We start from the raw sequence: 56,283 nt of genomic DNA, 5'->3' as shown, positions 1-56,283 counted from the left end.
CGCAGATGCCGATGATGCTCTCGCTGATGCTGTGCACGGTCACCTTCCCCGTGATCGCGCGCGCCCTCGCGGCGGGCGACACCGAGCGGGCCAGGCGCCGGGTGGAGAGCGACCTGGTCGTGGCGGGCGCCATCGTGCTCGTCGGCGCCTCGGTGGTGGTGGCGTGCGCCCCGCAGATCATCCACGTCCTGTTCCAGCGCGGCGCGTTCACCGTCGGCGACACCGCGGCGACCGCGGCCGTGATGCGGGTGTACGCACTCGGTCTGCTCGGCCAGACCCTCGTCGGGGTGCTCGCCCGCTCGTACTTCTCCGAGGCCCGGCCGCTGTGGTTCCCGGCCTGCGCCATGCTGGCCGGGCTCGCCGCGACCGCCGCGGCCGGGGCCGTCGCCGTACCGGTGTGGGGCTCGCCCGGCATCGCGGCCGCCAACGCGCTCGGCATCAGCCTGACCGCGCTCCTGCTCCTGTGGGGCAGCGGGCGCCGCCGCACGGCACTGCCCACCCGCTGGGCGTGCGGCCAGCTCGCCCGGCTCCTGGTGGCCGCGTGCGCCGCGACGGCGGCCTGCGAGTGGGCCGCCGACATCACCTCAAATCCCTTGCTGGCTCTGCTTGTTGGAGCGTTCGCCGCCTGCGTCGCCTTCGCCCTCGTCGCCCGCCTGCTGCGGGTCCGGGAGTTCTGCCTGCTGTTCCGTCCCGTCACACGAAAGCTCTGGCATGCACGTTGACACAGCAGTCGGCGACCCACGGGGTCCACTGACTGGTTCGAGACCGCGCCCCGCCGCCCCGCTGTGGGTGGTGATGTACCACTCGGTGACCCACACCATGGACGACCCGTACCGCATCACCGTCTCGCCGCGCCGCCTGGAACGCCAGCTGCGCTGGCTGCGCGCACGCGGCCTGAAGGGGGTGAACATGACCGAACTCATCCGGGCCCGCGCGGCCGGCACCGCTCGCGGACTGGTCGGTCTGACCTTCGACGACGGGTACGCGGACTTCACGGCCGAAGCCCTCGCGCTGCTGCGCCGCCACGAGTGCACGGCGACGGTGTTCGTGCTGCCCGGACTGCTCGGCGGAACCAACGACTGGGACCCGCTGGGCCCGCGCAAACCGCTCCTGGACGAACGCGGCATCCAGCAGGCCGCCACCTGGGGCATGGAGATCGCCTCGCACGGCCTGCGCCACCTCGACCTGACGCACGCCGACGAGGACACCCTGCACCGCGAGGTGCAGGAGAGCAGACAGCTGCTCCTCGACCTCACCGGCCGCGACGTGACGGGTTTCTGCTATCCGTACGGGGCCGTCGACCTGCGCGCCATGGACGCGGTGCGCGCGGCCGGGTACCAGTACGCCTGCGCCATCGACGCGGGCCCGCTGACCGGCCGCTACGCACTGCCGCGCATCCACATCGGGGAGCGCGACACCAGCTGGCGGCTGTACCTCAAGCGGGGCCTGCACCGCTGGCGCCGGGAGGCGCCCGCCGACCTTCCGGAGGGCGCGTGAAGGTCCTGCACGTCATCACCGGGCTCGGCGTCGGCGGCGCCGAGCAGCAACTCCGGCTGCTGCTACGGCACTTGCCCTACCACCCCGACGTCGTCACCCTCACCAACCCCGGCACCGTGGCCCGCGCCATCGTGCGCGACGGCGGCCGGGTGCGCCACCTCGGCATGGCGGGCAACCGGGACCTGGCCGCGCTGCCCCGCCTCACCCGGCTGGTCTCCCGCGGCCACTACGACCTGGTCCACACCCATCTGTACCGGGCCTGCCTGTACGGCCGCCTCGCGGCCAGGCTCGCCGGGGTACGCACCGTCGTCGCCACCGAGCACTCGCTCGGCGAGGCCCGCATCGAGGGGCGGCCGCTCGGTCCCGGCGTACGCGGCCTCTACCTGGCGAGCGAGCGGCTCGGCACGACGACGGTGGCGGTGTCCGGCACCATCGCGCGGCGGCTGTCCCGCTGGGGCGTGCCGGACCGCCGCATCCAGGTGGTGCCGAACGGGATCGACGCCGAGCGGTTCGCCTTCAGCCCGCGCACCCGCGCCCTCGTACGCCGTCAACTCGGGCTCCCGCCAAAGGCGTTCGCGGTCGGCGCGGTCGGCAGGCTGGCGGCGGGCAAGAGGTTCCGGGTGCTTGTCGAGGCGGTGGCCCAACTCCCCGACGCCTGGCTGGTGTTCGCGGGCGGCGGCGATCAGGAGCAGCCGCTGCGGGCGCTCGCCGAACGGCTCGGCGTGGCCGGCCGGGTGGTCTTCGCGGGCGAGTGCGCCCAGGACGGCCCGGCGGGCCACCGGCCCACCCTGCCCGGAGTGCTCTCGGCGGTGGACTGCCTGGCCTCGCCGTCGGACGAGGAGGCGTTCGGCCTGGCCGTCGTGGAGGCCCTCGCGGCGGGGCTCCCGGTGGCGTACGTGACCTGCCCGGCGATCGACGACCTGCCGCCCGGGTCGGCCCCGGGCGCGCTGCGCACGGGCCGGACGGCCGCCGCGTTCACCGGCGTACTGCGCGAACTCCAGCAGGCGGGCCCCACCCGGCATCCCGTCCCCGACGCGGTGCGCCGCTACTGCGTCACCACGACCTCGGCCCAGCTGGTCCGGGTCTACGAGGCGGCCGCGGCCCGCACACCGCTGCCCCGCCAGGCGTACGGCCCGACACCCGGCCCGGCACCCGAATCGGCACCCGGCCCGGCGCACATCCCGACGAACATCTCGGAGAAAGAAGAGTCCCGATGAGCAGATTCTCCGGCCCGTGGCAGCGTCAGGGCGTCCGCCGTCCGCTGCCCCGCTGGTGGCCATTGCCCGTGTGCGCGCTGCTCGGCGCGACGGCGGGCGGGGTGTACGGCGCGGTCAGAACCCCGGAGTACAGCGCGACCAGCTATGTGGTGGTCACCCCCGCCGGGAAGACCGAGGCCTCGGTCGCCCTCGGCTTCGCGCAGGCGTACGGCCGGGTCGCGACCGAGGTGGCCGTCATCGGCGACGCCCAGGTGTGGGCGGGGGTGAGCGCGGAGACCCTGCGGCGCAGTGTGCAGACGGCGACCTCGCCCGACGCGCCGATGATCGCGGTCACCGCCACCTCGGCGCGGGCCGGGGACGCGGCGGGCATCGCCAACGCGGTGGCGCGGGCCCTCACCCTCAACGGCGCGCACACCCAGGCCGACACCGGGGTGAAGGTGGTGCAGTTCTCCCGCGCGGCCAAACCGCTCGCGCCCTCCTCCCCCGCCGCCTCGCTGACGACCCTGGTGGGCGGCTGCGCGGGCGGACTGCTCGGCGGCCTCACCCTGCTGGCCCGCCCGCGCCGCCGCACCGGGACCGAGCCCGAGTCCGGGGTCGCGCTGCCGAGCCCGGCCGGCGCCGCGGCCGTACCGCAGGAGGTCGGCTGATGGCCGGGGTCGGCGTCGAAGTGTGCAGGGACGAAGCCCGGTTCGCCGAGCTCGCCCCCAACTGGCGCCGCCTGCAAGGACGTTGTCGTGCCGCGACCCCTTTCCAGAGCCATGCCTGGCTGCATTCGTGGTGGCTTTCGTACGGGGTGCCGGGTCGGCTGCGCGTCCATGTGGTCCATCGGGACGGGGAGTTGATCGGGGCGGCCCCGCTGATGCGGGTGCTGCGGCCCTTTCCGGCGCTGGTCCCGCTGGGCGGCACGATCTCCGATTTCACGGACGTACTCCTGGACGACAGCTGCGCCCAGGAGGCCGCGGACGCGCTCACCGAGGCGCTGATGGGCTCGGCGCGCGGCGCCCTGATCGACCTCGGCGAGGTCAGAGCGGGCGGCGGCGCCGAACGCCTGCACGCCAACTGGCCAGCACAGCGGCGGCAGTTGGCGGACTCGTGCTGCCTGGAACTGCCCGCGGCGGGCATGGACGTACTCCTCGGACGTCTCCCCTCGAACCGCTCCCAGCGGGCCCGCGCCAAGCTCCGGAAGATCGACGCGCTGGGCATCGAGCAGCGCGACGTACCGCCCGAGGAAGTACCCGGTGCGCTGCGGACCCTGCTCGATCTGCACGGGCTCCAGTGGCAGGGCCGCGGGGTGACCCGCGAGCACCTGCGGAGCCGGTTCGAGGAGCATCTGGCGCGCGCGGTGGGCGAGATGACCCGGCAGGGCGAGGCGGTGGTCACCGAGTTCCGGCTCGACGGCGAGGTGGTGGCGGCCGATCTCACCCTGCTCTCCCCGGCGCTCGCCGGCGGCTACCTGTACGGGGCGCACCCCGGGCTGCGCGCCCGCAAGGTGGACGTGGCCACGATGCTGCTGCGGGCCGGCGCGCAGCGGATCGACGGCAGCGGGCGGGCCGCGCTGAGCATGCTGCGCGGCAACGAACCGTACAAACTGCACTGGCGCCCCGAGGTCCGGGTCAACCAGCGCTTCCTGCTGGCCCGGCGGCGCACCGCCCCGCTGCTGTGGGCCAGCGCACTGCACGCGCGGCTGCGGCGCCGGGCGGGCGCCGCGCTGCGGGCGCTGCGGCAGTGGCGGGACGGCCGGGGCCGCCCCGCCGCGGAGCCGTCAGGACCGGCGTGACCACCAGTCGAAGCGGAGGCAGAGCTTGCCGCCCATCCAGTACTCGACCCACGGGCCGAGATCGACGGGCGCGCACTTCTCGGGCGGCTTCGGCGCGTCCGGCACAACCGGCACGACCGGCACGACCGGCACGACCGGCTTCGGCGACGTGGGGGGCTGGGGGGACGTGGACGGCACCGGCGACGTGGACGGCAGCGGGCTCACCGGAGTGGAGGGCACGGAGGAAGGCAGGGTGGACGGCTGCGGGGTGGGCTCAATGCGGCCGGACAGGAGCGAGCGGTAGACCTGCGAGGAGCGGGGGTTCTCGGCACACCCCCACACGCCGTGCGGGCAGTAGTCGGTAATGGTGTTGTAGACCGGCTTGTGCGCGTCGATCCAGGCCAGCATGCGCCGCATGTATTCGGGATTGTCCCCGTTGCGGAAAAGCCCCCACTCCGGAAAGGAGATCGGCTTTCCGTGCGCGGCGGCGAAGTCCAGGTGCTGCTGGAGTCCGTACGGCTCTTTGACCTGCTCGTCGAAAGTATCCCCGGGCGGTTGGTCGTAGGAGTCCATTCCGATGATGTCGACCACATCGTCGCCCGGATAGCAATCGGTCCAGGGCACGGCGTCCCGCCCGCGGCTCGGCGTGAAATCGAAGCGGAATTTCTGCCCCGGGACGGAACGCATCGCGGTGATCGCGCGCTTCCAGTACTTCTTCCACGACTCCGGGTCGGGCCCGCAGCGATGGGTGTACGTGGTGCCGTTCATCTCCCAGCCGAGGACGATGACGGTGTCCGGGATCTTGAGCGCGACCAGCCGCTCGGCCAGAGTCTTGAAGTGGTCGTCGTACAGCCCCACGGCGCCCCGCAGCAGCAGGCCGCGCACCCGGGTGTCGGACACGCCGTCCTCGTTGCCGGCCTGCATGGGGACGTTGAGAACGAGCGTACGGTCGGCCCGCTGGCGGCGCCAGGTGGCCCAGTCTTCGAGGAATCCCGCCCTTCCCTCGATGTCCGACCAGGTATTCCCGGGCAGATACGTATGGCCCACTTTGATTTCGGTCCCGCCGAGCCATTTCTCCAGCGCCGCGATTTTCTTGACGCCGAGTTCACCGGAATCCAGAAAGGCGCCGAAATTCGCGGCGGGAGGGTGCGAGGGGTGGGGCGCAGGGGGGTCGTCGGCGCTCCGGGGCGGCCGGACTTCGGCGCCCGGCACCGCGGCCAGACTGAAGAGGGCACCCGCCGCCAGGACACTCGTGGTGAAGGTGGCCGCCCGATGACGTCGCTGACGCATGTGCGCTCCCTGGTTCTGAGACCTCCCCGGGTTCCCGGTTGGACAATATTCTTATTACGCCGATCGGGACGTTAAGCGGCCCCGCGTCACAAGACCCCCGAAAGGACGTACGCGAAAGGGCCAGTCGCGCGCCGCCCCGCTCGACGGACCGCATGACGAAGGGCCCGGCTCCTGAAGAGGAACCGGGCCCTTGGCGGTACGGACGAGCCCTGACCGTCCGGCTGGCTCCTGCGGCGCCCAACTGGCGCTGTTAGTAAGGGAGTTATGCCACCGGGTCCATACCCCCACCTCTGCCCTCGGCCGTCACTCGCCGCGGGTGGGGGTCTGGCGGGCCCATCGGGTCAGGCGCGGGCCATCACCCTGCCACGCCGGTAGAGGACACCCCCACCGAGCACGGGCCCGACGGCCCCGGTGTCGGCGAGGCGAGCGGGTGCGGGGGCCGGCGCCACGGCTGCGGGACGGGCGACCCGGGGCGCGGGGGCGGTGTGGTGCACGGGCGGGGCCTGGCGCACATGAGCCGTCTGCCGCGAGCCGGCGAGAAAGGGGCGGCTGAAGCCGACTTTGGGGCGTGCGGAGGGCACGCCCCAAAGTCAGAAAAAGGAGAGTCCTGACGCGCTGCGTCAGTCTTCTTCGTTGACGCAGGTGTTGCCGAACGCCGGGTTCAGGGCGCCGATGACGCTCACCGTGTTGCCGCAGACGTTGGCCGGCACGTGGACCGGAGCCTGCAGCAGGTTGCCCGACAGAACACCCGGGCTGCCGATCGCGGCACCGTCGGCGTGAGCATCGGCGAACGCCGGGGTGGCACCGCCCGCGGCGATGGCGAGACCGGTCATGACCGTCGCAGCCTTCATGTACTTCACGTGGTTTTCCTTCCCTCAGCCAAAACGTCACGCAACCAGTCGTTGCTCACGGCGCGTTGCCAGAGCTTTCGCCCAAGGAGCCGCTGACGACCGAGTAACGAATGAGCCAGGGAAAAGAAACCCGAATGGGAAGGGCCGCCCCGAGTTCCTCACCCGTACGCCAGAAAACGGCCCTGCTTCTCGATACCACCCCCGCAGGGCATTTGGCGCGCAAAAGAACTCGGGCTGCCGCGGGCCGAGTTGGACCCTGGCAGCCCGAGCGGCCACCTACCGGACTCAGCTCTTGTCGGCGCCGTTGTTCGAGAGGATCGGGATCTGGTCCAGGGTGTGCGAGAACGGCTCGTCGCCCTTGGCCTGGGTCGAGTTCTCGGTGCACTGCTGGTTCTGCGGGGCGGACAGGACCGGCACGTCCTGGAGCGCGGAGACCGGCACGGCGCCGACGAGGGACGCGGCGTTGGCCTTGACCGGAACACCGAGGCAGGGCTTGTTCAACGAGCCCTGGACCAGGGACTACCGACTTGTCAACTTCGCCGCACCGGTTTGGTTCCGATTGGCTCCGACGCTTCACCCGAAGGATCCCCCACACCTCGAAGAGATATCGAACACCAAACTCCAAGAGCCCCCGGAAGGCGGCATCGGATCTCCATATGATCCCCACCGATAAAGGGAGTTGAAAACCCGCCGACCAAACAGGCGGTAGGTCGCATTTTCGTACGGCTGAAGGAGTGAAGGGCAGAAACCAATCGACAAGGGGGCCCGTTGGGCAGGTGGCTCCGTATGGGGCAGCCATCTGTGGGGCATCCATCAGAAAGGGAGCAGCCGTGATCAAGAAGGGTATGGCGGCAGCAACCATCGGCGTGTCCGTCGCCGGCGCGTCCGCGGCGATGGCGCCGCGGGCGATGGCGGTCGGCGACCACGACGGCACGAGCTCGGTCAGCGGCAACGGTGCGACGCAGGCGTACGGGAACTCCGCCACGTACGGCACCATGAGCCCGCAGATGGCTCTGATCCAGGGTTCGTTCAACAAGCCCTGCATCGCCCTGCCGGCCAAGGCCAACCTCGCGTCCCTCGTCGGCGCCGTGCCGGTCTCGGCGCTCCAGGACGTGCCGGTCCTGTCCGCCCCGCAGAACCAGCAGTGCACCGAGAGCTCGACCCAGGCCAAGGGCGACGAGCCGCTCTCGCACACCCTGGACCAGATCCCGATCCTCTCGGGCAACGGCGCCAACAAGGGCTGAGCCCCCGCTTCCCCCCAGCACAGCCGGACCGCTGCCCATCCCTTCGGCGGTCCGGCACCCTGTTTTCCACGGGCCGGTTCACCGGAATTTCCGGTGAACCGGCCTTTCTCGTGCCCCGGGTCGGGGGACGGAATCAAGAAGGCCAGTAGGGCCCATTGATGAGCTGGTTCCATTCCCAGTCGGGCCGCCCCGGAAGCGTTCGGCCCTCGGCGGCCCAGGAACGCACCAGAGCCGCATAGAGGGGTTCGGCCGCCGCCTCGCTCTCGAATCGCTGCCGGGTGATCGGGATGAAAGTCTGCCGGCGCCAGGCGCCCTGCGTCTCCGTCATGTTTCCTCACCATCGGTTCGCGGTTACTGCCTAATACCACGGCCGGGCGGAGTCGATTCCGAAAATGCTCTGTCCGGGGGACGGGGCGCACCGCTCAGCGCAAGGCGTCGTCCAGCAGCACCGCCCACTGCGCCACGACCCGCTCCCGGCGCGCCGCGTCGTCGGTGAGCAGATTGGCCAGGCCCAGGCCCCGGGCCATGTCGAGGAAGCCCTGCACGGTCTCCCGTACGCCCGGTACGGATTCGTCGGCGCCGAGCAGGTCCACCGCGATGCGGTGCGATTCGCGGCCCACCCTCGCCTCCAGCTCGGTCACCCGGGCGTGCAGCTGGGGTTCGTCGGCCGCGGCGACCCACAGGTGCAGCGCGGCCCGGAACAGCTGCCCGGTGTAGAGGCCGACGAGGGCGCGGACGACCTGCTCGCGGTCCGTGCGGTCCAGGGCGCGCAGGGCCGAGGACCGCTGTTCGGCGACGTACTCGACCGCCGCCGTGAACAGGTCCTCGCGGGTCGGGAAGTGGTGCTGGGCGGCGCCCCGTGAGACCCCGGCGCGCTCGGCGACCACCGACACGGTGGAGCCCGCCCAGCCGTGCTCGGCCAGGCAGGCGACGGCGGCTTCCAGGAGGCGCTGCCGGGTGGCCCGGCTGCGGTCCTGCTTCGGGGTCTTCGGTGGGGTCACAACACCCATGCGGGGTCCCGTCGTTCGAGGAAGGCCGTCACTCCCTCCCGCGCCTCGGCGGAGGCGAAGAGGGACGCCGAGCGGGCGGTCAGCTCCTTGGACCGGCGGTCGAAGGTCTCCGCCACGGTAGCCGTGACCAGTGCCTTGGACGCGGCCAGGCCTCCCGGCGACGACCTGCGCAGCCCGTCGAGGACCGGTTCGAGGGCCTCGTCCACGTCGTCCGCGGCGAGCGTCACCAGTCCGGTGCGGGCCGCCTCCGCCGCGTCGAACCGCTCCCCCGTGAGGAAGTAGCGGCCCGCCGCGCGCGCCTCCATGCGGGCGAGGACCGGCATGGAGATCACCGCCGGTGCCAGGCCGAGCCGCGCCTCCGTGAACGCGTACGAGGACGCCGGGCCCGCCACCGCGATGTCGCAGGCGGCGAGCAGGCCGAGGCCGCCCGCGCGGACGTGGCCGGTGACCCGTGCCACGACGGGCTTGGGGAGCTCCACGACGGTACGCATCAGCGCCACGAAGGCCGCCGGGTCGGCCGGTGCCTTCAGGTCGGCTCCCGCGCAGAACGTGCCGCCGGTGTGGGTGAGCAGCACCGCCCGTACGTCCGGGTCCTCGGCGCACCGTGCGAGCGCAGCGCCCAGCTCGGCCACCAGGCCCGCCGACAGCGCGTTGCGGTTGGCGGGCGAATCGAGGGTGAGGGTGGTGATGCCCCGCTCGTGGGCCGTCCGGATTGGGGTCTCCCCTGCGCGAGCGGAGCCGAGAGCTTGGGGAAGGGTCACGCGCCGTCCTTCTCTCGTTGCCGCAGCTCGCGCCGGAGGATCTTGCCGGAGGCCGCCCGGGGCACGCCCTCGATGAACTCCACCCGGCGGAGCTTCTTGTACGGGGCGACGCGTTCGGCGACGTAGGCCATCACCTCGTCCGCGCCGAGGTCCGGCGCGCCCGGCCGGCGGACGACGAAGGCCTTGGGCACCTCGTTGCCGTCGGCGTCGTACACGCCGATGACGGCGGCGTCCGCGATGGCGGGGTGGGTGAGCAGGAGTGCTTCCAGGTCGGCGGGGGCGACCTGGAAGCCCTTGTACTTGATGAGTTCCTTGACGCGGTCGACGACGTACAGCCAGCCGTCCTCGTCCACCCGGCCGACGTCACCGGTGTGCACCCAGCCATCGGCGTCGATCAGGGCGGCGGTGGCGTCGGGGCGGCCGAGGTAGCCCTTCATGACCTGGGGGCCCCGGATCGCGACCTCGCCCGCCTCGCCCGGCTCCGCGTCGCGGGCCGGGTCGTCCAGGCGCAGGATGCGCATCTCGGTGGAGGGCAGGAGCTTGCCGACCGCGCCGGGATTGGGGTCTCCCCTGCTCGAACGCAGTTGAGAGCTTGGGGAAGGGTCCGGGACGGCGAGCGGGACCGCGTGGGTGCCCGGGGACAGCTCGGTCATGCCGTACGCCTGCCGCACCGGCGGCAGCTTCAGCCGGCCCGAACAGGCCGCCGCCAGACGGGAGTCGAGGGGGGCGGCGGCGCTGACGACGTACTCCAGGGACGACAGGTCGTACTGCGCGACCGCCGGGTGCTTGGCCAGCGCGAGCACGATGGGCGGGGCGACGTACAGGCCGGTGATGCGGTGCTTCTCGATCGCGCCGAGGAACTGGTCGAGGTCGAAGCGCGGCAGCACGACGACGGTGGCGCCGCCGCGCAGGGGCGCGTTCATGAGGGCGGTCATGCCGTAGATGTGGAAGAAGGGCAGCACGGCGAGGATGCGCTCGCCGGGCCCCATCGGCACCAGCGGGTGCAGCTGCGCCAGATTGGTGGCGATGTTGCGGTGGCTGAGCATGACCCCTTTGGGGACGCCGGTGGTGCCGGAGGAGTACGGCAGTACGGCGATGTCCTCGGCGGGGTCGATGGTCACGGCGGGCTCGGCCGCCTCGGTCGCGAGCAGGTCGTGGACGATCGAGCGGTGGCCTTCGGCCCGGTCGCAGACGAGGATCTCCTCGATGCAGCCGACGAGTTCGGCGGCCCGGCGGGCGGTCTCCAGGAGCGGGGAGACGGTGACGATCCAGCGCGCCGAGGAGTCCGCGATCTGCTGGGCGAACTCCTCGGCGGTGCACAGCGGGTGGACGGTGGTGACGGCCGCCCCGGCACGGGTGGCGCCGTAGAACACGGTCGGGTAGAGCACCGAGTTGGGGCTGTGCAGCGCGAGCACGTCCCCCTTGCGCACCCCGGAGGCGGCGAGGGCGGCCGCCAACTTCCGGTGCTGGACGTCCAGTTGGCGATACGTGACGGAGGTGGCCCCGCTCGGGTCCGTGCCGTCGATGAGCGCGATGGCGTCCTGGTACGCGGCGGCGGAGCGGGCGAGGACCGCCTCGTGAATGGGCTCGTCCACGACGGGCACGTCGGCGTACTCGCTGCGGAAGATACGGGGGGAGTCCATGGGGGTCTCCTAGTACGTCTCGGCGGGCTGGTGGAAGGCGGCCCAAAGGGGCGCGGGGAACTGCGCGACCAGCCCCCACCGGCCCGCAGTCACATGCCCGCACTCCAGCGGAGCGCCTAGGGGGTGTCCGGTGGGTCAGGGTCGGATAGGGCGCGGCGGCTGGTGCGGTGCATCGCAAGGCGCCGGAGCGGCCTGAGTGGGGGTCTCCCCTGGCCTTTAAGGCCTTGGGGGAGGAGCTATCGGGGCGTTTCGGCAACGCGGCGAAGTGCCGTGCCAGGCGCCGCGACCCCGGCCATGACCCACCGGACACCCCCCTAGTACGACTTGGGCAGGCCCAGGGACTGATGTGACACGTAGTTGAGGATCATTTCGCGGCTGACCGGCGCGATCCTGGCCACCCGGGCGGCCGTGATGAGCGAGGCGAGGCCGTACTCGCGGGTCAGGCCGTTGCCGCCGAGGGTGTGGACGGCCTGGTCGACGGCCTTGACGCAGGCCTCGGCGGCCGCGTACTTGGCCATGTTGGCCGCCTCGCCCGCCCCGATGTCGTCACCCGCGTCGTACAGCGCGGCGGCCTTCTGCATCATCAGGCGGGCCAGTTCGAGTTCGATGTGGGCCTGGGCGAGGGGGTGGGCGATGGCCTGGTGGCCGCCGATGGGGAGCTTCCACACCTGCCGGGTCGTCGCGTAGTCGACGGCTCGGGCGAGCGCGTAGCGGCCCATGCCGATCGCGAACGCGGCCGTCATGATGCGCTCCGGGTTGAGCCCGGCGAAGAGCTGGAGCAGACCGGCGTCCTCGTCGCCGACGAGGGAGTCGGCGGGCAGGCGTACGTCGTCCAGGACGAGCTCGAACTGCTTCTCCGCCGCCCGGAGTTCCATGTCGATCCGCGAGCGCCGGAAGCCGGGGGTGTCGCGCGGGACGATGAAGAGGCAGGGCTTGAGGCTGCCGGTCCGCGCGTCCTCGGTGCGGCCGACGACGAGGGTGGCGTCGGCTATGTCGACGCCGGAGATGAAGACCTTGCGGCCGGTGAGGATCCAGCCGTCGCCGTCGCGCCGGGCGGTGGTGGTGATGCGGTGCGAGTTGGAGCCCGCGTCGGGTTCGGTGATGCCGAAGGCCATGGTCAGCGTGCCGTCTGCGAGGCCCGGCAGCCACTTCCGCTTCTGGGTGTCGGTGCCGAACCGCGCGATGACCGTGCCGCAGATGGCGGGCGAGACGACCATCATGAGAAGGGGACAGCCGGCCGCCCCCAACTCCTCCAGGACAATGGACAGTTCGGCCATTCCGCCGCCCCCGCCACCGTACTGCTCGGGCAGGTTGACGCCGAGGTAGCCGAGCTTGGCGGCCTCCGACCACAGGGCCGCGCGGTCGAACCCGCGCCCGTGCCGGGCTCCGAGCGCTGCGACGGCGGCACGCAGATCCTTGTTCTCCTGGCTCTCGATGACACCGGTCATGCTTCTTCAGCCTCCTGAACGACTACGGCGAGCAGGGCACCGACCACGACCTGGCGGCCGGGGGCGGCGTGGAGCGCGGTGAGCGTGCCGGAGGCGGGAGCGGTGATGCGGTGCTCCATCTTCATCGCCTCCAGCCAGAGCAGCGGCTGACCCGCGACGACGCGGCAGCCCTCCTCAAGACCGTCGGCGACCCGGACGACCACCCCCGGCATGGGAGCGAGCAGCGAGCCGGGCGCGACGAGGTCGCCGGGGTCGGCGAAGCGGGGGTGCGCGGCGAGGGCGTACCCGCCCGACGGAGTGTCGACGTACACGGTGCCACCGTGCGAGCTGACCACGAACTCCCTTACCAGGCCGTCGATTTCGAGGCGTACGCGATCCGGAGCGGCCGCTTCGAGGCGCACCTCGGGGTAGGCGTCGGCTTCGAGTCCGTGGCGGGTGAGGCGGTAGCGGACCTCGTGTTCGCCGTACCGCTTGACCTGGGGCTGCGAGGGTACGTTGCGCCAGCCGCCGCCGAACCGGCCGGCCCGGGAGGACGCGTCGGCGAGCGCGGCGGCGAGGGCCGCGTAGCGCGCGCCGGGCACGGGTTCGGTGAGCTCGGGCAGGTGGCGGTCGTAGAAGCCGGTGTCGAGCCGGGCTCCGGTGAAGTCCAGGTGACGCAGGGAGCGTACGAGCAGGTCGCGATTGGTCACCGGGCCGTGGATACGGGCGCGTTGGAGGGCGCGGGCGAGTTTACGGGCGGCCTCGGCTCGGGTCGGGGCGTGGGCGACGGCCTTGGCGAGCAGGGGGTCGTAGTGGACGCCGATGGTGTCGCCGGTGCCGTAGCCGCTGTCCAACCGGACGTCAGGGACGGCGAGTTGGTGGACGGTGCCGGTCTGCGGGGCCCACTCGCCGGCGGGATCCTCGGCGTACAGGCGGGCCTCGATGGCGTGGCCGTGGGGGGTGGGCGGGTCCGCCGGGAGGGCGTCGCCTTCGGCGATGCGCAGCTGGAGCGCCACGAGGTCGATGCCGAACACCGCCTCGGTGACGGGGTGTTCGACCTGGAGGCGGGTGTTCATCTCCAGGAAGTGGGCCCTGCCGTCGGCGACCAGGAACTCGACGGTGCCCGCGCCCCGGTAGTCGGTCGCCTTCGCGGCCCGTACCGCCAGGTCGTGCAGTTCGGCGGTCAGCTCGGGACCGAGACCGGGCGCCGGGGCCTCCTCGATGACCTTCTGGTGGCGGCGCTGGAGGGAGCAGTCGCGGGTGCCGAGCGCCCAGACCGCGCCGTGCGCGTCGGCGAGGATCTGCACCTCGACGTGGCGGCCGCCCTCGATGTACGGCTCGACGAAGACCTCGCCGTCACCGAAGGCGCTCAGGGCTTCGGCACGAGCCGCCGCCAACTGGTCATCGACGTCCGCCAGTTGACGAACCACGCGCATGCCGCGTCCGCCGCCGCCTGCCGCGGCCTTGACCAGTAGGGGGAGGTCGGCCTCGGTGACATCGGACAGGTTCAGCGGCGGAAGACCCATGAGTTCCTTGGCGCGGGTCTTGGAGGCCATGGCCTCGATGGCCTCGGGGGGCGGGCCGATCCAGGTGAGCCCGGCGTCGGCGACCGCCCGCGCGAAACCGGCGTTCTCGGACAGGAAGCCGTACCCGGGGTGCACGGCGTCGGCGCCCGCCGCGAGGGCCGCCTGCACCACGAGGTCGCCGCGCAGATACGTCTCGGCGGGCGTCGCCCCCGGCAGCCGTACGGCCGTGTCCGCCTCCCGCACGTGCAGCGCGCCCGCGTCGGCGTCGGAGAACACCGCGACCGTGGCGATACCCAGGTCGCGGCAGGTGCGGAAGACCCGGCAGGCTATCTCGCCCCGGTTGGCGACGAGCAGGGTGCTGATGGCGGTCATCGGGGCCTCACATCCGGAAGACGCCGAAGCCGCCGCGGGCGCCTTCGACAGGGGCGGTGTGGATCGCCGACAGGCAGAGCCCGAGGACGGTCCGGGTGTCGCGGGGGTCGATGACCCCGTCGTCGTACAGCCGCCCGGACAGGAACATCGGCAGCGACTCGGCCTCGATCTGCTGCTCCACCATCGCGCGCAGCGCGGCGTCCGCGTCGTCGTCATACGGCTGCCCCTTGGCCTCGGCGGAGGCGCGGGCCACGATCGACAGGACGCCGGCGAGCTGCTGCGGCCCCATCACAGCGGACTTGGCACTCGGCCAGGCGAAGAGGAAGCGGGGGTCGTAGGCGCGGCCGCACATGCCGTAGTGGCCGGCGCCGTAGGAGGCGCCGAGGAGGACGGAGAGGTGCGGGACCCGGGAGTTGGACACCGCGTTGATCATCATCGCGCCGTGTTTGATGATGCCGCCCTGCTCGTACTCCTTGCCGACCATGTAGCCGGTGGTGTTGTGCAGGAAGAGGAGGGGGATGTCGCGCTGGTTCGCCAACTGGACGAACTGGGCGGCCTTCTGGGACTCGCCGGAGAAGAGCACGCCCTGCGCGTTGGCGAGGATGCCGACGGGGTAGCCGTGCAGCTCGGCCCAGCCCGTCACCAGGCTCGGCCCGTACAGCGGCTTGAACTCGTCGAAGTCGGAGCCGTCCACGATCCGGGCGATGACCTCGCGCGGGTCGAAGGGGGTCTTCAGGTCCTCGGACACGATGCCGAGCAGCTCGTCCTCGTCGTACTTGGGCGGCTCGGCGATCGCCCGCGGATCCGGGTGCGCCTTGCGGTGGTTGAGGCGGGCGACGATGCGGCGGGCCTGGCGGATCGCGTCCCGCTCGTCCACGGCGAAGTGGTCGGCGAGACCCGAGGTGCGGGCGTGCATCTCGGCGCCGCCCAGCGACTCGTCGTCGCTCTCCTCGCCGGTGGCCATCTTGACCAGCGGCGGCCCACCGAGGAAGACCTTCGACCGCTCCTTGATCATCACCGTGTGGTCGGACATGCCGGGGATGTACGCCCCGCCCGCCGTGGAGTTGCCGAAGACGACGGCGATCGTCGGGATGCCGGCGGCGGACAGCCGCGTGATGTCCCGGAAGATCGCACCGCCCGGAATGAAGATCTCCTTCTGCGAGGGCAGATCGGCGCCGCCGGATTCCACGAGGCTGATGCAGGGGAGCCGGTTGGTGTACGCGATCTCGTTGGCGCGCAGCGCCTTCTTGAGGGTCCAGGGGTTGGACGCGCCGCCGCGCACGGTGGGGTCGTTGGCGGTGATCAGGCACTCGACGCCCTCGACGGTGCCGATGCCGGTCACCATCGAGGCGCCCACGGGGTAGTCGCTGCCCCACGCCGCGAGGGGGGACAGTTCGAGGAACGGGGTGTCGGGGTCGAGGAGCAGCTCGATCCGCTCGCGGGGCAGGAGCTTGCCGCGCCCGCGGTGGCGCTCCGTGTACTTCTCACCGCCACCGGCCAGCGCCTTGGCGTGCTCGGCGTCCAACTCGGCGAGCTTGGCGCGCATGGCAGCGCGGGCGGCGAGGTGTTCGGGGGTGGTCGGGTCTATGGCAGTGGGGAGGGTGGGCATGGGGGCTCCTGGGGGGGGTGGGGCAGGCGCCTGCGGCGGACCTCAGCCCAATGTCAAGCCCCTCATGGGGGTCCCTCCCTGGCCCTTAAGGCCTCGGGGGAGCTTGAGGAGCGGGGGTCTGGGGGCAGAGCCCTCAGTTCGGGAAGGGGCGGGGTGGGGAAATGCTCACTCCAGCAACGCCACCGGCACGGCCACCTCCCGGCTCCGCAGCCACTCCCCCAGCCCCTTCGCCTGGGGGTCGAAGCGCGACTGGGACGCGACGCCCTCGCCCAGCAGGCCCTCCACGACGAAGTTCAGCGCCCGCAAGTTCGGAAGAGGGTGACGAGTGACCTTCAACTCCCGCACTTCCGGGAGCAGTTGACGGAACCGCTCCACCGTCAGCGCATGAGCGAGCCACTCCCACGCTGCATCCGACCGCACCCAGACGCCCACATTCGCGTCCCCACCCTTGTCCCCACTCCGCGCCCCCGCCACCAGCCCCAGCGGCACCCGCCGAGTCGGCCCCGCAGGAGCGGACGGAGGCAGAGGCGGTTCGGGGACCGGCGCGAGGGCCGCCGTACGGGCGGGCGGGGAGATCAACTCCCGTACGCCATCGGCATGTACGGCCACGTGCTCCACCGAGCCCGCCGCCACGTACGCCGCCTCGAACACCCCGTACGGCGCTCCCTTCCCGGGCGGGGCCGTGACGTGGAAGCCGGGGTAGCTGGCGAGGGCCAGTTCGACGGCGGCGCCGCTCACCACCCGGCCGACCGCGTCCGGGTCCGCGTCGCGGACGACCAGGCGCAGCAGCGCGCTCGCGCACTCCTCGGTGGCGGCGTCCGGCCGGTCGGTGCGGGAGAGCTCCCAATTGACGTACGCGGGACGCCGTTTGGCGCGGGCGAAGGCGTCCTCGATCTGCTCCCGCACCAGCCGGGCCTTCGCCTCGACGTCGAGGCCGGTCAGCACGAACACGACCTCGTTGCGCCAGCCGCCGATGCGGTTGAGCCCCGCCTTGAGGGTCGCCGGCGGCGCCTCGCCCCGCACTCCGGTGATGCGCACCCGGTCGGGCCCGTCCTGGTCGAGCCGTACGGTGTCGAGCCGCGCGGTGACGTCGGGCCCGGCGTACCGGGCGCCGGACGTCTCGTACAGGAGCTGCGCGGTGACCGTGCCGGTGTCGACCACTCCGCCGGTGCCGGGGTGCTTGGTGATGACGGCGGTGCCGTCGGCGTGGAGTTCGGCGAGGGGAAAGCCGGGGCGGCGCAGGTCGCGGCCGCTGAACTCCGTGAAGAAGGAGTAGTTCCCGCCGGTGGCCTGGGCGCCGCACTCCAGGACGTGCCCGGCGACGACCGCGCCCGCGAGCGCGTCGTACTCCTCGGGCCCCCAGCCGAACCACCACGCGGCCGGCCCGGTGACCAGGGCCGCGTCCGTCACCCGCCCCGTCACGACGATGTCGGCCCCGCCGCGCAGACAGGCCGCGATCCCGCCGCCGCCCAGGTACGCGTTGGCGGTCAGGGCGCCCTCGGGCAGCGGCAGCCCGTCGCCCTCCACATGCCCGACCCGCACCGGAACGCCCACCCGGTCGGCCAACTCCCGTACGGCGTCAGCGAGTCCGGCCGGATTGAGCCCGCCCGCGTTGGCGACGATCCGCACCCCGCGCTCCCGCGCCAGCCCGAGGCACTCCTCCAGTTGCCGCAGGAACGTCTTGGCGTACCCGAGCCGGGGGTCGCGCAGCCGGTCGCGGCCGAGGATCAGCAGGGTGAGCTCGGCGAGGTAGTCGCCGGTGAGCACGTCGAGCGGGCCGCCGGTCAGCATCTCCCGCATCGCGTCGAAGCGGTCGCCGTAGAACCCGGAGGCGTTGCCGATGCGCAGTATTCGCCCGTCCTGGTCCATCAGTCCCCCTTGGGGGCGCGTCCCGGTCCGGCGGGACCGGCGAAGGCCTGGGCGATGTCGAGCCAGCGGTCGGCGTCGGCACCCTCGGCGCGCACCGCCGTGTCGCGGCGGTGCAGCCGCTGCGTGACGAGAAGGCAGAAGTCCAACGCGGGCCCGGTGACACGCTGTTGGGCATCCTCGGGCCCAAACGTCCACAGCCCGGCGCCACCGTCCGGGGCGGTCAGCTCCACCCGGAACTCCTCGGCCGGAGGCGTCAACCCCCGTACGGAGAAGGCGTAGTCGCGGGCACGGATGCCGATGCGGGCGACGTGGCGCAGCCGGTCGGTGGGCCTGCGGGTCCGGCCCAGCGCGTCGAACACGTCCTGGCCGTGCGCCCAGGTCTCCATGAGGCGGCCCGTGGCCATGGACGCGGCGGACATCGGGGGCCCGTACCAGGGGAACCGCGCCCCGGCGGGCGCCGCCCGCAGCGCCGCTTGCAGGCGTACGCGACCGTCCCGCCACCACGAAAGCAGTTCGGCGGGCGGGAGTTGGGCCCCGGCCTCGGCGCCCTCGTCCACGAACCTGTCCGGCGCCGCGACGGCCTTCTCGACCTCCGCCGCGAAGGCGTCGGGGTCGGTGACGGCGAGCAGGGCGGCGGTGTCCGTCCAGGCGAGGTGGGCGACCTGGTGGGCGATGGTCCACCCGGGCGAGGCGGTGCCCCCGGCCCACCGATCGAGGCTCAACTCCCCTACCAGCCGGTCGAGTTCATCCCCCTCGTCGCGCAGATCGTCGAGCAGGCCATCGAGCACGGCGACGGCCGGACCGGACGCTTCGGACACGGTGCGCTCCCCTCCGGGACAGCGGGTGTGCGGTGGAGCATGGCAGCCGCGCTTGAAACAAGCAAGCGTGCTTGCATTTATTTTCGGCCGACCGTACCACTCGGGCAGATCCCGCTTGGGCGGCTATGCCTGCTCGATCTCTTCCATGAGCATCCGGAGCGTGAGGCTGTGCTTTTCCCGCGGCAAGGCGCTGAGCGCATCTTGGGCGTACCGGGCTCCGCCCGCCCTGTCGCCCGCCTTGACCAGCATCAAGCCGCGATGCATCTCAAGGTGGGTGGCGAACCTTGGCAGCGAGGCAGGAAGGTTCTTGCGCGCTGCGTCCTGAGCTTCGATGGCTCCGCGTTCGTCACCAAGCCGGGCAAGCAGGAGGCTCAGGAACACGCTCATACGCCAGTACGGCACGGCGTAGTCAGATGTCTGCTCGTACGACGCTGCGGAGTCAAAAATACGGCGCCCTTTCTCAGCAAGAGCGAAGGCGGCACGACGATCACCGCGCAGTGCTGCGGCGTGCGCCTTCCCCATCACAGCGTTGAGGAGTCCGAGCGACGGCGTCTCGCTGACGGCCATTGCCTGTTCCGCGAAGGCGTCGGCGAGCCCGAGCGACGCCCCTTCGTATCCCAGCGCGATCGCCGCCCTGCCTCGGACCCAAACGCGTGTCTGCTCGTCACCGGACCGGTCGGCGGATTCGGCAGCCATGCGGTACCAGTTGGCGGCTTTGCTGCCGTCACCGCCTGGGAACGTCTTTGCGTACAACGTCATGAGCCGCGCCGCCACAGACCAGAGGTGCGGCGTGTCGAGCTGCTGTTGCACTACGACCAGTTCGCCGGCTACACGGCGCTGGATGTCCGCGGCTCCCATGCTCATGTAGTCGGTGCCGTAGGTTGTCAGCTTGCCTTCCCAGTCATCGAGTGTCGGAGCGCGGCCCTTCAGCCGGGCGGCGAACCCGGCTGACAGGAGATCCGACGCGACAACGGGGGCTATCGCCGTCGCCGCAACATCGCTGATGAACTGTCGTCGGTTCACTTCACCCTCAAGGATGGCCAACGGGACGTCGAGCACGGCAGACAGACACCGTAGGTAGAAGTCTTGGGGAGTGACCTTGCCTCGCTCCCACTTGCTCACGTACTCGCGAGTCAGGTTGGTGCCGAAAGTGTCGTTGATCGCTTTCGCCAGCCTGCCCTGGCTCCATCCTCGCGCCTCGCGTAGGTCCCTGATCAAGTGCCGAATGGCCATGCACCCATCTTGCCCCTACGGATGACCCTGTGCAGGGCAACGGGCCCCAGGGGCCTGGCAATTGACCCTAGTTAAGCCACTAGCCGATACCCAGCAGTGACTACAGGGTGGTACTGCCCGGATACAGATGGTAGCGAAGCGATGGGCTGAGCACCCGTGGTCACTCATCGCGCGAAGCGTCAGTCGGGTCAGCCAGGCCTGTTACCCCCTGCGCGGGCTCGTGGCTGGCTGGAGCACCCCCGAACTCCCGTCCTGACCGTGTTCCCGACTCCCCCCAATACAGGAGGAACCCAGTATGAGCACCGCAACGTCAACACCTGTCCCCTTCGGGGTCCGGCACTTGGTGTCACCGGCTCCGACGAGCAGCGAAGCGCCCGTCATCACATACAGCGATGCGCTTCAGATGAACATCTCCGCCGAGGGCAACCCGTGGCACGCGATCACGGCGGAGATGCCTGAGACGCAGACGGAGACCAGCAACGGCGACGGTTCGTCGCCGGGCTCCGACAGCGGAACCGACCTGTACTGACATGCGATCCATCCTCATCCTGACCGGCCGGGACGACCTCACGGCCGATGCGGTGGTCGAGGAGCTGGTGAAACGCGGTGAGCATGTCGACAGGTATGACACTGCCGACTTTCCGACCGCTTCCCGTCTGGCCGTCGCCCTCACCCGGGACGGCTGGACTGGTTCCCTCACCGGCTCCCGCTCGGTCCGCCTGGAATCCGTCAAGTCGGTGTGGTGGCGTCGCCCCCACGAGTTCCGGACCCCCGACGACTGGCCCAGACACGCTCGCGCGCTCGCGGTCTCGGAGGCGCGTTCCGGGCTGCTCGGTGTGCTCGGCTCGCTGCCCGTGCGCTGGATCAACCATCCGGCCAACGATGCGGCAGCGAACTACAAGCCGAAGCAACTTGCGGTTGCCGCCCGGTGCGGGCTGGCCGTGCCCTTCTCCGTGATCACGTCGGATCCCGAGTACGCCCGTAGGTTCATGGGGGACGACACGGTTGTTTACAAGGGGCTCGGCGGTGGCGTGCTCGGGCCCAACGGGAAACGTCAGTTCCTCCCCGTGGCGCTCGTCTCCGCGGACCAAGTGGACGACGGAGTGAGCGGAACCGCCCACCTGTTCCAAGAGCGCGTGGCCAAGGCGTACGAAGTGCGCTTGACCGTGATCGGCGACCGCATGTTCCCCGTCGCCATCCACACGGACAGCGAAGCCGCGCGGCTCGACTGGCGGACGGACTACAAGTCCCACAGGTACGAGGTGGTGGACATGCCCTCAAGGGTTGAAAAGGGGGTCCGCCGGCTCATGGACGAACTCGGCTTGTGCTTCGGCGCGTTGGACTTTGCCGTCACGCCGGGCGGACGTTGGGTGTTCTTCGAGGTGAACCCCAACGGCCAGTGGCACTGGCTCGCCGTCAAGGCCGGTGTTCCGCTCGTTGAAGCCATGGCCGACGCTCTGCAAGGAGAATCCGCATGACCGAAGCGTCCGCATGGGCCGAAGCCGCCACGTCGCTTGCGGACAAGGTGACCGCCGACGCCCCCGCATGGCATGACGCGGTGGCCAACACCCCCCGTCATCGTCTGGTCCCGCACTGGTGGAAGCGCATCCCCAACAGCCCAATGGAAGAATGGGAGTTGGTGGGGCTCCCGGAGGGCTCGCCCGAGCGGCTGCACGCCGCGTACACCGACGAAACGCTGGTGACCCGCGTCGGTCCCACGCACGCCGACCACGCCACCCCCGGCGAGCACGGCAGGGGCGATCCGACGTCGTCGTCCACGCTGCCGGGGCTCATCGTGTCCATGGCACACCGGCTCGACGTCAAGCCCGGCCACAAGGTGTTGGACGTGGGTACGGGCTCCGGGTACTCCGCCGGTCTGTTCGCCCGCCGCTTCGGGGACGAGAACGTGACCAGCGTGGACGTGGACCCGTACCTGGTCGAGGCTGCCCGTAGGCGCCTCGCCGAGTTCGGACGTACGCCGCGCGTGGAAGCCATCGACGCCACCGGTGAACTCCCCGAACCGGAATACGACCGCATCATGGCGACCGTTTCCGTACGGCCCGTCCCCGCGTCGTGGCTCCGCGCACTCCGTCCCGGTGGACGGCTCGTCACGAGCATTGCCCGCACTGCCCTGCTGATCACGGCGGACATGGGAACCGACGGCATCGCACGGGGCACCGTCCAGCCCGACCCGGCGACGTTCATGGAGACCCGGCAGGAAGCGGACTACCCGGCGAAGCTGAACGACGTGTTCATGTCCGCCCGAGTACGGCAAGGCGAGGACATGCGGTCCCCGGACGGGCCGATTCCCGACCTGTGGCGGGAATGGCCGCTCCGGTGGCTCTACGAGCTGGACACGCCCGGAGTCGAGACCCGCGCGGCCACCTGTCCGGACAACGGTCGCCGCGTGGTGTGGCTGCTCGCCGCGGACGGCTCATGGGCGCGCGCCGAGGACGGCACGTCCCCCGTGGTGCACCAGAGCGGACCCCGCCGGCTCTGGGACGACCTCGAACGCGTCCGCCGCAGGTGGGAAGAGGACAACCGGTTCTCGCTGCACACGCTGCGGGCCGAACTCACCGCCGAGGGAAGTTCCCTGCTGTCCCCTGACGGGTCCTGGTCCTTCCCCGTGTGAGGCCGGACGTGCGCGGCCCCGTCCGGCTCCGGCCCACGGCCGGCCCGCGGCCGACGAGCGTCACGTCCCGCGGAGCACTCAGCGCCCCTCCCCCCGCCGCACCTGGCTCCGCACCGCCCCCATGCTCGCGCCGATGACCAGTGCGATCGCCAGCGCCTGGAGCCAGGACAGCGACTGGCTCAGGATGAGGAACCCCGCGGTCGCCGCGATCGCCGGTTCCAGGCTCATCAGGATCGCGAAGGTGGACGCGGGCAGGCGGCGCAGGGCGAGGAGTTCGAGGGTGTACGGGAGGACCGAGGACAGCACCGCCACGGCCGCGCCGAGCGCCATGGTCGACGGGACGAGGAGTCTGCCGCCCGCCTGCGCGATGCCGATCGGGAGGAAGAGCACCGCCGCCACCGCCATGGCGAGCGCGAGGCCGTCGGCCTGCGGGAAGCGGCGCCCGGTGCGTGCGCTGAACAGGATGTACGCCGCCCAGCACGCCCCCGCCCCGAGCGCGTAGGCCGCACCGGCCGGGTCCAGCGTGTCGAAGCCTCCGCCGCCCAGCAGGACGACCCCCGCGAGCGCGAGACCCGCCCACAGGAGGTTGACAAGGCGGCGGGACGCGATCACTGAGAGAGCGAGCGGGCCGAGCACCTCCAGGGTGACGGCGACGCCGAGGGGGATGCGGTCGACGGCTTCGTAGAACAGCCCGTTCATGCCGGCCATCGCGATGCCGAACGCGACGACCGTGCCCCAGTCCGCCCGCGAGTGCCCGCGCAGCTTCGGGCGGCAGATCAGCAGGAGCACGAGCGCGGCGGCGACCAGGCGCAGCGTGACGACTCCGGCCGCGCCCGCCCTCGGCATCAGCGTCACCGCGATGGCGGCGCCGAACTGCACCGATATGCCGCCCGCCACCACCAGCGCGACCGGCCCGAGCGCTGCCCGCCGGCCGGCTCCGCCGCGCCCCAGCGCACCGGCCGCCTCCGGCACGGCGACGGCGGCCGCCGCTACCGGCTCTGCCGTACGCGCGCTGTTGACCGGATTCACCGGCACTCCCCTCGAATCAACGAACTTCAATCTGGAGGTTCCACTGTTACGGGTGTCAGGTGCTACACGGGTGTCACGGGGGCTGTGGGCCTCACAGGACAGCCTGAGCGATCCTTTAAGTCCATTTCAATGGACTTACCCATCCACTATGTTGCACTGCACCCCGTGAGCGCAACAGCCTTTTCCCCGTCGATCGGAATGACACCTTCCATCTAATGTAAGCGGCGCTGGGCCCTGCTACCCCTCACCGTCCAGCCGCTCCGCCAGCACCTCCGCCAGGTGTCTGGCCCGGCGGCCCGCCAGCTGGGCCAGTTGCGTACGGCAGGAGTAGCCGTCGGCCAGTACTTCCGTGCCGGGTGGGGCGTCCCGTACCGAGGGGAGCAGGTGTTCCTCCGCGCAGGCCATGGACACCTCCCAGTGGCCGCGTTCGAACCCGAAGTTCCCGGCGAGCCCGCAGCAGCCGCCGCTGAGCCCGCCGGTCAGGCCCGCCTTCTCGCGCAGACGGCGTTCGGCGGCGTCGCCCAGTACCGCGTGCTGATGGCAGTGGGTCTGCCCGACCACCTGGCGGTCGACCCGCGGCGGTGTCCAGTGCGGCGCGCACTCCTCCAGGGCCTGCGCGAAGGTGCGTACGGCGGCCGCGAGGCGGGCGGCCCGCGGGTCGGCGGGGAGCAGTTCGGGCAGGTCGGCGCGGAGGGCGGCCGCGCAGCTCGGTTCGAGGACGACGACGGGCGGGCCCGAGGCTCCGAGCAGCGGATCGAGCACGTCCAGGGTGCGGCGCATGACCGACCGCGCGCGGTCGAGCTGGCCGGTGGACACATAGGTGAGGCCGCAGCAGACCCGCCCCGGTGGAAGCGCCGCCGCCAACCCGGCGTCCGCCAGGACGCGCAGGCCCGCCCGGCCGACCTCCGGGGAGAGGTGGTCGGTGAAGGTGTCCGGCCACAGGATCACGGCCGGGTCCCGCGGCACCGGCCTGTTCCGCACGGCGCGCAGGAAGGTGCGCGGCGCCAGGGCCGGGAGCGTCCGCTCCGGCGCGATCTGGGCGATCCGTTTCGCGAGGGCGGCCAGCGGGCGGACGCGGGCCGCCGCGTTCAGCGGGCGGGCCAGCGGCGCGGCCGCCCGCAGCCACTCGGGGAGCCGGCCCATCGCGTAGTGCGCGGCCGGGCGGCGGCGCCCCTGGTAGTGGTGGTGCAGGAACTCCGCCTTGTACGTGGCCATGTCCACGCCGACCGGGCAGTCGCTGCGGCAGCCCTTGCAGGACAGGCACAGATCGAGCGCGTCGCGCACCTCCTCGGACCGCCAGCCGTCCGTGACCACCTCGCCCGCGAGCATCTCGTGCAGCAGCCGGGCCCGGCCCCGCGTCGAGTGCGCCTCTTCGCCGGTGGCCCGGAAGGACGGGCACATCACCTCCCCGCCGCCCGAACTCACCTCCGCCGTACGGCATTTGGCGACTCCCACACACCTGCGTACCGCCGCCGAGAAGTCGCCGCCGTCGTGCGGGTAGCCGAACGCCACGTCCACCGGCCGCTTCGGCAGCACCTCGAAGCGCAGGTTCTCGTCGAGCCGGGCGGGCCGGGCGAGGATGCCGGGGTTCATGATTCCGGCCGGATCCCAGAGGTCCTTGAACTCGCCGAAGAGCCCCACCAGTTCGGGCCCGTACATCGTGGGGAGCAGTTCGGCGCGGGCCTGTCCGTCGCCGTGCTCGCCGCTGAGCGAGCCGCCGTGCGCGACCACCAGGCCGGCCAGTTCCTCGGAGAAGCCGCGGAAGCGCGCGATCCCGGCGGGCGTCAGCAGGTCGAAGTCGATGCGGACGTGGATGCAGCCGTCGCCGAAGTGCCCGTACGGGGCGCCGCGCAGCCCGTACGAGGACAGCAGGGCGCGGAACTCGCGCAGATACCCGCCGAGGCGCGCGGGCGGCACCGCGCAGTCCTCCCAGCCGGGCCACGCCTCGGTGCCGTCGGGCATCCGGGTCGCGGTGCCCGCGGCGTCCTCGCGGACCCGCCACAGCGCGCGCATCCCGGCCGGGTCGCTCACCACGGCGGCCGCCGGCGCGTCGCCCGCGCGCGCCAACTCCTCGGCGCGCGCCCGCGCTTCGGCCTCCGTCGCCCCGCCGGCCTCGACGAACAGCCAGGCCCCGCCGCGCGGCAGCCCGACGTCGCCGCGCACCCGTACGAGATCGGCGGCCATGCCCTCCACGGTCAGCGGGCCGTACGGGAGCAGCCCGGGGGCGGCCTCGGCCGCCGCGCTCTCGTCGGGGTAGCCGAGCACGGCGAGGGCGCGGGCGCGCGGCGCCTGAACCAGGCGGACGGTCGCCTCGGTCACCACCCCGAGCGTGCCCTCGCTGCCGCAGAACGCCCGCACCAGATCGGCGCCGCGTTCGGGGAGCAGGGCGTCCAGGGCGTAACCGGAGATGCGGCGCGGGAGGTCCTGGGGGTAGCCGGTGCGGAGGATTGACAGATGACGGCTGACGAAATCGCGTAGGCCAACAGGCGCTGTTGATTTCTGCCATCCCTGCGACAGCTGGTGAAGCGTGCCCTGTGCGCTGACGACTTTCAGATCACGGATGTTGTCAGCTGTCGTCCCCCAGGCCACCGAATGCGACCCGCACGCGTTGTTGCCGATCATCCCTCCCAGCGTGCACCGGCTGTGCGTCGAGGGATCGGGCCCGAAGGTGAGCCCGTGGGGAGCGACCGCCTCCCGGAGCACATCGAGCACAACTCCCGGCTGGACCACGGCGGTTCGGGCCGCGGCGTCCACCGAGACCAGGGAGCGCATGAAGCGGGTGAAGTCGAGCACGATCCCGGTGCCGGTGGCCTGGCCCGCGATGGAGGTGCCGCCGCCGCGCGGCACCACCGGCACCCCGTACGTCCGGCAGACCTCCAGCGCGGCCGCCACGTCGTCGGCGTCGCGCGGGGCGACCACGCCCAGCGGCACCCGGCGGTAGTTCGAGGCGTCCATCGTCGTCAGGGCGCGGGCGGTGACCCCGAAGTCCACCCGGCCGCGCACGGCCCGCGACAGCTCCCGCTCCAGCTCGCCTTCCGGTCCGGATTCCGGTCCGGATTCCGGCCCACGCACTCGTCCGGGGCCCTTCGCGCCATCTGCCATGGGGTCAGGATGCCCCGGCAGGGGCCTGGCGCGGAGGTGGCAGGGGTCTGGCGCGGCGCCGCCCGTCCCGTGTCCGGAAACAGCCGAAGATGACCTGAATGCGAACCCGCACAGTCCCTCATCGACTGTAATGAGCCGCAATCTTCACCAGCAACTGTCCAAATCGCTCATCAACTCTCCTATAGTTGCCCATCGTTGCCCTAGGAACCCCCTCTTCCATTTCGCCCGCCATGAGCGCTGTAAGGCATTGATCAATGACGGCGTCGCCCTCCCTCACCCGCCCCTCCGCGCTGGCCCTGCTGATCACGGCGGTGGTCACCGGCGCGTTCTGCACGGTGGCCGTGGTCACGGCCGCGCCCGGCTCCCGCGCCGTACTCGGCTGGAGCCTCGGCGGTGCGGCGGCGCTGCTGAGCGCCGGCGCGTTCGCCGTGACACACACGGTGCTGCGCAACCGCGTCCTGCGCGCCCGGCTCGCCGCGCTCAACGGCCAGATCGGCGCCCAGGAGGCCAACGCCGCCCGGCGCAGCGCCGACGCGGTGCGCCGGGACGCCGCGCACGCCGCCGAGCGCAGGAACCTGGTCGCCGCCCACACCGCGGAGCTGCGCCGGGCCGAGTCGGCGCGCGCCGCCGCGCTCGCCGCCACCGCCAACGCGGCGGGCCGCATGCAGGCGCTGGCCACCGGCATGCTCGCCGACCTGCGCGACATGGAGCACCGGCACGCCGACGAGGACGTACTCGGCGACCTCCTCCACCTCGACCACCGCACCGCGCAGGCGGGCCGGCTCGCGGACTCCATCGCCGTACTGACCGGGGCGCGTTCGGGCCGCCGCTGGGCCAAGCCCATCGTCATGGAGTCCATCCTGCGCGGCGCGATGGGCCGCATCGGCGGCTATCAGCGCGTCCGGCTGCACTCCACCAGCGACGCGGCCGTCGCCGGGCACGCCGCCGAGGGCGTCATGCACGCACTGGCCGAACTCCTCGACAACGCGGCCAACTTCTCGCCGCCGACCGCCGAGGTCCATGTGTACGTCGAGGAGGTCCCGGCCGGGGTGATCATCACCGTCGAGGACAGCGGCCTGGTGATGAGCGAGGTGCAGCAGCGCCGCGCCGAACAGGCCGTTTCCGGCCGGTCCACCGACCTGGCCGGGCTCTCCGGCACCCGGCTCGGCCTCGCGGTCGTCGGCCGCCTCGCCCGCAAGCACGGCCTCACGGTGTCGTTCCGGCCGTCCGCGCGCGGCGGCACCGGCGCGCTTGTGCTGCTCCCGCACGAGCTGATCACCCATGTCGCCGCGGCTCCGGCCGCGCCCGTCACCGACGTACCGCACGAACCGCAGGCACCGCAGGCACCGCAGGCGGAACCCGAACCGGAGGCCACCCGCGAACCGGCCACCGACGCAACTGGTGCCGACGCCGGCACCGGTGGCGAGACCGGCGCCGAAACCAGTGGCGAATTCCCGCAGTTCGGCGAGAGCGGGCTGCCCCGGCGCCGACGCGGCCGGGCGCTGGCCGCCGCCCACCCCGAGGGTCCCGACGCCCCGCCGGCCCCGGCCCGCGCCTCGGCCGCGGCATCGCAGGCGGCCGCCCGCTTCAGCAGCTTCCGCCAGGCCGTACGCGCGAAATCCCCCACCCCGGAAGGCACCACGCAATGACCGGCACCACCACCGACGAGAAGCTCAACTGGCTCCTGGAGAACCTGCTCCAGCGCACGCCCGGCGCCCGCCACGCGCTCGTCCTGTCCCGCGACGGCCTCAAGCTGTGCCGTACGCCAGAGCTCTCCGTCGACCAGGCCGACCAGCTCGCCGCGATCGCCGCGGGCATCCAGAGCCTGTCGCACGGGGCGTCCATGGAGTTCGGCGACGGAAGCGGCGGGGTGCGCTCCGCGATGGCCGAGTTCTACGGCGGCATCCTCTTCATCGTCGAGGCGGGCGAGGGCGCGCACCTCGCGGTGGTCGCCGCCGAGGACGCGGACGCCGGGCTCGTCGGCCACAACATGTCCGAGCTGGTGGAGCAGCTCGGCGAACACCTCAGCGCCGAGCCGCGGGCATGAGCAGGCCGGGCCGGGACGACTCGCCGGACCGGCTCTACACCCTCACCGGCGGCCGCAGCCGCTCCGGTTCGGACGCCTTCGACCTGGTCACCCTGGTGGTCACCGAGTCCGATCCGGTGCCCGGCATGCAGTCCGAGCACGCGGCGATCCTGCGGATGTGCCGCTTCCCGACGGCGGTCGTGGAGATCGCCGCGGAGCTCGGCCTGCCCGTCACGGTGGTCCGCATCCTGCTCGCCGATCTGCACGCCACCGGCGCGATCAGCGCCCGCCACCCGCGCTCGGCCCACCTCCTTCCCGACCCCGACATCCTGGAGCAGGTGCTCGTTGGCCTCCGAAATCTCTGACCGGCCCGCCTCGACCTCGCAGCGGCCAGCCCTGGCGAGGACCGCGGACAACGGCTTGAAAATCGTCGTCGTCGGTGGTTTCGGCGTCGGAAAGACGACCATGGTGCGCTCGGTCAGCGAGATCCGTCCGCTGAACACCGAGGAGACCATGACCAAGGCGGGCGAGGCGGTGGACGACCTCGACGGCGTCCGCACCAAGTCGGCGACCACGGTCGCCTTCGACTTCGGCCGCATCACCCTGGACGCGCACAACGTCCTGTACCTGTTCGGCGCGCCCGGCCAGGAGCGGTTCTGGTTCCTGTGGGACCGGCTGTTCGCGGGCACGCTCGGCGCGGTCGTCCTCGTCGACACCCGCCGCCTCGCCGACTCCTGGTACGCCATCGACCGCCTGGAGCACCACGGCACGCCGTTCGTGGTGGCCTGCAACGACTTCGGCGGGCCCGTGCACACCGAGGCCCAGGTCCGCGAGGCGCTCGACCTGCCCGCCGAGGTGCCGCTGATGCGGTGCGACGCCCGCTCGCGGGAGTCCGGCAAGTCCGTCCTCATCACCCTCGTAGAACACCTCGCACGCCTGCAGAAGGCACCGGAGCTCATACCGTGACGCGCCAGACCCCCGCCCCCGTCCCGCTGAGCGGGCCCCGGTTCCAGACCGAACCGAACGCGCTGTACCGGGACATGCGGCGCGACCACGGCGCCGTGGCGCCCGTCGTCCTCGACGGCGACGTCCCGGCCTGGCTGGTGCTCGGCTACCGCGAGCTGCACCAGGTCACCAGCGACCCGATGCTGTTCTCGCGCGACTCCGGCCTGTGGAACCAGTGGGACCGCATCCCCGCCGACTGGCCGCTGCTCCCCATGATCGGCCGCAAGCAGCCGTCGATCCTGTACACGGTCGGCGAGCGCCACCGCGAGCGGGCCGCGATGGTCTCCGACGCCCTGGAGGCCGTCGACCCCTTCGAACTGCGCAGCCACGCCGAGCGGTTCGCGGACGAGCTCGTCGACGCGCTGTGCGGCGGCGGCAGTTGCGACATCGTCGGGCAGTACGCGACGCTCCTGCCGGTACGCGTGCTTGCCCGGCTGTACGGATTCGCCGACGAGCAGGGCCCCGGCCTGGTCACCGCCATGAACGACATGATCAACGGCAGGGAGGGCGCGCTGGAGGGCCAGCGCCACCTCGCCGAGTCGATGTACGCGCTGCTCACCGCCAGGCAGGTGGAGCCCGGCGAGGACGTGGCGTCCCGGATGCTCGCCAACCCGTACGGCTTCACCGTCGAGGAGGTCGGCCAGGACCTGATGGTCATGATGGCCGCCGGGCACCAGCCCACCGCGGACTGGATCGGCAACTCGCTGCGCCTGATGCTCACCGACGACCGGTTCGCGGCATCGCTCGCGGGCGGCCGGCACAGCGTCGGCGAGGCCATGAACGAGGTGCTGTGGGAGGACACCCCCACCCAGAACGTGGCGGGCCGCTGGGCCGCCCGCGACACCCGGCTCGGCGGGCAGCACATCCGGACCGGCGATCTGCTGCTTCTCGGCCTCGCCGCGGCCAACGGCGACCCGCAGGTACGGACCGACGCGGGGGCGCTGACCGGCGGCAACAACGCCTTCTTCTCGTTCGGCCACGGCGAGCACCGCTGCCCGTTCCCCGCGCAGGAGGTCGCCGAGGTCATCGCGCGTACCGGCATCGAGGTGCTGCTCGACCGGCTGCCGGACGTCGATCTCGCCCTGACGGCAGGGGAGTTGACCCGGCGCCCGTCCCCGTGGCTGCGGGGCCTGACCGAGCTTCCCGTGACGTTCACTCCCACTCCCGCCCTTGGAGCAGCCCGATGAGCAGCCGGACGAAGTGCCCCGTGGACCACGGTGGCGCCATCACGCTGGACCCGCTCGTCGGCGACCTCGACGCCGAGAGCGCGGCGCTGCGCGCGGCCGGTCCGCTGGTACGGGTCGTGCTGCCGGGCGGGGTCGCCTGCTACTCCGTGACGCACCACGCGGAGGCCCGCCGGCTGCTGACCGACCCGCGGCTGGTCAAGGACATCGACGCGTGGGGCGCCTGGCGGCGCGGCGAGATCCCGCCGGACTGGCCGCTGATCGGGCTCGCCAACCCGGGCCGGTCGATGCTGACGGTCGACGGCGAGGAGCACCGGCGGCTTCGCACCCTGGTCGCGCAGGCGCTGACCGTACGCCGGGTGGAGCGGCTGCGGGCGGGCATCGAGGAGCTGACGGAGTCGATGCTGGCCCGGCTCGCCTCGCTTCCGGCGGGTGAAGTGGTCGACCTGAAGGCGGAGTTCGCGTACCCGCTGCCCATGGACGTGGTCAGCGAGCTGATGGGCGTGGACGCGGCCGACCACCCGCGGCTGAAGGCCCTGTTCGAGAAGTTCTTCTCGACGCAGACGCCGCCCGAGGAGGTGCCGCGGATGATGGCGGACCTGGGCGAGCTGTTCGGGAGGATCGTCGAGGCCAAACGGCGCGAGCCGGGCGACGACCTGACCAGTGCGCTGCTCGCCGCCTCCGAGGACGGTGACCACCTCACCACGGAGGAGATCACCAACACGCTCCAGCTGATGGTCGCGGCGGGCCACGAGACCACGATCAGCCTCATCGTGAACGCGGTGGTGGCCCTGGAGACCCACCCCGAGCAGCGCGAGCTGGTGCTCGACGGCGCGGTGCCGTGGGAGAACGTGATCGAGGAGACCCTGCGGTGGTCGACGCCGACCTCGCACGTCCTGTTCCGCTTCGCGAGCGAGGACGTGGCGGTGGGCGAACGGGTCCTCCCGGCGGGGGAGGCGCTGATCGTCTCCTTCGGAGCGATCGGGCGCGACGAGGCGCAGCACGGGGCTTCGGCGGGCGACTTCGATGTCACCCGTGCCCCCAACCGCCACATCTCCTTCGGCCACGGTCCGCACGTCTGCCCGGGGGCGGCCCTGTCCCGCCTGGAGGCCGGCGTGGCCCTTCCGGCCCTGTACGCCCGCTTCCCCGGCCTGCGGCTCGCGGTCCCCCGCGAAGAGCTCCGCAACAAGCCCGTAGTCACCCAGAACGACCTCTTCGCCCTACCGGTCCGGCTGACCTGAACCGACCTGGGGGCTCCGCCCCCAGGCGTCCCGCCCCCCGTGGGGCCCGTCTCATCCGGCGGACCCGGTGACCTCGGCCGGTCGGAACCGGATACGCTCCGGCCGTGGCTGAGATCCAGATTCCCGCTGACATGAAGCCCGCCGACGGCCGTTTCGGCGCGGGCCCCTCCAAGGTGCGTACGGAGGCGCTGGACGCCCTGGCCGCCACCGGTACCTCCCTCCTCGGCACCTCCCACCGCCAGGCCCCGGTCAAGAACCTGGTCGGCGAGGTGCGCCAGGGCGTACGCGACCTCTTCTCCCTGCCCGAGGGCTACGAGGTGATCCTGGGCAACGGCGGCTCCACCGCGTTCTGGGACATCGCGACGCACGGCCTGATCGAGAACAAGTCCCAGCACCTGAACTTCGGCGAGTTCTCGTCCAAGTTCGCGAAGGCCGCCAAGCTGGCGCCCTGGCTGACCGAGCCGACCGTTATCAGCAGCGACCCCGGTACGCACCCGGACCCGCGGGCCGAGGCGGGCGTGGACGTGTACGCGTTCACGCACAACGAGACCTCCACCGGTGTCGCCGCGCCCATCAAGCGCGTCGCGGGCGCCGACGAGGGCGCCCTCGTCCTGGTGGACGCGACCTCCGGCGCCGGCGGCCTGCCCGTCGACATCACCGAGAGCGACGTCTACTACTTCGCCCCGCAGAAGTCGTTCGCCTCCGACGGCGGCCTGTGGCTCGCGGCGTTCTCCCCGGCCGCCCTGGAGCGCGCCCAGCGCATCCACGCGAGCGGCCGCCACGTGCCCGAGTTCTTCTCGCTGCCGACCGCGATCGACAACTCGCTGAAGAACCAGACGTACAACACCCCCGCCCTGTCCACCCTGTTCCTGCTCAACGAGCAGCTGAAGTGGATCAACGGCCAGGGCGGCCTCGACTGGTCGGTGCGCCGCACGGCGACCTCCTCGCGCACCCTGTACGGCTGGGCCGAGGACTCCAAGCACGCCTCCCCGTTCGTCACCGACCCGGCGAAGCGCTCGCAGGTCATCGGCACGATCGACTTCACGGATGACATCGACGCCGCCGCGATCGCCAAGGTGCTGCGCGCCAACGGCATCGTGGACACCGAGCCGTACCGCAAGCTCGGCCGCAACCAGCTGCGCATCGCCATGTTCCCGGCGATCGACCCGGCGGACGTCGAGGCCCTGACGGCCTGCATCGACTACGTCATCGACCAGCTCTGAGCATGTCGCGTACGTAGTCGGCACGTACGCCGAGGAAGGGCCCGGCACCGCCACGGTGCCGGGCCCTTTCGCGTCTCTGCGCGCCCGAATACCGGGATCCGGCGCGGGACTTACGTCCCAAAAATGCAGGTAAAGCGGGTGTATGGGATGAGTCATCGATGCAGGGTCCGGGCGCTTTCCCTGCCCGGGACCTTCGGCAGGGGCCGCACGCACCCTCCCGTACCGGCGAAACCGAACGGCGCACAGGCCACTCCTTGTCGGTGCATCCGGTGAACGGCCGGACAAAAAGGGAGAATTGATTATGCGCAAGGCACTCGCCGCTTCCGCCGTCGCCGCCGCCGCGGCACTCGCCCTCGCCGCTCCGGCCGCCGCGTTCGCCTCCGACGGCTCCTCGGCGACCCCCACGAACTCCGCGTCCCCCTCCGCTTCCGCGAAGCCCACGCCGACCGCGTCCACCCCGAGCGTGACGCTGTCCGCGGACAACGGCCGCCCCGGCGACAAGATCTCCGTCACCATCAAGGACAGCGGCCGCAAGGGAACCGCCCATGTCGTGTCCAAGGCCTTCGGCGGCCGGGTGGACCTGACCCCGGACGCGAAGACGGCCGGGGTGTGGCACGGCACGGCGACCGTCGCCGACTACCCGCGGGACTACTTCGGCGTCCAGGCCTTCGTGAACGGCAAGCTGTTCGACACGGTCAAGTTCACCGTCGGCGAGCCGAAGGACGACCACGGCAAGGACGACAGCAAGGGCCACGGCAAGAAGCCCTCCCCCAAGCCCTCCCCGGACCGGAGCAAGGAGCCCGTCGGCCGCTACCCGGCGCCCAAGGGCGGCGTGGACACCGGTATGGCGCCCGTGGCCGAGGACCACACCGCGGCGAACTCCGCGCTCGCCCTCGGCATCACCGCGATCGGCGCGAGCGCGCTGGGCGGTGCGCGCCTCCTCGACCGCCGCGGCCGGAACCAGGACTGAGCGCGTGACCACCCGCACCACCTCCCGCCGGGGTGGCCGCGCGGCCACCCTGGCGGGCGCCGCCGCCCTCACCGTGACGCTTGCCGCCACCGGCTGCTCGTCCGGCGGGCACGATGCCGCGCCGCCCGGCACGGCCGGCGCGGCCCCCGCGTCGGCGCTCGGCTCTTCCGTCCCGGACCGGATCGCCATCCCCGGCATCAAGGTGAACGCCCCGCTGGGCGAGATCGGCCTCGCGGCGGACGGCACGATGCAGACGCCGGCGTTCGACCGGCCGATGGAGGCCGACTGGTACAAGGAGGGGCCCGCTCCGGGCGAGCGCGGACCGGCCACGATCGTCGGCCACCTGGACACGGCCGAGGTCGCCAGGGCCGTCTTCCACGATCTGGCCGGGCTCAAGAAGGGCGAGCGGATCGACGTGCACCGCAAGGACGGCGGCAACGCGGTCTTCGCCGTCGACTCGGTGGACACCTTCAAGAAGGACGACTTCCCCACCCAGAAGGTCTACGGCCCCACCGACCGGCCCGAACTGCGGCTGATCACCTGCGGCGGCTCACTGACCAAGAACCGCCACTGGGACTCCAACGTCGTCGTCTTCGCCCATCTGACCGGCGAGGCCTGACGCATGCCCCAGGGCGCGTCCGGCGCGGACCGGGCGGCCGGGGGCGGGTGTCCCCGGCTCCCGCGCACGGCCGATAACCGCCCTATTCCGCACGGCACTTGGTCCCTACCATCCAAAGCGATCCGGCGCGCTCCGCACCACGGCCGGACCGGTCCGAAGGTTTGACATGTCCATGCCTCAACTACTTCACACCGCAGGCATGGGCGCTCGGCTGGACTCCCCACTTCACGCACGGCCACCGACAACCGATCGGAGCATCATGCCCGGTGCACTTCTCGCGAGCGGCGCTACCGCAGCGTTCCTCGCCACCTCGCTCTTCGCCCACACGGGCCCCGCCGCCCACCCCGGCATCGTCGTACCGCCCGACAAGATCGTCATCGAGGTCGCGACCGTCAACGGCTCCGGCTGTCCGCTGGGCACCGCCGCGGTCGCCGTCTCCCCGGACAACACCGCCTTCACCGTCACCTACAGCCAGTACCTGGCGCAGGTGGGCGTCGGCTCGCAGCCGACCGACTTCCGCAAGAACTGCCAGCTCAACCTGATCGTGCACGTCCCGCAGGGCTTCACCTACGCCATCGCGAGCGCCGACTACCGCGGCTACGCCCACCTGGAGAGCGGCGCGACCGCCGCCCAGAAGGCCTCGTACTACTTCCAGGGCTCACCGGACACGGTGACCACGACCCACCCCTTCAACGGCGCGTTCGACAACGACTGGGAGGCCACCGACGCCACCGACTGGGCCCAGCTCGTCTGGGCGCCCTGCGGCGTGCAGCGCAACTTCAACATCAACACCGAGCTGCGCGTGAACGCCGGCACCTCCGACCCGACCAAGACCAACAGCTTCATCGCCATGGACTCCACCGACGGCAACATCCAGACCGTCTACCACCTGGCCTGGAAGGACTGCCCGGCCACGCGCTGACGCCGCGCGCGGGGGTGCGGATCCTGCCACGCGCCGGGTCCGTACCCCCGCGACACCGGAGGTACAGGGCGGGGTGTCCACCGTCACGTCGCCGCCCGCCGTACCGATCGGTAATGATGACCCCCATGCGTTTTCTCTTCGTCGGCGACTCCATGACCATCGGATGCCCCGGCGACTTCACCTGGCGCTACCGCATGTGGCGCCACCTCGAAGCGTCCTTCGACGGCCCGTACGAGATAGTCGGCCCGCGTGACGCCCTGTACGACCCGGCGGCCGGGGCGCCCGTCTCGCACGACTACGCCGCCCCGGACTTCCCGGCCGCCGCCCGCCGCCACCTCGCGGGCTGGGGCGAGGGCTGGCTGCACATGGCCCCGGCGATCGGCGGGGCGGTCGCGGAGGGCCGGGCGGACGTGCTGCTCGTCTCGCTCGGCCTGATAGACCTCGGCTTCTACACGGACGCCGAACAGACCGCCGCCAACGTGCGCGCCTTCGTCGAGGGCGCCCGCGCGGCCAACCCGCGGGTCCGGACGGTCTGCCTGCCCGTCATCCCCAACGTACGGGCCGAGGACGACGCCCCGTTCGCCGCCGAGGTGGACCGCTTCAACGAGCTGCTCGCCAAGGCGGTCGCCGACCTCGACACGGCCGCCTCCCCGCTGCTGCTCGCCTCGGTCCCGGACTCGTACGACATCCACCGCGACACCTACGACGGTACGCACCCGGGCCCGAGCGGCGAGCACAAGCTGGCGGCCGCCTTCGCCGACGCGCTGCACGGCGCCTGGGAGCTGGGCGCCCGCTACACGCCGTAGGCGACCGGGCTACACGTCGTACGAAGCCCAGCCGCTGACCGCGAACCGGCTTGCCTCGCGCCGGACTTCGAAGGCGCCGGGGCCGCCGAAGTGGGCGGGGACGACGAGTTCGCGCTCGTCGGCGGCGCGGCCGAGGATCCGGTGCCGGGTGGCCGCCGCCTGCGCCTCGTCCTCGCAGAAGCAGCTGTTGCAGGACGGTTCGGCCAGCTGCACCGGGCTGTGCATCAGATCGCCGACGAAGACGGCCCGTTCGCCGCCGGAGGCGAGCCGCAGCACGGACGAGCCCGGCGTGTGCCCCGGCGCGGACTCCAGGACGAGGCTGCCGTCGATACGGTGCTCGCCCTCCCACAGCACGGCCTGCCCGGCCCGCACCACCGGAGCGACGCTGTCCTCGAAGAGGGCGACGTCGTCCACGCGCAGGCTGCGCCCGCCCGCCGGGTCGAAGTGGGCGTGGTCGGCGGCCGGGATGAGATAGGTGGCGTTGGGGAAGGCGGGCACCCATTCGCCGGGTCCGGCGGCGACGGTGTTCCAGCCGATGTGGTCGGCGTGCAGATGGGTGTTGACGACGACATCGACGTCTTCGGGCCGCACCCCCGCGGCCGCCAACTGCCCCAGGAAATCGGTGTTCCGGTGGTGGAACATCGGAGTGCTGGGCCGCTCGCGACCGTTGCCGATCCCGGTGTCCACGAGCACGGTCCGCCCGCCGCTGCGCAGCACCCAGGTCTGGAGCGCCCCGATCCAGCGGTCGCTGTCGGGCTCCCAGAAGTCCGGCGCGAGCAGGTCCTCGTTCGCCTTCCACACCTCCGGCCCGGCGCCGGGCACGATCGCCCGCGCAGGCCCGAACGCGCCCTCCCACTCCACGACCCTGGTGATCTCGACCTCGCCCAACGTGATGCTCCGCACGACTCCGCCGCCTTGTGCTCGATTCCGGTCCCTCCACCCTAAGAAGGCGGACTGAGCCGCTCAATGCGCCTTCGGCTCATCTGGATACGCGAACGGCTCATCGTTAGGCTGGCCGGATGGACGTGGTGAGCGACGCGATCTCCGCGGTGCGGGTGGGCCGCCCCTCCTCCACCAGGCTGCGGGTGGGCGGCAGTTGGTGTGCGCGCCTGGCCCCGTACGAGGGCGCGGGCTTCCACGTCGTCCTGGCGGGAAGCTGCTGGATGCTGCCCGAGGGAGGTTCCGCGATCCGTCTGAACGCGGGCGACGCGGTGCTGCTTCCGCGCGGCACCGGGCATGTGATCGCCGACCGCCCGGCCGACCGGGCCACCGTCGAGCGGGCCGTCGACTTCGAGCGCTGGACGGACAGGTCCGTCTTCGACTCCGCCGCCGACACGGAGCTGCTGTGCGGCAAGTACCGGCTCGACCGGCGGCACGCGCACCCGCTGATGGCGGAGCTCCCGGACGTCGTGCACATCCCCAACCGGGTCGGCCGCCACGGTGAACTCCGGGCGGCCATCGACCTGTTGGGGCGCGAGGTCGACGCCGGGCACCCCGGCTCGGCGGTCGCCCTGCCGAGCCTGCTCGACCTCCTGCTCGTCTATCTCGTACGGGCCTGGATGACGGACAGCACCACCTCCGGCTGGCCGGCCGCGCTCCACGACCCGGTGGTGGCCGCGGCCCTGCGCGCCCTGCACGAGGACCCGGCCGAGGCCTGGAGCAACGAGCGGCTCGCGGCCCAGGTGGGCGTGTCCCGGGCCACGTTGGCGCGCAGGTTCACCGCCCTGGTCGGCCGGGCGCCGATGGCGTACCTCACGTGGTGGCGGCTGACCCGGGCCGCGGCCCTGCTCCGGACCACCCCCGACGCGCTCGACACCATCGCCCGGCGCGTCGGCTACAGCACCCCGTACGCCCTCTCGCACGCCTTCAGCAGGCAGTACGGCACGACGCCTGGGCGCTACCGGGCCGGCGTCACGGCTTGATGACGAGCTTGCCCCCGGGGCGGCCCGTCTCGCTCAGCTCCAGGGCCTTCGCCGCGTCGGCGAGCGGGAAGGTCCCCGCGACGCGGACCCGCAGCCGGCCCTCGGCGGCGAGCCGGGCGTGCGCCTCATAGAGGGGCTCGGGCGCCGCCGTGCCGCCGCCGCTGAAGACGACGCCGAGTTCGGCGGCGGCCGGGTCGGCGATGGTGACGATGCGGGAGGTGCTGCCGCCGCGCAGCGCGATCGAGTCGGGCAGCGCGCCCCGGCCCGCCGCGTCGTACACCGCGTCGACGCCCTGCGGGACGAGGGCGCGCACCCGCTCGGCCAGGCCCTCCCCGTACGCCACCGGCACCGCGCCGAGCTCGCGCAGGAAGGCGTGGTTGTCCGGGGCCGCGGTGCCGATGACGGTGGCGCCCCGGGCCACCGCGAGCTGCACCCCGACCGAGCCGACCACGCCCGCCGCGCCGTGCACCAACAGGGTCTCGCCCGCACGGAGTTCGAGCAGACCGAGGACGCGCTCGGAGGTCTCGCCCGCGACGGGCAGCGCGACGGCCTGCTCCCAGGTCAGCTCGGCGGGCTTGGGCACGACATGGGTGGCCAGGGCGTACTCGGCGTACGCCCCGGTGTCGGACTGCCCGAACACCGCGTCGCCGACCGCCAACTCCGTTACGCCATCGCCCAGTTCATCCACGATGCCCGCCAGCTCCAGGCCCGGGACCGCGGGGAGCGGGGTCGGGAACTGGCCCCGCATCCAGCCGTTGCGGATCTTGTAGTCGACCGGGTTGACGCCCGCCGCGACCACCTTGACCCGCACCTGACCAGGTCCGGGCCGCGGCTTCGCGGTCTCGGCCAGGGCCAGCACCTCGGGTCCGCCGAACCGCTCGAACACGATCGCTTCCATCACAGCACTCCTCGTATCGCCCACAGCGTGGGGACGGCCGCGCCGACCGTACGCCGAAGCGGTGGAGCCCCGCAGGAGCCGCGGCACACCCGGGACGGCGCACGCGTCGTCGAGGCGGCGGGCCGTTGTCAGTGGCGGGTGCCAGACTCGATCACGTGGACGAACGGTGGGCCATCGAGGCGACCGAGGGCGGCGGGGCACGGCTCGCACCCCTCGGTGACGACGGGCTGCCCACGGGCCCGGTGCGCGAGGAGGCCGACCTGGTCGAGGCCGTCCGGGGCCGCCCCGGCGTCGGCCGCTGGGTGTGGCGGTCCACCGCCGAGATCTACCCCCGGCTGCTGGCCGCCGGGGTGCGGGTCGAGCGGTGCTACGACATCGAGGACGCCGAGCTGCTGCTGCTCGGGCACGAGGGCCGGTTCGGCGAGCCCCGCTCGGCGGCGGCCGCCTGGGCCCGGCTCCATCACAGACCCGTACCGGCCGACCCGCCGCCCCGCGCGGCCGAACCGGGCTCGCAGTCGTCCCTCTTCGAACCCCGGAGCACGGCCGGGCTGCCCTTCGAGGCGCTCCTGGAGGTGTACGCGGAGCAGCAGCGCCGGCACGACCGCACCGAGCACCCGGGGCGCATGCGGCTGCTCACCGCGTCGGAGTCGGCGGGGATGCTGGTCGCCGCCGAGATGAACCGGGCGGGGCTGCCGTGGCGGGCCGATGTGCACCGCGAGGTGCTGCACGGACTGCTCGGCGAGCGGTACGCCAGCGGCTCGCCCCGCACCGGGGCCGGGGGCGAGCCGCGCCGCCTGGCCGAGCTGGCGGACCAGGTGTCGGCGGCGTTCGGGCGGCGGGTCAGACCGGATCTGCCCGCCGATGTGGTGAAGGCCTTCGGCGAGGCCGGGATCCGCGTCAAGTCGACCAGGAGGTGGGAGCTGGCCGAGCTCGACCATCCGGCGGTGGAGCCGCTGATCGAGCACAAGAAGCTGTACCGGATCTGGACCGCGCACGGCTGGAGCTGGCTGCAGGACTGGGTGCGCGAGGGCCGCTTCCGGCCGGAGTACACCCCGGGCGGCACGGTCAGCGGACGCTGGACGACCAACGGCGGGGGCGCTCTGCAGATCCCCAAGGTGATACGGCAGGCGGTCGTCGCCGACGAGGGCTGGCGCCTGGTGGTCGCCGACGCCGACCAGATGGAGCCGAGGGTGCTCGCCGCGATCTCCCGCGACCCGGGTCTGATGGAGGTCGCGGGCCACGACGGCGACCTGTACACCTCGCTGTCCGACCGGGCCTTCTCCGGCGACCGCGAACACGCCAAGCTGGCGCTGCTCGGCGCGATCTACGGCCAGACCTCGGGCGACGGCCTGAAGAACCTCGCCGCGCTGCGAAGACGCTTCCCCCTCGCGGTGGCGTACGTGGACGATGCGGCGAAGGCGGGCGAGGAGGGGCGCCTCGTACGCACCTGGCTCGGCCGCACCAGCCCGCCCGCGGCCGGGGCCGGGGACGACGACGAGGCCGGCATCCCGCAGGAGCCGGACGCCCAACTCGCCACGGATGCAGGGGAGTTCACACCGGGCTACGCCTCCAGCAACGCCCGTGCGCGTGGCCGGTTCACCCGGAACTTCGTGGTGCAGGGCAGCGCCGCCGACTGGGCCCTGCTGCTGCTCGCCGCGCTGCGCCAGGCGCTCTTCGCGGCCGGGCTCCGGGCCGAGCTGGTCTTCTTCCAGCACGACGAGGTGATCGTGCACTGCCCGGCCGAGGAGGCCGAGGCCGTGACGAAGGCGATCCGCGAGGCCGGCGAACTGGCCGGACGGATCGCCTTCGGGAACACTCCGGTGCGCTTCCCGTTCACGACGGCGGTGGTGGAGCGCTATTCGGACGCCAAGTAGCCGTGGTGCTCGGCCACTTGGACTGGAGTGAACCCGAGCCGGGACGAGGCATCCGCACGGCTACTTGAGGCTGAGCCAGTGCGGGTCGAGCGCGATCGTCCTCAGCTCGTTCAGGGTGAGGACGGGCTTGGCGCGGGTGGCCGCCTTGTGCTGGTCTCCGGTGTTGAAAGCGGAGACGACGACCCGGAACCCGTCGGGGCGCACGGTGTCGGCGGTCCACCAGACCACCCCGGCACCGCCCTTCTCGCCCTGCTGCTTCTCCAGGCCGATCCGGGTGCCGTCCGGCAGGGTCGAGGTCTCGCCGCTCGGCGCGACGTCGGACATCCCGGTCTGCACATTGACCTGCACCAGGCTCCTGCCCTCGCCGTCGTCGACGACGAGAGAGGCGTAACCGTCCTGGCCGTCCTTCTCCACCACCTTGAGCGACTTGCCCGCGGGCAGCAGCGCGACGAGTTGCTTCTGGACCGCCTCGGCGGAGGGCCCCGTGCGGACGGGATCCCGCTTCTCGGGCGCCTTGAGCCCGTACGCCACCGGAAGCCACTTGGGGGATGTGACCAGCGACTTGAGCTGCTCGGCGGTGAGCGGCGGGGTGTCCCGGGAGACCTGGGCGCCCTTCTCGGCGGGCGCGTTCCACTCGCTCGCGTCGACCAGGGCGCCGTCGGGGGTGAGCAGGACGGCCCGCCATGATTTCGTCGGCTCGCGCCGGTCGGGGTACTCGTAGCCCTGGAACAGCATGTACCGGGAGCCGTCGGCCAGCTTCTCGGCCTTGCAGGCGTCGTAGCCGGTGGCGGACGGGGCGGGGCAGGTGACCTGCTGGCTGCCGGACTCGCTGCCGGGGTCGACCCTGCTGACCCCGAGCGAGACCAGCCCGGCGCCCTTCCCGTCGTCGAAGACGGCCGACGCGTACGGTGCGCCGAGGCCCCCGGGGCCGCCCGCACCCCGCCCCGTCTCCTCGGTGAGGGTGCCCGCGGGGAGCAGCGATTTGAAGAGCGCGACCATCTGCTCCCCGCTGCTGTCGCCGCTCTGCTGCGTGGGCTTCGGCGGCGCGGCCACCGAGGCGTCCGGGCCGGTGCCGCCGACGAGCCCTCCGGCGTACGCACTGCCGAGGCCCACCGCGGCGAGCGCGAGCACGCTGCCGGCGACAGCGGCGGTCCGGCGCCGGGCCAGTCGGCGGCGGCCCCGGACCAGGCCGGTCTCCACCAGGTCTCGGCGGTGTTCGAGTTCGAAGCTGTCTCCGGTGTGGCGCATGGCCTCGCCGAGTCGGTCCTCAAAGGGCATGGCAAACCACACCTTCCTGTCCTGATCGATGGAAATTCGATGTCGGTGACGGAGTCGTTGGAGACGGAGTCGGTATATCGGGGCGTCAGCGTGTGGCGAACTCGGTGAGGGAGCCGCCGAGCCGGTCGCGGAGCTTGGCGAGGGCGCGTACCGAGCGGGTGCGCACGGCGGCCGAGCTGACGTTCATGGCGTCCGCCGTCTCCTCGATGCTGCGGTCCTCCCAGTACCGGAGCACGATGACCGCCCGGTCCTTGGGCGCCAACTGGCCGAGCGCGTCGAGCAGTGCCACGCGCAGGGCCGGGTCCTCGCCGGTGGCCGCCGCGCGGTCGGGGAGTTCGCCGAGCGGCCGTTCGGTGGCCGAGCGGCGTCGGCGGTGGGTGAGGAAGGTCCGTACGAGCACCGTCTGCGCATAGCCCGCCGGGTTGTCGACCTTGGAGATCCGCCCCCACAGCACGTACATCCGGCCCAGCGTTTCCTGCACCAGATCCTCGGCGAGGTGGGTGTCACCGCTGGTCAGCAGGCAGGCGGACCGGAAGAGCTGGTCGGCGCGCCCCGAAGCGAACTCCAGGAAGTCATCCGTCCGGGCCGACACCCCCGGTCTCCCCTGCACCCTCTGCCACAGCTGCCTCACAGCCCGCCCCGCCCCCACCCGTCTCTCGCCCCGCCCCTACACCCCACTGACGCGCCGGACCCCCGGCAATGTTTCACCCGCTTTCCCCGACCGGCTCCCCACCGCCCGCGAACCGGCTGGATCACACCTTCAACTCGGCGAATTCCGGCGGAAAGCCGGTCCACTTCAGCTCGGCCGGCAGGTGCGCCATGTCGTTGTAGAGCAGCACGGATGCCGGGCGGTCGGGGGCGTAGCGGATGACGGTCAGGGCGGCGTTGCAGTGGTTGAGCCCGATCCAGCGCCAGTCGGGGGCGTCGAGCGCGGCCCGCACCAGCCAGCCGATGAGGAAGTTGTGGGTGACGACGAGTTCGTGGCGTGGGGCGGAGCCGGTGGCGGGGCCGGTGCAGCGGGCCATCGCCTCGCGGGCCAGCCGGGGCCCGAGCACCCGCTCCTGCGGGTCCGGGTCACCGAGGAAGCCGAGGATGCGGTCGGCGTCGGTGGCCGGGAGCTCGGCCCGCTCCGGCCAGTACGGAACGTGGTCCCCCGCCCACTCGGCCTCCCGCGCCGCCACACCGTCCAGTTCGGCCGCGATCAGGCGGGCCGTCTCGGCGGCCCGGCCCAGCGGGCTGTGGTGCACGGCGGCCAGCGGCACCCCGGCGAGCCGCCGCCCGAGCAGCACGGCCTGCCGCCGCCCCGCCCCGGTCAGTTCGGAACCCTCCCCTCCGGCATCGCCGTGCCGGGCCAGGTAGAGGTAGCGGGTGGCGAGGGCCGAGTGCTGCACGTGCTGCTCCATCACATTGGGAAGTTGATATCTGCCAGTCATCATCTGGAAGTTGATATCGCACCGCCGACACCGCAACACCCCCACCCCAAACCTGATAATTGTTCACTTTCCATTGACATGACACACCCGCCGGCCCAAAAGTTCCCCCATGACGCCGCTGCCGCTGCCGCTGCCCTCCTTTCCGCCCGGGTTCCTGTGGGGGGTCTCCGCCTCCGCGTTTCAGATCGAGGGGGCGGTGGACGTCGATGGGCGGGGGCCGTCGGCGTGGGACGCGTTCGCCGGGGAGGCCGGCCGGATCAAGGACGGCTCGCACGCGGACGTGGCCACCGACCACTACCACCGCTACCGCGAGGACGTGGCGCTGATGGCCCAACTGGGCGTCGGCGCCTACCGGTTCTCGGTCTCCTGGCCGCGGGTCCAGCCGACCGGGACGGGCCCGGTCAACCGGCGGGGCCTCGACTTCTACGACCGGCTCGTCGACGAACTGTGCGCCGCCGGGATCGCCCCCGTCCCCACCCTGTTCCACTGGGACACCCCGCTCGCCCTGGAGGAGCGCGGCGGCTGGCTCAGCCGGGACACGGCCGAGCGGTTCGCCGCGTACGCCTCGGTCGTCGCGGAGCGGCTCGCCGACCGGGTGCCGCGCTGGATCACGCTCAACGAGCCCGCCGAGATCACGCTGCTCGGGTACGGGCTCGGCGAGCACGCCCCCGGCAAGCGGCTGATCTTCGACGCGCTACCGGTCGCCCACCACCAACTCCTCGCGCACGGCCTGGGTGTTGAGGCGCTGCGCGCCGCCGGGGCGCGCGAGATCGGCATCGCCGCCTCGCACAGTCCGGTGTGGACGGCCGGGGACACGGACGAGGACCGCGCGGCCGCCGAGCTGTACGACACCCTGATGAACCGCCTCTTCGCCGACCCGATCCTCACCGGCGCCTACCCGGACGAGGGCCTGGCCGCCCTGATGCCGGGCCCGGTCGCCGAGGACCTGGAGATCATCTCGGCGCCCCTCGACTGGTACGGGATCAACTACTACAACCCGGCGCTGGTCGGCGCCCCGAAGCCGGACGCCGTCACCAGCCTCGCCGGGATCTCCCTCCCGCCGGACCTGCCGTTCGGCCTCCACGAGATCGAGGGCCACGAGCGGACCGACTTCGGCTGGCCGGTGGTGCCGGACGGCCTGTACGAGCTGCTCACCAACTTCCGTACGCGGTACGGCACTTCACTCCCTCCGCTGCTCATCACCGAGAACGGCTGCTCGTACGGGGACGGACCCGACCCGGCGGACGGACGGGTGGCCGACACCCGGCGGATCGCTTACCACGACGGCCATCTGCGCGCGCTGCACCGGGCGATGGCGGACGGCGTCGACGTACGCGGCTACTTCGTCTGGTCGATCCTGGACAACTTCGAGTGGGCGGAGGGGTATCGGCAGCGCTTCGGGCTCGTCCACGTCGACTACGAGACGCTGCGGCGCACGCCGAAGGACTCCTACGCCTGGTACCGGGACGTCATCCGGGGCGGCGGCCGATGACGGCACAGCCCGGCGCCGACGCCCTGCGCTCGCCGCCGGAGGGCGCCGGGGAGCGGGCCGGCGGACGCTGGGTGGGGGCGCTCTCGCTGGCCAACCTGGGGCTGTGGGTGGGGTGGTTCGGCCCGCTGCAACTGCTCCTCGCCCGCCAGGCGGAACGCTTCACCCCCGACCACAAGGCATCAACTCTCGCTCTGGTGACGGGACTTGGCGCCGCCGTGTCGATGGTGGCGAACCCGGTGTTCGGCGCGCTGTCCGACCGCACGACGGCGCGGGTGGGTCGCCGGATCCCCTGGGTCGTGGCGGGCGGCGCGGGCGGGGTCGCGGGGCTGCTGATCCTCGCGTGGGCGCCGGACGTGGCCGTGATGGCGGCGGGCTGGTGCCTGGTGCAGCTGGCGCTCAACGCCTCGTTCGCCGCGCTGACCGCCGCCGTGCCGGACCAGGTTCCGCGCCGGCAGCGCGGCACGGTCGGCGGCTGGCTGGGGGTGTCGCAGGTCGGCGGCATCCTGGTCGGCACGGCGCTGGCGACGGTGGCGGGCGGAATCACGGCGGGGTACCTGGCCTGCGCGGCCTTCTCGCTGCTCGCGCTCCTGCCGTACGTACTGATGCGCCGCGACGCGGCGCTGCTCGCGCGCGATCAACCACCCTTCCGCTGGCGGGAGTTCGCGTCGGGATTCTGGATCGATCCGCGCCGCTTCCCGGACTTCGGGTGGGCGTGGCTGACCCGGTTCCTGATGAACCTGTCGTACTCCATCAGCACGATGTACCTGCTGTACTACCTCACCGACGCGGTCCACTACCGGGGCGACGCGGACACCGGGGTGCTCGTCCTCACCGCGCTCGACGCGATCACGCTGCTCGGCACGGTGGTGATCAGCGGCATCTGGTCGGACCGCACGGGCCGGCGCAAGGTCTTCGTCGTCTGGTCCGGCCTCGTCATCTCGGCGGCGACGACGCTGCTCGCGGTGTGGCAGACCTGGACCGGCGCGGTGGTGGCCTCGCTGGTGCTCGGGGTCGGGTACGGGGTGTACACCTCCGTCGACTTCGCCCTGCTCACCGACGTACTGCCAACCGCCGCGAACCGCGGCAAGGACCTCGGCGTGATCAACATCGCCAACGCCCTGCCCCAGGTCCTGGCCCCGGCAATCGCCGCACCGATCGTCACCCACCTGGGCGGATACGGGGCGCTGTACGCGCTGGCGGGGGCGATCGGGGTGGCGGGATCCCTGCTGGTCCGGCGGATCCGGTCGGTGGCTTAGGGGGTGTTCGGGGTTCCTGGCCGGTGGCGGCCCCGGGGAAGGTCACCGCGGCCGGCAGCACTCCTGCGCCACCGAGACGAAGGCCAGCTTCGCGCGCTTCAGCTCGTCCGGCCTCTCATGGCGTCGCAGACAGTCGACGAGGTGCTGTGCGGCAGCGGCGGCATCGGGCGGGCCCTCCAGGAGCACCCCGCCCAAGGCACGTTGCAACTGGACGTCGTCGTCGGCCTGGCCCCGGCCGCTCCGTTCGGTGAGGATCCTGGCCTCCGCGGCTCCGAGGAACTCCGCGTAGGTCTGGCGGCGGAGGGCGAACTCGCGGTGGCCGGACTCGGCGCGGAGCGTCATGCGAACCGATTCGAGCAGCGCGTCCGCCTGGCGGTCCCCCGCGTGGCGTGCCGCGGCGGCCTGCCGGATGCCCGCGCTGCGGGCGTACCAGCCGGTCACAACGCTGCCCGCGATCGCCGATCCCGCGGCGATCAGCGCGATTCCCCAGTCACTCATGGCACCATCCTCGCGATCGGCCACGGCATGCCGCACCGCCCTTGCCCGATGTGCGGCGCGGATCACTCTCGGCGACCTTCGAACGGTGCGCGATAGGATCGGATCATGTCGCCCGACGACGCGAGTGAACCCGCCCCGACCTGCGAAAACACCCATTCTCGGCCGTCGGCCACCGATAGACTGGACACTTGCGGACGACGGACGACGGACGACGGACGACGGACGACGGACGAACGGTTCTGTTCGCGGCCCGGTCGGCGGTGGCCCTGTACCGCCTGCTCGACGTTCTCCCCATATTCTCCGGTGACGACCGGATCACCCGGCTGTTCACCCTCGTCCCCGGTTCGGACTTCGGAGCCGACGCGCTCCGCGCGATCGAGGCCCTCGGAGGCCGCACGGTGCCGTGGAGCGAGGCGTGCGCTCGCCCCCACGACCTGGTCGTAGGGGCGAGCCCGAAGGGCGACCTGGGGCTGCTGCGCGGCCCGCACGTCCTCCTGCCGCACGGCGCGGGCTTCAACAAGTCGATCCCCGGCGAGGGTTCGGCCGACTCGGCGTCCGGGCTGGACCCGGCGTATCTGCGACGAACCCACAGCCACGCTCCGATAGCACTGCACGCCTTGGCCCATCCCGATCAGGTCGCCAGGCTCGCCGCCACCAGTCCGCGGGCCGCCCGGCGCGCGAAGGTGATCGGCGATCCCACTCTGGAACGCGTCCTCGCCTCGACGTCCCTGCGCGACCGCTACCGGGCGGCGCTGGACACCGGGGCCCGCCGGCTGCTGGTCCTGGTCTCCACCTGGGGGCCCGAGTCCCTCATCCGGCAACACCCCGGACTGCCCGCCCGGCTCGCGGCCCAACTGCCCTGCGACGAATACCAGTTGGCGCTCGTGGTCCACCCCAATGAGCGCAGCCTGCTCGGGACGTACGAGCTGACCGAGCGCCTGGCGCCGGCCCTCGACGCGGGAATGATCCTGCCGGATCCGCACGAGGAGTGGGCCTCGGTCCTCATCGCCGCCGACGCCCTGGTCACCGACCACGGCTCCGCCGCCCTGTACTACTGCGCCGCCCAGGACCGCCCCGTCGTGAGCGTCCACCGCGGCGGCGGCGAGCTGATCCCCGGCAGCCCGATGCACGTACTCCTCGACCGGATACCGCAGTTGGGACGCGCCGAGGACCTTGTCGACGCGCTGCGGGCGTACCGGCCGGGCCCCGGGCGCACCGCTGCGCAAGCGGCGTTCGCGCCCCCCGGCGAAGCCGCGGCCCTCCTGCGGACCGAGGTCTACGCCCTGCTCGGTCTCGCGCCACCCGCCCACGACGTCGCGCCCCGGCTGCTGCCCGCACCCGCACCCGCCCCGCGTGTCCCCACGGCATTCGACGTGCACGTCGCGACCACCGCGGCCGGCATACGGATCACCCGGCACCCGGTCGGCCAAGGGGCGTCCGGCCACCACCTCGCCGTGGAGCACGGCGCCGCCGCCGAGCAACTCGCCCGCTCGGCCGGCCTGTTGTACCGTCGTCCGCTCCCGGCGTCCGCCGCCCCCGTGGACCTGGCCTGGACCGCCGGCGGGTGGACCCGGCACGCGCTGTCCGCCTACCCCGGCTGCCGTTCGGCCGCGGCTCTGCTGCCGTGCGGCGGATGCCTGCTCCGGGTCCGCGGTCATGAGCAGACGTACGCCGTCCAGGTCGAGCCGCGATCCGAAGACGGCCGGATCGTAAGGATCGACCCGGCCGTCGCGCTGTCGGCCGTGCACGCCCGGCTGGTCTCCCCTCAGCCCCTCCCGGCCGGCCCGACCCGGATGACCTGCCTCATCGGTGACCGGGCCTTCCGCATCACGCTCCGTCCAGCCACGGACGCCGAAGCCGCGCAGGTGATCTAGGGGGTGTCCTGGGCCCCTAGATCAGGCCGTTGCGCCACCGGAGGGTCCGCGCCGCCTCGCGATGCTCCGCCGCCTCCGCCAAGTGCCCTTCGGCCGTGGCCAGTTCGGCGAGTGCGTCGTGCACGCGGGCCCGGTCGAAGCCGGAGCGCCGCCTGTCGGCACGTGCCAGCGACTGCTGGTACAGCGCACGGGCCTCGTCCGTACGACCGAGCCGGTGGAGGACGCCCGCGAGGGCGAACGCCGAACGCCCGATCAGCCTCTCGCGCTTCTCGGCCACGAACCCGGTGTGTGCCTCGCGCAGCAGACGATGCGCCGTCTCCAGGTCTCCCACCTTCGCGTTCGCCTCGCCCATCCGATAGGTCTGGAGCAGGACGCCGTACGGGTTGGGGATCGCCTGGTGCATGTCGCGGGAGACGGTGAAGTCCGCCAGAGCCGCACTCCACTCACCGCGTGCGCCCTTGAGCATGCCGCGGTGCTCGACGGCCGAGGCGGCGAGCTTGCGGTCCCGTTCGGAGTCCCCCAGCAGGTCCCGGGCGGACATCGCGCCGAGGAGCTGGTCCTCGGCCTCGCCCAGTTCTCCCGACTCCCACAGCGGCCTGGCCAGCTGGCAGCGCGTGCGCACCAGCCACCCCGGGTTCCCGCCGTGCCGGACCGCCGAGTCGACGGTGCGCCGGAAGAGCTCGGTCACCTCGGACTGGTGGGGGTGGTCGAGTGCATGCGTCCACACCGGCTCGGACAGGGCCACGACCTCGGTGTCCATCTCACGGCCGTGGGCCAGGCGCGAGCAGCCGAACAGCACATGGCGTTCCTCGTCCAGCCAACGCGCCGCCCGTTCGGCGCGTTCGGCCCGTGCCGCGTCGTCCGCGACCGCTTCCGGATCCTCCAGTGGAACGTCCGGCGCGCCGGGAACGGGGTCGAAGAGAGCCACGACAGTCAGACGGCGGCCGGCGGCGAACCGGTCGGCCAGCTGGGCCTGCCGTACGAACCAGCGCAGCAGCCGCACCTGTGCCTCGGCCACCTCCCCCTCGGCCGCCTCGCGGCGGGACCGGCGCAAGGCGTGCCCGCGCTGCGGCCCCGGCAGCCTCATCTGGCCGGCCTCCGTCAGCGACAGCAGACGCAGGTCCAGTAAGCCGGCCCGGTGCAACTCCTCCAGGGCGTCCTCGCAGGCGTCCCGGCCCAGTCCCGACAACGCGGTGGCCGAGTGGAGCGTGAACGTCTCACCGGGATGGTGCGGAAGCAGCCGGTAGAGCAGGGCCGCCGGGCGGGACAGATCGGCATAGGTCATGTCCCAGATGTGCTCCACGCCGGACACGCCCTTCTCGTCCAACGCGGCCTGGAGATCCGCGAGGATGCGGGAGAGCGGACGCAGCCGGTGCGCGCGCACCCACCGGCCCGCCACGTGCAGCGCCGCGGGGAGACCGTCGCACAACCGGACCACCGCCCGCGCCGCCTCCGGGTCGGCGGCCAGCCGGTGGTCGCGGGCGATCAGCTCCAGCAGCTCCGCCGCCGCCTGCTCCTCCAATGGCGGCAGCGCCAGATCCACCGCGGTTCCGGCTTCGAGGTCGTGGAGCGGACCGTGGCTCGTGACGATCACCACGCTGTCGCCCGACGCCGGAAGCAGGGGAACGACCTCCGAGGCATAGCGCGCGTTGTCCAGCAGCAGGACCAGTTTCGCCTCGGAGGTCCTGTTCCAGTACTGCCTGCACCGCGCCGCGTATTGGGCCTGGACCTGGTCCGGCGTCACGTCGAGGGAAGTCAGCAACTGCGAGAGCACGTCACCGGGGTCCAGCACGCCGTCCACCCGGAAGTCGTCGAGGTCGATGGACAGCACACCGTCGGCGAAGGGGTAGCGGTCGAGCAGCGTGCGGGCGATCAGACCGGCCAGCTCCGTCTTCCCCAGACCGGCCGGCCCGCTCAAGGCCAGGACCAGCGGGCGGGAACGGCCCGCCCATTGCGTCACGGCCCGCAGGGCACGCTCCTGCTCCTCGTCGCGGTTGACGAAGTACACCGGCTCCGGCGGAAGTTCGACCCTCACAGCAGCCCTCTCGACCATCCGCAGTGCCCTGCACGCACTGCCCGACGATCACGCACTCTAGAGACTTTCCCCGCCGGGCGTCCGGCACAGCCGAAGACCCGAGAGCTCCGGTTCGAGCCCCGAAAAAGCAAAAGCCCCAGGTCACGGCGAGTGAGTCCTGGGGCTTCCACAGAGCCGCCTTCGGGATTCGAACCCGAGACCTACGCATTACGAGTGCGTTGCTCTGGCCAACTGAGCTAAGGCGGCACCGCCCTGCGCACCATGGTGCGAGCAGCAGCGTCGCCAAGTCTACACAGTTTCTGGAGTGGTCCTGACCAGGGCCTACTGGGCCTGTCCGGGCTACGAGCAGCGCTTGCCCTTGGCCGGCGGGGTGCCGTCGAGGAGGTAGGTGTTGATCGCGGTGTCGATGCAGTCGCTGCCGCGGCCGTACGCGGTGTGGCCGTCGCCCTCGTAGGTGAGCAGGGTGCCGGAGGAGAGCTGTTCGGCGAGCGACCGGGCCCACTTGTAGGGGGTCGCGGGGTCGCGGGTGGTGCCGACGACCAGGATCGGGGCGGCGCCCCGCGCCTCGATGCGGTGCGGGGCGCCGGTGGCCTTCACCGGCCAGTACGCGCAGTTCAGGCTCGACCAGGCGAAGGCGTCACCGAACACCGGGGAGGCCTGTTCGAAGGAGGGCAGGGCCGCCGTCACCTCGGCGGGGCCGGAGAAGGACGGCGGCAGGTCCAGGCAGTTCACGGCGGCGTTGGCGTACATCAGGTTCGCGTACTTGCCGCTCGCGTCGCGCTCGTAGTACGAGTCCGCCAGTGCCAGCAGGCCCGCTCCGTCGCCCTTCATGGCGCGGGTCAGGGCGGTGCGCAGTTCGGGCCACGCCTCCTGGTCGTACATCGCCGCGATCACGCCCGTGGTGGCGAGGGACTCGCCGAGCGGGCGGCTCTGGCCGGTGGGGATCGGCTTGGCGTCGGTGTCCTTGAAGAACTTCTTCATCCGGGCCGAGGCGTCGTCCACCGAGTCGGTGCCGAGCGGGCAGCCGTCCTTCTGCTTGATGCAGTCCGCCGCGAAGGACTGGAAGGCCGTCTCGAAGCCCGCCGTCTGGTCCCGGTTCATCATCAGGGACGACAGCGAGGGGTCCATCGCCCCGTCCAGGACCAGCCGGCCGGTGCGGGAGGGGAAGAGCTCGGCGTACGTCGCCCCGAGGAACGTGCCGTACGAGGCGCCGACGTAGTACAGCTTCTCGTCGCCCAGGACCGCCCTGAGGATGTCCATGTCACGGGCCGCCTCGACCGTCGAGACATGGGGCAGGATCTTGCCGGACTTGGCCTGGCAGCCGTTCGCGAAGTCCTTGAACGCCTTGGCCAGGGCAGCCTGTTTGGCCGCGTCGTCGGGGGTCTGGTCGACCTCCGTGTACGCGTCCATCTCCTTGCCCGTGAGGCATTCGACGGGCTCGCTCCGGGCCACGCCGCGCGGGTCGACGGCCACCATGTCGTAGCGGGCCCGGACTGGTACGGGGTAGCCGATGCCCGCGTACGACTGGAGGTAGCCGACCGCCGAGCCCCCCGGGCCGCCCGGGTTGACCAGGAGCGAGCCGATCCGCTTGCCGGGCCCGGTGGCCTTCACCCGGGCGACCGCGAGCTTGACGGAGTCGCCGGCGGGTTTGGCGTAGTCGAGCGGTGCCGTCATCGTGGCGCACTCGAACTTGCCGACACCGCACGCCCGCCAGCTCAGCTTCTGTGTGTAGTACGGGGCGAGGGCCTCGCCCGTCGGCGCGTCGGCCGGGACCGCCTTCGTCGCGGCGTGCGGCGAGGCGGTCGCGGACGTGGACGAACTGCCCGACGAACAGCCGGAGATGAGCAGGCCGGCGGTCGCGGCGGCGATGGCTGAAGTGCGGAGCAGGCGCCTTGAGTCCATCTCCGGAGCGTAGCCGCCCCATGACGTGATGTATGCCGTGTGCGGCAGCGCGGCTCGTACGGGTGATCCCCGTCAACCCGCCCGACCCCCGCCAGGCCCTCCTTGCCCCCTTCCTCCGCCGCTTCAGCCCGCTCGCAGGGCCAGCGTCATCGACTCCACCGCAAGGAGCGGGGCCACATTGCGGTCCAGGGCCTCGCGGCAGGCCAGGATGGACTCGATGCGGCGCAGGGTGCGCTCCGGGCCGGATGCGCGGGCGATCCGGTCCACCGCGTCCCGTACGTCCTCGTTGGCGATCGCCACTCCCGTGCCCAGTTGCAGCGCGAGGACATCGCGGTAGAAGCCGGTCAGCTCGGTCAGCGCGAGGTCCAGGCTGTCGCGCTGGGTGCGGGTCTTGCGGCGCTTCTGCTTGTCCTCCAGCTCCTTCATCACCCCGGCGGTGCCGCGCGGCATGCGGCCGCCGGCCACCCCGCCCATCGCGGCCCTGAGGTCCTCGGTCTCCTTGACGTCGACCTCCTCGGCCACCTGCTTGGCGTCCTCGGCCGCGGTGTCGACCAGCTCCTGTGCGGCCTTGAGGCAGCCGCCGACGTCGTCGACCCGCAGCGGCAGTTTCAGGACGGCGGCGCGCCTGGCCCGCGCCGAGGCGTCGGTGGCCAGGCGGCGGGCCCGGCCGATGTGGCCCTGGGTGGCGCGCGCCGCGGCGTACGCGGCTTCCGGCTCGATGCCGTCGCGCCGGATCAGGACGTCGGCGACCGCCTCGACCGGCGGGGTGCGCAGGGTGAGGTGGCGGCAGCGGGACTTGATGGTGGGGAGCACGTCCTCCAAAGAAGGCGCGCAGAGCAGCCACACCGTGCGGGGCGCCGGTTCCTCGACGGCCTTCAGGACCGCGTTGGCCGCCTGCTCGGTGAACCGGTCGGCGTCCTCGACGATGATCACCTGCCAGCGGCCGCCGGACGGCGACATCTGGGCGCCCCGGACCAGCTCGCGGGTCTGCTTGACGCCAATGGTGATGCCCTCGGTGGTGACGACCGTGACATCGGCGTGCGTACCGATCAGGGCCGTATGGCAGCCGTCGCAGAAACCGCAGCCGGGCTCACCGCCGAGCGCGCGGTCGGGGCTGACGCACTGGAGCGCGGCGGCGAAGGCACGGGCGGCGGTGGGGCCGCCGGAGCCGGGGGGCCCGGTGAACAGCCAGGCGTGCGTCATCTTCGACGCCTCGGGGCGCGGTTGGCCGGAACGCTCGGCGGTGACCAGCGCATCGGCATCCCGGGCGGCGGCGCCCAGCTGCTCCTGCACCCGCTCCTGGCCCACCAGGTCGTCCCATACGGCCATCGACTGCCCCTCCGTACCTCATTCACTGCTGCGCCCCATTGTGCGCCACCCCACTGACAACGGACGCCGTCGCACAAATCCCGCAGGTCAGGCGGCTGCGACCGACAGTCGCCAGGACCGCTCGCGCTAGGCGGCCCGCTTGTCGCGGGTCAGCCACAGGCCCGCTCCCGAAGCCAGGCAGACCAGACCGGTGCCCACACTGACGAGGCTCCTCGCCACCCCGGTGCAGTCGGCGAAGGTGCTGATGGACACGTTCGCGACGATGCCTGCCGCGAACAGCAGCCAGACCATGGCCTTCATGGGTTGCCTCCCGTGCCGTGATCGCTTGGGTGATCCGCTCTCCCGTCTCCGCCGTCCGCGCACATCGGAGCCGGCCCTCGAACCCGCGGTGTAGCCCGCTACACGCCCGCACGGGCCGCCGTCGCCTAGGAGGTGTCCGGAGAGAGCGGGACGGGCCTCGGTCCATCTGCTGGTCGGGGCCGGGGTCAGCGTCACCGGTTACGTCATGGTCGGCGCCCTGCCGTCCTGAGCATCGAGTGCGTCCTTCCAGTGGTCACAGGTCCCACTGGAAGCGCTAAGAATTTCCGGGCTCCGGCACGATCGTGCCGGCACGCGACTTCAGATGCGTACAGACACGAACGCCGGGGGTGTGGCCAGCCCCACCCCCGGCGGTCCCGCACCCCGGCGCTGCGCGGGTCAGCGGCGGCGCCCGCCCCGCGGATTGTCGTCCTCGTCGCGCGGGCCGAGGAGTTCGTCGGCGAGCGTCGGCAGATCGTCCAGCGGGGTCTCCTCCGCCCAGTCCGAACGCCGGCGCGGCCGCTCCTGGCCCGTCGCCGGGTCGATCTGCGGCAGTTCGCGGGTGCGCTCGTTGCCGCCGTCGGCCGCCTGCCCGGCCCCCGGCCCGTCGCGGAAGATGCCGGGCGGCACCCGGTCCGCCGGATCGGTGTCACGTACGGGCGGCAGCACGGTCGTCTCCTCGACGTCCCGAGCGGCGTCCGATGAGGTGTTGCGGCCGGTCTTCCGGGCCGCGTCCGGTACCGACGGCAGCACCGTCGTCTCCTCGGCGTCGGCCGCGCGCCCGGACGCGGGGCCCGCGTCCGGCCGGGCGACCGGCACCGGCTGGGTGACGTCGTTCGGCTCGGCGACCGGCACCGGCTGGGTCACTTCGTTGGAGCTGACGACCGGAGTCGGGACGGTGACTTCCGAAGCAGAAACGCGGCCGGAACCGGCCGGCTTCGCGGAAGTCCCCGTTGCCGGGGCCGAAGCCGCACTCGCCGACTTGGCGGCTGCCTCGGCCGCGGCGGCAACGGCGGCCGCCTCCGCGAGCCGACGGGCCTCCTCGGCGCGCAACAGCGCCTCTTCCGCCTTGCGCTGCTTCTCCAGGCGGCGCTCCTCGGCCTCGGCCCGCAGCCGGGCCTCTTCCTCGGCCTGCTTGCGCAGCCGTTCCTGCTCGGCCGCGCGGGCCTTCTCCTCGGCCTCGCGCCGCTTGCGCTCCTCCTCGGCGAGCCGCCTGGCCTCCTCGGCCCGCTGCCGGGCCTCCTCCGCCTGGCGCTCCTCCTCGCGGCGGCGCGCCTCTTCCAGCTCGCGCCGCTTGCGCTCTTCCTCCTCGG

General features: G+C 72.3%; 51 protein-coding genes, 1 tRNA gene and 1 pseudogene (2 of these 53 running past the window's edge). 25 read left to right on the top strand and 28 right to left on the bottom strand.

The features are described 5' to 3' along the window. The 5 genes in view from murJ to ACIQ8J_RS18110 are tightly spaced (each overlapping or abutting the next) and all read left to right on the top strand, a layout consistent with a single transcriptional unit that may run on beyond the window. A protein-coding gene (gene murJ / locus ACIQ8J_RS18130) for a murein biosynthesis integral membrane protein MurJ (RefSeq protein WP_403272505.1) crosses the window boundary here: on the top strand, window positions 1-722 show its end. 895 nt of this gene lie to the left of the window's left edge; the window shows 722 of its 1,617 coding nt (coding positions 896-1,617); the start codon falls outside the window, past its left edge; the stop codon is at window positions 720-722. Continuing rightward, window positions 712-1,497 (top strand): polysaccharide deacetylase family protein, encoded by a 786-nt coding sequence (locus ACIQ8J_RS18125; RefSeq protein ID WP_403272504.1) that lies wholly within the window; start codon window positions 712-714, stop codon window positions 1,495-1,497. The genes murJ and ACIQ8J_RS18125 overlap by 11 nt, the downstream gene beginning before the upstream one ends. After that, window positions 1,494-2,714, top strand: a complete 1,221-nt coding sequence (locus tag ACIQ8J_RS18120; protein WP_403272503.1) for a glycosyltransferase — start codon at window positions 1,494-1,496, stop codon at window positions 2,712-2,714. Before ACIQ8J_RS18125 ends, ACIQ8J_RS18120 begins: the two co-directional genes overlap by 4 nt. Further along, window positions 2,711-3,361, top strand: coding sequence for a lipopolysaccharide biosynthesis protein (locus ACIQ8J_RS18115; RefSeq protein ID WP_403272502.1), 651 nt, complete (start codon window positions 2,711-2,713; stop codon window positions 3,359-3,361). The genes ACIQ8J_RS18120 and ACIQ8J_RS18115 overlap by 4 nt, the downstream gene beginning before the upstream one ends. After that, the gene (locus ACIQ8J_RS18110; protein ID WP_403272501.1) at window positions 3,361-4,491 is read left to right on the top strand and encodes a GNAT family N-acetyltransferase; all 1,131 of its coding nucleotides are present in this window, start codon (window positions 3,361-3,363) and stop codon (window positions 4,489-4,491) included. The genes ACIQ8J_RS18115 and ACIQ8J_RS18110 overlap by 1 nt, the downstream gene beginning before the upstream one ends. Here the strand turns inward: ACIQ8J_RS18110 and ACIQ8J_RS18105 are convergent. The 4 genes and pseudogenes from ACIQ8J_RS18105 to ACIQ8J_RS18090 form a co-directional block, all read right to left on the bottom strand. Then, window positions 4,477-5,760: a glycoside hydrolase family 26 protein gene (locus tag ACIQ8J_RS18105; protein WP_403272500.1), complete on the bottom strand. Its 1,284-nt coding sequence runs from the start codon at window positions 5,758-5,760 to the stop codon at window positions 4,477-4,479. The genes ACIQ8J_RS18110 and ACIQ8J_RS18105 overlap by 15 nt on opposite strands. A gap of 341 nt (window positions 5,761-6,101) precedes the next feature. Next, on the bottom strand, window positions 6,102-6,341 hold the full coding sequence (locus tag ACIQ8J_RS18100; protein ID WP_403272499.1) for a hypothetical protein: 240 nt from the start codon (window positions 6,339-6,341) through the stop codon (window positions 6,102-6,104). A gap of 39 nt (window positions 6,342-6,380) precedes the next feature. After that, complete coding sequence (locus ACIQ8J_RS18095; protein WP_403272566.1) at window positions 6,381-6,611, bottom strand: chaplin; 231 nt, start codon at window positions 6,609-6,611, stop codon at window positions 6,381-6,383. Between the two features lie 285 nt (window positions 6,612-6,896). Next, a pseudogene (locus ACIQ8J_RS18090) lies at window positions 6,897-7,130 on the bottom strand (rodlin); the annotation flags it as partial. A 311-nt stretch (window positions 7,131-7,441) separates the two neighbouring features. On the opposite strand from ACIQ8J_RS18090, the gene ACIQ8J_RS18085 reads away from it, so the two are divergent. After that, window positions 7,442-7,855 (top strand): rodlin, encoded by a 414-nt coding sequence (locus tag ACIQ8J_RS18085; RefSeq protein ID WP_403272498.1) that lies wholly within the window; start codon window positions 7,442-7,444, stop codon window positions 7,853-7,855. A 133-nt stretch (window positions 7,856-7,988) separates the two neighbouring features. Here the strand turns inward: ACIQ8J_RS18085 and ACIQ8J_RS18080 are convergent, their stop codons facing one another. The 10 genes from ACIQ8J_RS18080 to ACIQ8J_RS18035 form a co-directional block, all read right to left on the bottom strand. Further along, complete coding sequence (locus ACIQ8J_RS18080; protein ID WP_403272497.1) at window positions 7,989-8,183, bottom strand: hypothetical protein; 195 nt, start codon at window positions 8,181-8,183, stop codon at window positions 7,989-7,991. Between the two features lie 94 nt (window positions 8,184-8,277). Beyond that, the gene (locus ACIQ8J_RS18075) at window positions 8,278-8,865 is read right to left on the bottom strand and encodes a TetR/AcrR family transcriptional regulator (RefSeq protein ID WP_403272496.1); all 588 of its coding nucleotides are present in this window, start codon (window positions 8,863-8,865) and stop codon (window positions 8,278-8,280) included. After that, window positions 8,853-9,626, bottom strand: a complete 774-nt coding sequence (locus ACIQ8J_RS18070; RefSeq protein WP_403272495.1) for an enoyl-CoA hydratase family protein — start codon at window positions 9,624-9,626, stop codon at window positions 8,853-8,855. Before ACIQ8J_RS18070 ends, ACIQ8J_RS18075 begins: the two co-directional genes overlap by 13 nt. Then, a complete protein-coding gene (locus tag ACIQ8J_RS18065; RefSeq protein ID WP_403272494.1) occupies window positions 9,623-11,269 on the bottom strand; it encodes a 4-coumarate--CoA ligase family protein in 1,647 nt (548 codons plus the stop codon). Before ACIQ8J_RS18065 ends, ACIQ8J_RS18070 begins: the two co-directional genes overlap by 4 nt. Before the next feature lie 314 nt (window positions 11,270-11,583). Continuing rightward, window positions 11,584-12,717: an acyl-CoA dehydrogenase family protein gene (locus tag ACIQ8J_RS18060; protein ID WP_403272493.1), complete on the bottom strand. Its 1,134-nt coding sequence runs from the start codon at window positions 12,715-12,717 to the stop codon at window positions 11,584-11,586. Beyond that, window positions 12,714-14,594, bottom strand: coding sequence for a biotin carboxylase N-terminal domain-containing protein (locus ACIQ8J_RS18055; RefSeq protein WP_403272492.1), 1,881 nt, complete (start codon window positions 14,592-14,594; stop codon window positions 12,714-12,716). The genes ACIQ8J_RS18060 and ACIQ8J_RS18055 overlap by 4 nt, the downstream gene beginning before the upstream one ends. Window positions 14,595-14,601: 7 nt before the next feature. Continuing rightward, window positions 14,602-16,203: an acyl-CoA carboxylase subunit beta gene (locus ACIQ8J_RS18050; protein WP_403272491.1), complete on the bottom strand. Its 1,602-nt coding sequence runs from the start codon at window positions 16,201-16,203 to the stop codon at window positions 14,602-14,604. A gap of 165 nt (window positions 16,204-16,368) precedes the next feature. Further along, the gene (locus tag ACIQ8J_RS18045) at window positions 16,369-18,072 is read right to left on the bottom strand and encodes an acyclic terpene utilization AtuA family protein (protein ID WP_403272490.1); all 1,704 of its coding nucleotides are present in this window, start codon (window positions 18,070-18,072) and stop codon (window positions 16,369-16,371) included. Beyond that, window positions 18,072-18,890, bottom strand: coding sequence for a TIGR03084 family metal-binding protein (locus ACIQ8J_RS18040; protein ID WP_403272489.1), 819 nt, complete (start codon window positions 18,888-18,890; stop codon window positions 18,072-18,074). Before ACIQ8J_RS18040 ends, ACIQ8J_RS18045 begins: the two co-directional genes overlap by 1 nt. A gap of 123 nt (window positions 18,891-19,013) precedes the next feature. Then, window positions 19,014-20,123 carry a helix-turn-helix domain-containing protein gene (locus tag ACIQ8J_RS18035; RefSeq protein WP_403272488.1) on the bottom strand — a complete coding sequence of 370 codons (1,110 nt, stop codon included), beginning with the start codon at window positions 20,121-20,123 and terminating at the stop codon, window positions 19,014-19,016. Window positions 20,124-20,418: 295 nt separating this feature from the next. Here ACIQ8J_RS18035 and tgmA point away from each other — a divergent pair, with 295 nt between their 5' ends. From tgmA to ACIQ8J_RS18020, 3 genes are read left to right on the top strand one after another with little or no spacing between them, the layout of a single operon-like run. After that, window positions 20,419-20,652, top strand: coding sequence for a putative ATP-grasp-modified RiPP (tgmA, locus tag ACIQ8J_RS18030; RefSeq protein ID WP_403272487.1), 234 nt, complete (start codon window positions 20,419-20,421; stop codon window positions 20,650-20,652). Window position 20,653: 1 nt separating this feature from the next. Continuing rightward, complete coding sequence (gene tgmB / locus ACIQ8J_RS18025; protein WP_403272486.1) at window positions 20,654-21,601, top strand: ATP-grasp ribosomal peptide maturase; 948 nt, start codon at window positions 20,654-20,656, stop codon at window positions 21,599-21,601. Continuing rightward, window positions 21,598-22,755 carry a methyltransferase domain-containing protein gene (locus tag ACIQ8J_RS18020; RefSeq protein ID WP_403272485.1) on the top strand — a complete coding sequence of 386 codons (1,158 nt, stop codon included), beginning with the start codon at window positions 21,598-21,600 and terminating at the stop codon, window positions 22,753-22,755. The genes tgmB and ACIQ8J_RS18020 overlap by 4 nt, the downstream gene beginning before the upstream one ends. 78 nt (window positions 22,756-22,833) lie before the next feature. On the opposite strand, the gene ACIQ8J_RS18015 is transcribed toward ACIQ8J_RS18020, so the two are convergent. Next, window positions 22,834-23,784 carry an EamA family transporter gene (locus tag ACIQ8J_RS18015; protein ID WP_403272484.1) on the bottom strand — a complete coding sequence of 317 codons (951 nt, stop codon included), beginning with the start codon at window positions 23,782-23,784 and terminating at the stop codon, window positions 22,834-22,836. 237 nt (window positions 23,785-24,021) lie between these two features. Further along, entirely contained in the window at window positions 24,022-26,886 is a 2,865-nt protein-coding gene (locus tag ACIQ8J_RS18010) for an FAD-binding and (Fe-S)-binding domain-containing protein (RefSeq protein WP_403272483.1), read from the bottom strand. Between the two features lie 254 nt (window positions 26,887-27,140). Here ACIQ8J_RS18010 and ACIQ8J_RS18005 point away from each other — a divergent pair, with 254 nt between their 5' ends. The 11 genes from ACIQ8J_RS18005 to ACIQ8J_RS17955 all read left to right on the top strand — a co-directional run bounded on the left by ACIQ8J_RS18005 (window position 27,141) and on the right by ACIQ8J_RS17955 (window position 36,882). Beyond that, window positions 27,141-28,535: a sensor histidine kinase gene (locus ACIQ8J_RS18005; protein ID WP_403272482.1), complete on the top strand. Its 1,395-nt coding sequence runs from the start codon at window positions 27,141-27,143 to the stop codon at window positions 28,533-28,535. Further along, complete coding sequence (locus tag ACIQ8J_RS18000) at window positions 28,532-28,933, top strand: roadblock/LC7 domain-containing protein (protein ID WP_365435513.1); 402 nt, start codon at window positions 28,532-28,534, stop codon at window positions 28,931-28,933. Before ACIQ8J_RS18005 ends, ACIQ8J_RS18000 begins: the two co-directional genes overlap by 4 nt. Next, window positions 28,930-29,277 (top strand): DUF742 domain-containing protein, encoded by a 348-nt coding sequence (locus ACIQ8J_RS17995; protein WP_403272481.1) that lies wholly within the window; start codon window positions 28,930-28,932, stop codon window positions 29,275-29,277. Before ACIQ8J_RS18000 ends, ACIQ8J_RS17995 begins: the two co-directional genes overlap by 4 nt. A gap of 55 nt (window positions 29,278-29,332) precedes the next feature. Next, complete coding sequence (locus ACIQ8J_RS17990; protein WP_403272480.1) at window positions 29,333-29,878, top strand: GTP-binding protein; 546 nt, start codon at window positions 29,333-29,335, stop codon at window positions 29,876-29,878. Further along, window positions 29,875-31,104, top strand: coding sequence for a cytochrome P450 (locus tag ACIQ8J_RS17985; RefSeq protein ID WP_403272479.1), 1,230 nt, complete (start codon window positions 29,875-29,877; stop codon window positions 31,102-31,104). The genes ACIQ8J_RS17990 and ACIQ8J_RS17985 overlap by 4 nt, the downstream gene beginning before the upstream one ends. After that, on the top strand, window positions 31,101-32,342 hold the full coding sequence (locus ACIQ8J_RS17980) for a cytochrome P450 (protein ID WP_403272478.1): 1,242 nt from the start codon (window positions 31,101-31,103) through the stop codon (window positions 32,340-32,342). Before ACIQ8J_RS17985 ends, ACIQ8J_RS17980 begins: the two co-directional genes overlap by 4 nt. A gap of 104 nt (window positions 32,343-32,446) precedes the next feature. Continuing rightward, a complete protein-coding gene (gene serC / locus ACIQ8J_RS17975) occupies window positions 32,447-33,565 on the top strand; it encodes a phosphoserine transaminase (RefSeq protein WP_403272477.1) in 1,119 nt (372 codons plus the stop codon). A gap of 301 nt (window positions 33,566-33,866) precedes the next feature. Further along, a complete protein-coding gene (locus ACIQ8J_RS17970; protein WP_403272476.1) occupies window positions 33,867-34,535 on the top strand; it encodes a hypothetical protein in 669 nt (222 codons plus the stop codon). 4 nt (window positions 34,536-34,539) lie between these two features. Beyond that, window positions 34,540-35,154 carry a class F sortase gene (locus ACIQ8J_RS17965; RefSeq protein WP_403272475.1) on the top strand — a complete coding sequence of 205 codons (615 nt, stop codon included), beginning with the start codon at window positions 34,540-34,542 and terminating at the stop codon, window positions 35,152-35,154. Between the two features lie 259 nt (window positions 35,155-35,413). After that, a complete protein-coding gene (locus ACIQ8J_RS17960) occupies window positions 35,414-36,076 on the top strand; it encodes a DUF4360 domain-containing protein (protein WP_403272474.1) in 663 nt (220 codons plus the stop codon). A 125-nt stretch (window positions 36,077-36,201) separates the two neighbouring features. Continuing rightward, on the top strand, window positions 36,202-36,882 hold the full coding sequence (locus tag ACIQ8J_RS17955) for a GDSL-type esterase/lipase family protein (RefSeq protein ID WP_403272473.1): 681 nt from the start codon (window positions 36,202-36,204) through the stop codon (window positions 36,880-36,882). Between the two features lie 9 nt (window positions 36,883-36,891). Here ACIQ8J_RS17955 and ACIQ8J_RS17950 read toward each other — a convergent pair whose 3' ends face one another. Further along, window positions 36,892-37,785 carry an MBL fold metallo-hydrolase gene (locus ACIQ8J_RS17950; RefSeq protein ID WP_403272472.1) on the bottom strand — a complete coding sequence of 298 codons (894 nt, stop codon included), beginning with the start codon at window positions 37,783-37,785 and terminating at the stop codon, window positions 36,892-36,894. A 116-nt stretch (window positions 37,786-37,901) separates the two neighbouring features. Between ACIQ8J_RS17950 and ACIQ8J_RS17945 the strand changes: the two genes are divergently transcribed. After that, window positions 37,902-38,804: an AraC family transcriptional regulator gene (locus ACIQ8J_RS17945; protein ID WP_403272471.1), complete on the top strand. Its 903-nt coding sequence runs from the start codon at window positions 37,902-37,904 to the stop codon at window positions 38,802-38,804. Here ACIQ8J_RS17945 and ACIQ8J_RS17940 read toward each other — a convergent pair. Further along, on the bottom strand, window positions 38,794-39,702 hold the full coding sequence (locus ACIQ8J_RS17940) for an NADP-dependent oxidoreductase (protein ID WP_403272470.1): 909 nt from the start codon (window positions 39,700-39,702) through the stop codon (window positions 38,794-38,796). The genes ACIQ8J_RS17945 and ACIQ8J_RS17940 overlap by 11 nt on opposite strands. A 155-nt stretch (window positions 39,703-39,857) precedes the next feature. On the opposite strand from ACIQ8J_RS17940, the gene ACIQ8J_RS17935 reads away from it, so the two are divergent. Beyond that, complete coding sequence (locus ACIQ8J_RS17935; RefSeq protein ID WP_403272469.1) at window positions 39,858-41,576, top strand: bifunctional 3'-5' exonuclease/DNA polymerase; 1,719 nt, start codon at window positions 39,858-39,860, stop codon at window positions 41,574-41,576. Between the two features lie 60 nt (window positions 41,577-41,636). Here ACIQ8J_RS17935 and ACIQ8J_RS17930 read toward each other — a convergent pair whose 3' ends face one another. The 3 genes from ACIQ8J_RS17930 to ACIQ8J_RS17920 all read right to left on the bottom strand — a co-directional run bounded on the left by ACIQ8J_RS17930 (window position 41,637) and on the right by ACIQ8J_RS17920 (window position 44,287). Further along, window positions 41,637-42,854, bottom strand: coding sequence for a hypothetical protein (locus tag ACIQ8J_RS17930; RefSeq protein WP_403272468.1), 1,218 nt, complete (start codon window positions 42,852-42,854; stop codon window positions 41,637-41,639). 85 nt (window positions 42,855-42,939) lie between these two features. After that, a complete protein-coding gene (locus ACIQ8J_RS17925) occupies window positions 42,940-43,446 on the bottom strand; it encodes a SigE family RNA polymerase sigma factor (RefSeq protein WP_403272467.1) in 507 nt (168 codons plus the stop codon). A gap of 160 nt (window positions 43,447-43,606) precedes the next feature. Continuing rightward, window positions 43,607-44,287 (bottom strand): histidine phosphatase family protein, encoded by a 681-nt coding sequence (locus tag ACIQ8J_RS17920; RefSeq protein ID WP_403272565.1) that lies wholly within the window; start codon window positions 44,285-44,287, stop codon window positions 43,607-43,609. A 109-nt stretch (window positions 44,288-44,396) separates the two neighbouring features. Here ACIQ8J_RS17920 and ACIQ8J_RS17915 point away from each other — a divergent pair, with 109 nt between their 5' ends. Together ACIQ8J_RS17915 and ACIQ8J_RS17910 are read left to right on the top strand one after the other, a co-directional pair. Next, the gene (locus ACIQ8J_RS17915; RefSeq protein WP_403272466.1) at window positions 44,397-45,779 is read left to right on the top strand and encodes a GH1 family beta-glucosidase; all 1,383 of its coding nucleotides are present in this window, start codon (window positions 44,397-44,399) and stop codon (window positions 45,777-45,779) included. Further along, window positions 45,776-47,035 carry an MFS transporter gene (locus tag ACIQ8J_RS17910; protein WP_403272465.1) on the top strand — a complete coding sequence of 420 codons (1,260 nt, stop codon included), beginning with the start codon at window positions 45,776-45,778 and terminating at the stop codon, window positions 47,033-47,035. The genes ACIQ8J_RS17915 and ACIQ8J_RS17910 overlap by 4 nt, the downstream gene beginning before the upstream one ends. Window positions 47,036-47,077: 42 nt before the next feature. On the opposite strand, the gene ACIQ8J_RS17905 is transcribed toward ACIQ8J_RS17910, so the two are convergent. Next, a complete protein-coding gene (locus tag ACIQ8J_RS17905) occupies window positions 47,078-47,533 on the bottom strand; it encodes a hypothetical protein (protein WP_403272464.1) in 456 nt (151 codons plus the stop codon). 188 nt (window positions 47,534-47,721) lie between these two features. Here ACIQ8J_RS17905 and ACIQ8J_RS17900 point away from each other — a divergent pair, with 188 nt between their 5' ends. Beyond that, the gene (locus ACIQ8J_RS17900) at window positions 47,722-49,407 is read left to right on the top strand and encodes a translation initiation factor 2 (RefSeq protein ID WP_403607857.1); all 1,686 of its coding nucleotides are present in this window, start codon (window positions 47,722-47,724) and stop codon (window positions 49,405-49,407) included. Between the two features lie 16 nt (window positions 49,408-49,423). On the opposite strand, the gene ACIQ8J_RS17895 is transcribed toward ACIQ8J_RS17900, so the two are convergent. The 6 genes from ACIQ8J_RS17895 to tmk all read right to left on the bottom strand — a co-directional run. Beyond that, window positions 49,424-51,442: an NB-ARC domain-containing protein gene (locus ACIQ8J_RS17895; RefSeq protein WP_403272462.1), complete on the bottom strand. Its 2,019-nt coding sequence runs from the start codon at window positions 51,440-51,442 to the stop codon at window positions 49,424-49,426. Between the two features lie 172 nt (window positions 51,443-51,614). Then, window positions 51,615-51,688: transfer RNA gene (locus tag ACIQ8J_RS17890), tRNA-Thr, on the bottom strand. Window positions 51,689-51,781: 93 nt separating this feature from the next. After that, window positions 51,782-53,344 (bottom strand): alpha/beta hydrolase, encoded by a 1,563-nt coding sequence (locus tag ACIQ8J_RS17885; protein ID WP_403272461.1) that lies wholly within the window; start codon window positions 53,342-53,344, stop codon window positions 51,782-51,784. 123 nt (window positions 53,345-53,467) lie between these two features. Beyond that, a complete protein-coding gene (locus ACIQ8J_RS17880; RefSeq protein WP_403272460.1) occupies window positions 53,468-54,673 on the bottom strand; it encodes a DNA polymerase III subunit delta' in 1,206 nt (401 codons plus the stop codon). 126 nt (window positions 54,674-54,799) lie between these two features. Next, a complete protein-coding gene (locus ACIQ8J_RS17875) occupies window positions 54,800-54,973 on the bottom strand; it encodes a hypothetical protein (RefSeq protein WP_403272459.1) in 174 nt (57 codons plus the stop codon). A 396-nt stretch (window positions 54,974-55,369) separates the two neighbouring features. Next, window positions 55,370-56,283, bottom strand: partial view of a dTMP kinase gene (gene tmk, locus ACIQ8J_RS17870; protein WP_403272458.1) — the final stretch only. 2,305 nt of this gene lie beyond the right edge of the window; only the last 914 of its 3,219 coding nucleotides appear in the window; its start codon lies off the right edge, out of view — the gene reads right to left on this strand; the stop codon is at window positions 55,370-55,372.

The sequence above is a fragment of the Streptomyces sp. NPDC094147 genome, from assembly GCF_044764265.1.
Lineage (GTDB): Bacteria > Actinomycetota > Actinomycetes > Streptomycetales > Streptomycetaceae > Streptomyces.
Note: the sequence above shows the minus strand (reverse complement) of the source record. Positions and strands in the feature narration are given on the sequence as shown.

Coding starts and splice junctions, on each gene's coding strand:
- ACIQ8J_RS18125 (WP_403272504.1), top strand. CDS start 712: ATGCACGTTGACACAGCAGTCGGCGACCCACGGGGTCCACTGACTGGT.
- ACIQ8J_RS18115 (WP_403272502.1), top strand. CDS start 2,711: ATGAGCAGATTCTCCGGCCCGTGGCAGCGTCAGGGCGTCCGCCGTCCG.
- ACIQ8J_RS18110 (WP_403272501.1), top strand. CDS start 3,361: ATGGCCGGGGTCGGCGTCGAAGTGTGCAGGGACGAAGCCCGGTTCGCC.
- ACIQ8J_RS18105 (WP_403272500.1), bottom strand. CDS start 5,760: ATGCGTCAGCGACGTCATCGGGCGGCCACCTTCACCACGAGTGTCCTG.
- ACIQ8J_RS18095 (WP_403272566.1), bottom strand. CDS start 6,611: ATGAAGGCTGCGACGGTCATGACCGGTCTCGCCATCGCCGCGGGCGGT.
- ACIQ8J_RS18080 (WP_403272497.1), bottom strand. CDS start 8,183: ATGACGGAGACGCAGGGCGCCTGGCGCCGGCAGACTTTCATCCCGATC.
- ACIQ8J_RS18075 (WP_403272496.1), bottom strand. CDS start 8,865: ATGGGTGTTGTGACCCCACCGAAGACCCCGAAGCAGGACCGCAGCCGG.
- ACIQ8J_RS18065 (WP_403272494.1), bottom strand. CDS start 11,269: ATGGACTCCCCCCGTATCTTCCGCAGCGAGTACGCCGACGTGCCCGTC.
- ACIQ8J_RS18060 (WP_403272493.1), bottom strand. CDS start 12,717: ATGACCGGTGTCATCGAGAGCCAGGAGAACAAGGATCTGCGTGCCGCC.
- ACIQ8J_RS18055 (WP_403272492.1), bottom strand. CDS start 14,594: ATGACCGCCATCAGCACCCTGCTCGTCGCCAACCGGGGCGAGATAGCC.
- ACIQ8J_RS18050 (WP_403272491.1), bottom strand. CDS start 16,203: ATGCCCACCCTCCCCACTGCCATAGACCCGACCACCCCCGAACACCTC.
- ACIQ8J_RS18045 (WP_403272490.1), bottom strand. CDS start 18,072: ATGGACCAGGACGGGCGAATACTGCGCATCGGCAACGCCTCCGGGTTC.
- ACIQ8J_RS18035 (WP_403272488.1), bottom strand. CDS start 20,123: ATGGCCATTCGGCACTTGATCAGGGACCTACGCGAGGCGCGAGGATGG.
- tgmA (WP_403272487.1), top strand. CDS start 20,419: ATGAGCACCGCAACGTCAACACCTGTCCCCTTCGGGGTCCGGCACTTG.
- tgmB (WP_403272486.1), top strand. CDS start 20,654: ATGCGATCCATCCTCATCCTGACCGGCCGGGACGACCTCACGGCCGAT.
- ACIQ8J_RS18020 (WP_403272485.1), top strand. CDS start 21,598: ATGACCGAAGCGTCCGCATGGGCCGAAGCCGCCACGTCGCTTGCGGAC.
- ACIQ8J_RS18010 (WP_403272483.1), bottom strand. CDS start 26,886: ATGGCAGATGGCGCGAAGGGCCCCGGACGAGTGCGTGGGCCGGAATCC.
- ACIQ8J_RS18005 (WP_403272482.1), top strand. CDS start 27,141: ATGACGGCGTCGCCCTCCCTCACCCGCCCCTCCGCGCTGGCCCTGCTG.
- ACIQ8J_RS18000 (WP_365435513.1), top strand. CDS start 28,532: ATGACCGGCACCACCACCGACGAGAAGCTCAACTGGCTCCTGGAGAAC.
- ACIQ8J_RS17995 (WP_403272481.1), top strand. CDS start 28,930: ATGAGCAGGCCGGGCCGGGACGACTCGCCGGACCGGCTCTACACCCTC.
- ACIQ8J_RS17980 (WP_403272478.1), top strand. CDS start 31,101: ATGAGCAGCCGGACGAAGTGCCCCGTGGACCACGGTGGCGCCATCACG.
- ACIQ8J_RS17970 (WP_403272476.1), top strand. CDS start 33,867: ATGCGCAAGGCACTCGCCGCTTCCGCCGTCGCCGCCGCCGCGGCACTC.
- ACIQ8J_RS17960 (WP_403272474.1), top strand. CDS start 35,414: ATGCCCGGTGCACTTCTCGCGAGCGGCGCTACCGCAGCGTTCCTCGCC.
- ACIQ8J_RS17955 (WP_403272473.1), top strand. CDS start 36,202: ATGCGTTTTCTCTTCGTCGGCGACTCCATGACCATCGGATGCCCCGGC.
- ACIQ8J_RS17945 (WP_403272471.1), top strand. CDS start 37,902: ATGGACGTGGTGAGCGACGCGATCTCCGCGGTGCGGGTGGGCCGCCCC.
- ACIQ8J_RS17940 (WP_403272470.1), bottom strand. CDS start 39,702: ATGGAAGCGATCGTGTTCGAGCGGTTCGGCGGACCCGAGGTGCTGGCC.
- ACIQ8J_RS17930 (WP_403272468.1), bottom strand. CDS start 42,854: ATGCCCTTTGAGGACCGACTCGGCGAGGCCATGCGCCACACCGGAGAC.
- ACIQ8J_RS17920 (WP_403272565.1), bottom strand. CDS start 44,287: ATGACTGGCAGATATCAACTTCCCAATGTGATGGAGCAGCACGTGCAG.
- ACIQ8J_RS17915 (WP_403272466.1), top strand. CDS start 44,397: ATGACGCCGCTGCCGCTGCCGCTGCCCTCCTTTCCGCCCGGGTTCCTG.
- ACIQ8J_RS17910 (WP_403272465.1), top strand. CDS start 45,776: ATGACGGCACAGCCCGGCGCCGACGCCCTGCGCTCGCCGCCGGAGGGC.
- ACIQ8J_RS17905 (WP_403272464.1), bottom strand. CDS start 47,533: ATGAGTGACTGGGGAATCGCGCTGATCGCCGCGGGATCGGCGATCGCG.
- ACIQ8J_RS17885 (WP_403272461.1), bottom strand. CDS start 53,344: ATGGACTCAAGGCGCCTGCTCCGCACTTCAGCCATCGCCGCCGCGACC.
- ACIQ8J_RS17880 (WP_403272460.1), bottom strand. CDS start 54,673: ATGGCCGTATGGGACGACCTGGTGGGCCAGGAGCGGGTGCAGGAGCAG.
- ACIQ8J_RS17875 (WP_403272459.1), bottom strand. CDS start 54,973: ATGAAGGCCATGGTCTGGCTGCTGTTCGCGGCAGGCATCGTCGCGAAC.